The organism is Heterorhizobium halophytocola, from assembly GCF_017873095.1.
Taxonomy (GTDB): Bacteria; Pseudomonadota; Alphaproteobacteria; order Rhizobiales; family Rhizobiaceae; genus Allorhizobium; species Allorhizobium halophytocola.
The window spans coordinates 169572-225757 of the sequence record NZ_JAGGJU010000003.1; the positions used below are offsets into that span (position 1 = coordinate 169572).

General features: G+C 64.2%; 52 protein-coding genes and 1 tRNA gene (1 of these 53 only partly in view). 36 read left to right on the forward strand and 17 right to left on the reverse strand.

All coding sequences use genetic code 11. The features are described 5' to 3' along the window. The first annotated feature begins 131 nt into the window (after nucleotides 1-131). The gene (locus J2Z17_RS06310; RefSeq protein ID WP_209943258.1) at nucleotides 132-581 is read left to right on the forward strand and encodes a hypothetical protein; all 450 of its coding nucleotides are present in this window, start codon (nucleotides 132-134) and stop codon (nucleotides 579-581) included. 258 nt (nucleotides 582-839) lie between these two features. Here J2Z17_RS06310 and J2Z17_RS25370 read toward each other — a convergent pair whose 3' ends face one another. Beyond that, nucleotides 840-962 carry a hypothetical protein gene (locus tag J2Z17_RS25370; RefSeq protein WP_280923343.1) on the reverse strand — a complete coding sequence of 41 codons (123 nt, stop codon included), beginning with the start codon at nucleotides 960-962 and terminating at the stop codon, nucleotides 840-842. A 395-nt stretch (nucleotides 963-1357) separates the two neighbouring features. Between J2Z17_RS25370 and J2Z17_RS06315 the strand changes: the two genes are divergently transcribed. From J2Z17_RS06315 to J2Z17_RS06335, 5 genes are all read left to right on the forward strand, one after another. Then, nucleotides 1358-2008 carry a protein-L-isoaspartate O-methyltransferase family protein gene (locus J2Z17_RS06315; protein WP_209943754.1) on the forward strand — a complete coding sequence of 217 codons (651 nt, stop codon included), beginning with the start codon at nucleotides 1358-1360 and terminating at the stop codon, nucleotides 2006-2008. 257 nt (nucleotides 2009-2265) lie between these two features. After that, nucleotides 2266-3045, forward strand: coding sequence for a PopZ family protein (locus tag J2Z17_RS06320; protein WP_209943260.1), 780 nt, complete (start codon nucleotides 2266-2268; stop codon nucleotides 3043-3045). 119 nt (nucleotides 3046-3164) lie between these two features. Then, nucleotides 3165-6008, forward strand: a complete 2844-nt coding sequence (locus J2Z17_RS06325) for a valine--tRNA ligase (protein WP_209943261.1) — start codon at nucleotides 3165-3167, stop codon at nucleotides 6006-6008. Nucleotides 6009-6365: 357 nt separating this feature from the next. After that, nucleotides 6366-7643, forward strand: a complete 1278-nt coding sequence (locus J2Z17_RS06330; RefSeq protein WP_209943263.1) for an OmpP1/FadL family transporter — start codon at nucleotides 6366-6368, stop codon at nucleotides 7641-7643. A gap of 573 nt (nucleotides 7644-8216) precedes the next feature. Further along, a complete protein-coding gene (locus tag J2Z17_RS06335) occupies nucleotides 8217-8951 on the forward strand; it encodes a tetratricopeptide repeat protein (protein ID WP_245223908.1) in 735 nt (244 codons plus the stop codon). A gap of 57 nt (nucleotides 8952-9008) precedes the next feature. On the opposite strand, the gene J2Z17_RS06340 is transcribed toward J2Z17_RS06335, so the two are convergent. Together J2Z17_RS06340 and xth are read right to left on the reverse strand one after the other, a co-directional pair. Then, a complete protein-coding gene (locus tag J2Z17_RS06340; protein WP_209943268.1) occupies nucleotides 9009-9659 on the reverse strand; it encodes a hypothetical protein in 651 nt (216 codons plus the stop codon). Nucleotides 9660-9861: 202 nt separating this feature from the next. Beyond that, the gene (gene xth, locus J2Z17_RS06345; protein WP_209943270.1) at nucleotides 9862-10647 is read right to left on the reverse strand and encodes an exodeoxyribonuclease III; all 786 of its coding nucleotides are present in this window, start codon (nucleotides 10645-10647) and stop codon (nucleotides 9862-9864) included. A gap of 271 nt (nucleotides 10648-10918) precedes the next feature. Here xth and J2Z17_RS06350 point away from each other — a divergent pair, with 271 nt between their 5' ends. Next, nucleotides 10919-12307, forward strand: coding sequence for a nucleobase:cation symporter-2 family protein (locus tag J2Z17_RS06350; RefSeq protein WP_209943272.1), 1389 nt, complete (start codon nucleotides 10919-10921; stop codon nucleotides 12305-12307). A 136-nt stretch (nucleotides 12308-12443) separates the two neighbouring features. Here J2Z17_RS06350 and erpA read toward each other — a convergent pair whose 3' ends face one another. Beyond that, entirely contained in the window at nucleotides 12444-12776 is a 333-nt protein-coding gene (gene erpA / locus J2Z17_RS06355) for an iron-sulfur cluster insertion protein ErpA (protein ID WP_209943274.1), read from the reverse strand. A 206-nt stretch (nucleotides 12777-12982) separates the two neighbouring features. Here erpA and J2Z17_RS06360 point away from each other — a divergent pair, with 206 nt between their 5' ends. The 14 genes from J2Z17_RS06360 (at nucleotide 12983) to J2Z17_RS06425 (ending at nucleotide 29623) form a co-directional block, all read left to right on the forward strand. Then, nucleotides 12983-14200: a deoxyguanosinetriphosphate triphosphohydrolase gene (locus J2Z17_RS06360; protein ID WP_209943276.1), complete on the forward strand. Its 1218-nt coding sequence runs from the start codon at nucleotides 12983-12985 to the stop codon at nucleotides 14198-14200. Nucleotides 14201-14261: 61 nt separating this feature from the next. Further along, nucleotides 14262-16022 carry an arginine--tRNA ligase gene (argS, locus tag J2Z17_RS06365; RefSeq protein ID WP_209943278.1) on the forward strand — a complete coding sequence of 587 codons (1761 nt, stop codon included), beginning with the start codon at nucleotides 14262-14264 and terminating at the stop codon, nucleotides 16020-16022. Between the two features lie 63 nt (nucleotides 16023-16085). Further along, nucleotides 16086-19538, forward strand: coding sequence for an SPOR domain-containing protein (locus J2Z17_RS06370; RefSeq protein ID WP_209943280.1), 3453 nt, complete (start codon nucleotides 16086-16088; stop codon nucleotides 19536-19538). 125 nt (nucleotides 19539-19663) lie between these two features. After that, the gene (nagZ, locus tag J2Z17_RS06375) at nucleotides 19664-20680 is read left to right on the forward strand and encodes a beta-N-acetylhexosaminidase (protein WP_209943282.1); all 1017 of its coding nucleotides are present in this window, start codon (nucleotides 19664-19666) and stop codon (nucleotides 20678-20680) included. Then, on the forward strand, nucleotides 20680-21540 hold the full coding sequence (locus J2Z17_RS06380) for a segregation and condensation protein A (RefSeq protein WP_209943284.1): 861 nt from the start codon (nucleotides 20680-20682) through the stop codon (nucleotides 21538-21540). Before nagZ ends, J2Z17_RS06380 begins: the two co-directional genes overlap by 1 nt. A gap of 134 nt (nucleotides 21541-21674) precedes the next feature. Continuing rightward, nucleotides 21675-22310 carry an SMC-Scp complex subunit ScpB gene (scpB, locus tag J2Z17_RS06385; RefSeq protein ID WP_209943755.1) on the forward strand — a complete coding sequence of 212 codons (636 nt, stop codon included), beginning with the start codon at nucleotides 21675-21677 and terminating at the stop codon, nucleotides 22308-22310. Nucleotides 22311-22380: 70 nt separating this feature from the next. Next, a complete protein-coding gene (locus J2Z17_RS06390; protein ID WP_245223934.1) occupies nucleotides 22381-23484 on the forward strand; it encodes an ABC transporter ATP-binding protein in 1104 nt (367 codons plus the stop codon). A gap of 43 nt (nucleotides 23485-23527) precedes the next feature. Further along, the gene (locus J2Z17_RS06395) at nucleotides 23528-23722 is read left to right on the forward strand and encodes a twin-arginine translocase TatA/TatE family subunit (protein ID WP_209943288.1); all 195 of its coding nucleotides are present in this window, start codon (nucleotides 23528-23530) and stop codon (nucleotides 23720-23722) included. A gap of 51 nt (nucleotides 23723-23773) precedes the next feature. After that, on the forward strand, nucleotides 23774-24481 hold the full coding sequence (gene tatB / locus J2Z17_RS06400; RefSeq protein ID WP_209943290.1) for a Sec-independent protein translocase protein TatB: 708 nt from the start codon (nucleotides 23774-23776) through the stop codon (nucleotides 24479-24481). Then, nucleotides 24478-25290 (forward strand): twin-arginine translocase subunit TatC, encoded by an 813-nt coding sequence (tatC, locus tag J2Z17_RS06405; protein WP_209943292.1) that lies wholly within the window; start codon nucleotides 24478-24480, stop codon nucleotides 25288-25290. The genes tatB and tatC overlap by 4 nt, the downstream gene beginning before the upstream one ends. 105 nt (nucleotides 25291-25395) lie before the next feature. After that, nucleotides 25396-26679 (forward strand): serine--tRNA ligase, encoded by a 1284-nt coding sequence (serS, locus tag J2Z17_RS06410; RefSeq protein WP_209943294.1) that lies wholly within the window; start codon nucleotides 25396-25398, stop codon nucleotides 26677-26679. Between the two features lie 9 nt (nucleotides 26680-26688). Further along, nucleotides 26689-27462, forward strand: a complete 774-nt coding sequence (gene surE, locus J2Z17_RS06415; RefSeq protein WP_209943296.1) for a 5'/3'-nucleotidase SurE — start codon at nucleotides 26689-26691, stop codon at nucleotides 27460-27462. Nucleotides 27463-27470: 8 nt separating this feature from the next. Next, complete coding sequence (locus J2Z17_RS06420) at nucleotides 27471-28112, forward strand: protein-L-isoaspartate(D-aspartate) O-methyltransferase (protein ID WP_377300212.1); 642 nt, start codon at nucleotides 27471-27473, stop codon at nucleotides 28110-28112. Between the two features lie 134 nt (nucleotides 28113-28246). Further along, complete coding sequence (locus tag J2Z17_RS06425) at nucleotides 28247-29623, forward strand: peptidoglycan DD-metalloendopeptidase family protein (RefSeq protein WP_209943300.1); 1377 nt, start codon at nucleotides 28247-28249, stop codon at nucleotides 29621-29623. Nucleotides 29624-29698: 75 nt separating this feature from the next. Here the strand turns inward: J2Z17_RS06425 and J2Z17_RS06430 are convergent, their stop codons facing one another. Beyond that, a complete protein-coding gene (locus tag J2Z17_RS06430) occupies nucleotides 29699-30568 on the reverse strand; it encodes an ATP-binding protein (RefSeq protein ID WP_209943302.1) in 870 nt (289 codons plus the stop codon). A 208-nt stretch (nucleotides 30569-30776) separates the two neighbouring features. On the opposite strand from J2Z17_RS06430, the gene yajC reads away from it, so the two are divergent. From yajC to J2Z17_RS06455, 5 genes are all read left to right on the forward strand, one after another. After that, nucleotides 30777-31127: a preprotein translocase subunit YajC gene (gene yajC / locus J2Z17_RS06435; RefSeq protein ID WP_209943304.1), complete on the forward strand. Its 351-nt coding sequence runs from the start codon at nucleotides 30777-30779 to the stop codon at nucleotides 31125-31127. 73 nt (nucleotides 31128-31200) lie between these two features. Beyond that, the gene (secDF, locus tag J2Z17_RS06440; protein WP_209943306.1) at nucleotides 31201-33753 is read left to right on the forward strand and encodes a protein translocase subunit SecDF; all 2553 of its coding nucleotides are present in this window, start codon (nucleotides 31201-31203) and stop codon (nucleotides 33751-33753) included. A gap of 4 nt (nucleotides 33754-33757) precedes the next feature. After that, entirely contained in the window at nucleotides 33758-34147 is a 390-nt protein-coding gene (locus J2Z17_RS06445; RefSeq protein ID WP_209943308.1) for an Mth938-like domain-containing protein, read from the forward strand. A 157-nt stretch (nucleotides 34148-34304) separates the two neighbouring features. Continuing rightward, nucleotides 34305-35117 (forward strand): phytoene/squalene synthase family protein, encoded by an 813-nt coding sequence (locus J2Z17_RS06450; RefSeq protein ID WP_209943756.1) that lies wholly within the window; start codon nucleotides 34305-34307, stop codon nucleotides 35115-35117. Nucleotides 35118-35234: 117 nt separating this feature from the next. Then, entirely contained in the window at nucleotides 35235-35696 is a 462-nt protein-coding gene (locus J2Z17_RS06455) for a hypothetical protein (RefSeq protein WP_209943311.1), read from the forward strand. Nucleotides 35697-35718: 22 nt separating this feature from the next. Here the strand turns inward: J2Z17_RS06455 and J2Z17_RS06460 are convergent, their stop codons facing one another. Continuing rightward, entirely contained in the window at nucleotides 35719-36498 is a 780-nt protein-coding gene (locus J2Z17_RS06460; RefSeq protein ID WP_209943313.1) for an SDR family NAD(P)-dependent oxidoreductase, read from the reverse strand. Nucleotides 36499-36638: 140 nt separating this feature from the next. Between J2Z17_RS06460 and J2Z17_RS06465 the strand changes: the two genes are divergently transcribed. After that, nucleotides 36639-37529 carry an AraC family transcriptional regulator gene (locus tag J2Z17_RS06465; RefSeq protein WP_209943316.1) on the forward strand — a complete coding sequence of 297 codons (891 nt, stop codon included), beginning with the start codon at nucleotides 36639-36641 and terminating at the stop codon, nucleotides 37527-37529. Nucleotides 37530-37550: 21 nt separating this feature from the next. Here the strand turns inward: J2Z17_RS06465 and trmFO are convergent, their stop codons facing one another. After that, a complete protein-coding gene (gene trmFO / locus J2Z17_RS06470) occupies nucleotides 37551-38972 on the reverse strand; it encodes a methylenetetrahydrofolate--tRNA-(uracil(54)-C(5))-methyltransferase (FADH(2)-oxidizing) TrmFO (protein ID WP_209943318.1) in 1422 nt (473 codons plus the stop codon). A 91-nt stretch (nucleotides 38973-39063) separates the two neighbouring features. After that, nucleotides 39064-39885: a helix-turn-helix transcriptional regulator gene (locus J2Z17_RS06475; protein ID WP_209943320.1), complete on the reverse strand. Its 822-nt coding sequence runs from the start codon at nucleotides 39883-39885 to the stop codon at nucleotides 39064-39066. 101 nt (nucleotides 39886-39986) lie between these two features. On the opposite strand from J2Z17_RS06475, the gene J2Z17_RS06480 reads away from it, so the two are divergent. Beyond that, nucleotides 39987-40871, forward strand: a complete 885-nt coding sequence (locus J2Z17_RS06480) for an SDR family oxidoreductase (protein ID WP_209943322.1) — start codon at nucleotides 39987-39989, stop codon at nucleotides 40869-40871. A 253-nt stretch (nucleotides 40872-41124) separates the two neighbouring features. Here J2Z17_RS06480 and J2Z17_RS06485 read toward each other — a convergent pair whose 3' ends face one another. Beyond that, on the reverse strand, nucleotides 41125-41268 hold the full coding sequence (locus J2Z17_RS06485) for a DUF1127 domain-containing protein (protein WP_209943324.1): 144 nt from the start codon (nucleotides 41266-41268) through the stop codon (nucleotides 41125-41127). 378 nt (nucleotides 41269-41646) lie between these two features. Between J2Z17_RS06485 and J2Z17_RS06490 the strand changes: the two genes are divergently transcribed. After that, nucleotides 41647-41985, forward strand: coding sequence for a hypothetical protein (locus J2Z17_RS06490; protein WP_209943325.1), 339 nt, complete (start codon nucleotides 41647-41649; stop codon nucleotides 41983-41985). A 156-nt stretch (nucleotides 41986-42141) separates the two neighbouring features. Here J2Z17_RS06490 and J2Z17_RS06495 read toward each other — a convergent pair whose 3' ends face one another. Then, nucleotides 42142-42288 (reverse strand): DUF1127 domain-containing protein, encoded by a 147-nt coding sequence (locus J2Z17_RS06495; RefSeq protein WP_209943326.1) that lies wholly within the window; start codon nucleotides 42286-42288, stop codon nucleotides 42142-42144. Between the two features lie 640 nt (nucleotides 42289-42928). Between J2Z17_RS06495 and J2Z17_RS06500 the strand changes: the two genes are divergently transcribed. From J2Z17_RS06500 to J2Z17_RS06520, 5 genes are all read left to right on the forward strand, one after another. Then, nucleotides 42929-44038 carry a DUF2157 domain-containing protein gene (locus tag J2Z17_RS06500; RefSeq protein WP_209943327.1) on the forward strand — a complete coding sequence of 370 codons (1110 nt, stop codon included), beginning with the start codon at nucleotides 42929-42931 and terminating at the stop codon, nucleotides 44036-44038. Next, on the forward strand, nucleotides 44035-44631 hold the full coding sequence (locus tag J2Z17_RS06505; RefSeq protein WP_209943328.1) for a GDYXXLXY domain-containing protein: 597 nt from the start codon (nucleotides 44035-44037) through the stop codon (nucleotides 44629-44631). The genes J2Z17_RS06500 and J2Z17_RS06505 overlap by 4 nt, the downstream gene beginning before the upstream one ends. Before the next feature lie 144 nt (nucleotides 44632-44775). Beyond that, nucleotides 44776-44860 (forward strand) — tRNA-Leu (locus tag J2Z17_RS06510). Nucleotides 44861-45042: 182 nt separating this feature from the next. Then, the gene (tig, locus tag J2Z17_RS06515) at nucleotides 45043-46545 is read left to right on the forward strand and encodes a trigger factor (protein ID WP_209943329.1); all 1503 of its coding nucleotides are present in this window, start codon (nucleotides 45043-45045) and stop codon (nucleotides 46543-46545) included. A 164-nt stretch (nucleotides 46546-46709) separates the two neighbouring features. Next, the gene (locus J2Z17_RS06520) at nucleotides 46710-47309 is read left to right on the forward strand and encodes a class I SAM-dependent methyltransferase (protein ID WP_209943330.1); all 600 of its coding nucleotides are present in this window, start codon (nucleotides 46710-46712) and stop codon (nucleotides 47307-47309) included. 17 nt (nucleotides 47310-47326) lie between these two features. Here J2Z17_RS06520 and J2Z17_RS06525 read toward each other — a convergent pair whose 3' ends face one another. Then, on the reverse strand, nucleotides 47327-48106 hold the full coding sequence (locus J2Z17_RS06525) for a DUF4396 domain-containing protein (protein ID WP_209943332.1): 780 nt from the start codon (nucleotides 48104-48106) through the stop codon (nucleotides 47327-47329). A 191-nt stretch (nucleotides 48107-48297) separates the two neighbouring features. On the opposite strand from J2Z17_RS06525, the gene J2Z17_RS06530 reads away from it, so the two are divergent. Beyond that, on the forward strand, nucleotides 48298-49728 hold the full coding sequence (locus J2Z17_RS06530; protein WP_209943336.1) for a coniferyl aldehyde dehydrogenase: 1431 nt from the start codon (nucleotides 48298-48300) through the stop codon (nucleotides 49726-49728). A gap of 27 nt (nucleotides 49729-49755) precedes the next feature. Here the strand turns inward: J2Z17_RS06530 and J2Z17_RS06535 are convergent, their stop codons facing one another. The 4 genes from J2Z17_RS06535 to J2Z17_RS06550 all read right to left on the reverse strand — a co-directional run bounded on the left by J2Z17_RS06535 (nucleotide 49756) and on the right by J2Z17_RS06550 (nucleotide 54218). Further along, nucleotides 49756-50403, reverse strand: coding sequence for an MliC family protein (locus tag J2Z17_RS06535; protein WP_209943338.1), 648 nt, complete (start codon nucleotides 50401-50403; stop codon nucleotides 49756-49758). Nucleotides 50404-50521: 118 nt separating this feature from the next. After that, the gene (locus J2Z17_RS06540; RefSeq protein ID WP_209943341.1) at nucleotides 50522-51736 is read right to left on the reverse strand and encodes an MFS transporter; all 1215 of its coding nucleotides are present in this window, start codon (nucleotides 51734-51736) and stop codon (nucleotides 50522-50524) included. Nucleotides 51737-51888: 152 nt separating this feature from the next. Beyond that, a complete protein-coding gene (locus tag J2Z17_RS06545) occupies nucleotides 51889-52911 on the reverse strand; it encodes an LLM class flavin-dependent oxidoreductase (protein WP_209943757.1) in 1023 nt (340 codons plus the stop codon). Between the two features lie 116 nt (nucleotides 52912-53027). Further along, nucleotides 53028-54218: an MFS transporter gene (locus J2Z17_RS06550; protein WP_209943343.1), complete on the reverse strand. Its 1191-nt coding sequence runs from the start codon at nucleotides 54216-54218 to the stop codon at nucleotides 53028-53030. A 139-nt stretch (nucleotides 54219-54357) separates the two neighbouring features. Here J2Z17_RS06550 and J2Z17_RS06555 point away from each other — a divergent pair, with 139 nt between their 5' ends. After that, the gene (locus J2Z17_RS06555; RefSeq protein ID WP_377300216.1) at nucleotides 54358-54921 is read left to right on the forward strand and encodes a TetR/AcrR family transcriptional regulator; all 564 of its coding nucleotides are present in this window, start codon (nucleotides 54358-54360) and stop codon (nucleotides 54919-54921) included. A gap of 12 nt (nucleotides 54922-54933) precedes the next feature. Here the strand turns inward: J2Z17_RS06555 and J2Z17_RS06560 are convergent, their stop codons facing one another. Both J2Z17_RS06560 and sthA read right to left on the reverse strand, forming a co-directional pair. Then, nucleotides 54934-55737 carry an endonuclease/exonuclease/phosphatase family protein gene (locus J2Z17_RS06560; protein ID WP_209943347.1) on the reverse strand — a complete coding sequence of 268 codons (804 nt, stop codon included), beginning with the start codon at nucleotides 55735-55737 and terminating at the stop codon, nucleotides 54934-54936. Between the two features lie 56 nt (nucleotides 55738-55793). Next, nucleotides 55794-56186, reverse strand: partial view of a Si-specific NAD(P)(+) transhydrogenase gene (sthA, locus tag J2Z17_RS06565; RefSeq protein ID WP_209943349.1) — the final stretch only. 1023 nt of this gene lie beyond the right edge of the window; 393 of the gene's 1416 nt are visible here — the last part of the coding sequence; the start codon falls outside the window, past its right edge; it ends in the stop codon at nucleotides 55794-55796.

Below are 56186 nucleotides of genomic sequence, written 5' to 3' on the forward strand. Positions count from 1 at the left end.
TGATACGCAAAAATGGCACGTTCATGAACTTTCCGATTCTCGCGACAGTCATCTCGATGGTCCTCGGCCTGTCCGTGACCCGCCTTCTAACCGGGTTTGTGACCATTTTTCGCATACGAAGGAAGTCGCCCATGGATTGGGTGCCGCTCGCCTGGAGCAGCATCTTGTTCATCATGCAACTGCAGTATTGGTGGGCGATCAATCAGTTGTCTGCGCTTCGGCAGACATTTGCGTTCAGCGAATTCATTTTTCTGGTTCTGATGACCCTGATGCTGTTTGTCACCGCAGCGCTAATTTTGCCCAGTCGCGGTGAGGACGAAGATCAGGGATTGCGTGTGTATTTCGAGCAGGACGGGCGCTTTGCGTTGATTTCGCTGACAGCCTTTCTGTTGTTCGGGCTAGTTGTGAACGTCTTCGGATTCCAAAGCCCGCTTGAAACAGCCTGGGCTATCACAGACGTTCCGATGATCATCCTTCCCGCTTTAGCGTTCTTCCTGCGCGACAGAAAATACTATGCGGTCATCACAGCAATCTACCTTCCCCTGTGCGCCATGGACGTCTGGATTTCACTGGCGTCGTAAGCGCGGCTAGCCCAGGCCTGGAACCTGGTCGAGGTGTGGCAGAGTGTGGCAAGCGACGCTGAAAACATTCGCAGTTTTAAATGTTTGGTCGTATGGCAATCACTTGCTAAGACATTGAATAAACGAATAATCAGCGGGTCCGGGCGTGGCCTGCATCTCTTTCAGAATGTCTTTGAAGAAGTTTGCGCTGTTTTCACGCCGTCGCTGCTCTCGCCGCAGGGCGGCAAGCGGGGGATGGCTTGCGGGCCGGCGCCCGGCCTAAAGCAGCAGGGAGCCGGTCACCGCCAGGCCGGCGGCGGCCGAATATAGCAGGAACATCAAGCCGAGCGTCTTGGCGAGATTCATCCGTTTCGTGCGTGTGCCATCCCAATCATAACCCATGTCGTATGTCCTCAAGTCTTTCCATCCTATGCGCAAACTCGACCTCGCCCGGTGGCCGGCAAGGACGCCTTCCGCTTCGTCCGCGAAGCTTGGCCGAGGCTGGTGCGAGGGCTCAAACGCGCTGTTCGGGCCTGCGATTCAACCTTCGGGATGCGCGCAAGCTTATCAAGCAACCGCTGGCGCGGCTTTCTCCCAATCCGCAGTCTTCGCCTGATTCCGCCAGCGCTCGGCAAGCGGTGAGACGGCAGGTCGGGATGGGCAGCGCATGCCTGCTGCCCGGTGCGCCGGCTGGAAATCGAACGGCTGGCTCGCTTGGCGACTTGAAAGCCGGCCTTGCGGGATTTAAGACACGAGGGGACGAGAGAATCCGGCTGGAGATAGGGCTTACCGAGATGATGGACTTTACCGCTGCGCGCGAGAAGATGGTCGACAACCAGATCCGCACCACCGACGTGACCGCCCATTCGGTGCTGAACGCGTTTCTGACCGTGCCGCGCGAAGCCTTTCTGCCGGACAATCTGAAGCCGCTTGCCTATATCGACGAGGACATGCCGGTGGCGCCGGGCCGCTACGTCATGGAGCCGTCGCCGCTCGCCAAGCTGTTGCAGCTTGCAAAGATCGGCAAGGACGACGTGGTGCTGGAGATCGGCTGTTGCGCCGGCTATGCGACGGCGCTGCTGTCGCATCTCGCAGGCTCGGTCGTCGCCGTCGAGAGCGACGAGGTGCTGGCCGCCAATGCGACCGCCACGCTGGCCGAACTCGGTTGCGATAACGCCGCCGTGGTCTCCGGCGACCTGGAGGGCGGCTATCCGTCGGAAGCGCCGTACGACCTGATCTTCGTCAATGGCGCGGTCGAGGAAATTCCCTCCGCGCTGATCGGCCAGCTGCGTCAGGGTGGCCGGCTGGTGACGGTGCTGGGCCTCGGCAATGCGGCACGCGCCGTGACGCTGGTCAGGACCGGCGACAGCTATTCGATGTCGGAGAGCTTCAATGCCGCGGTCAAGCCGCTGCCGGGCTTCCGCCGCGCCGCCGAATTCGTCTTTTGACCATCGCGGCCTGACCGCCGTCTTCCCTTTGCGCGGCCGGTATCTCCAGGGGTTGCCGGCCGTTTTTCATCGCCGTTCCGTCAGGGTGCCTGCACGCTCTCCAAAGATGCCACACCGGCCGGAAAACCTGTGTATCGGGACCTGCTTTTTAGCGGGGCGTGATTTTTTTCGAGAGCCGAGTATCCTAGGGTGAAGTCGATTCGTCTGCCGGCGTGCGGCCAGCAGCGGGGTATCTTTTCGAAGAAACGGGGACTGAAATGGCACAGCCAAGCGTAGCGCGCGAACCGTCGATGGAGGAAATCCTTGCCTCGATCCGCAAGATCATCGAGAGCAATGATGTCGGTCCCGACCGGGCTTCGGCCGACGGCGCGTCGATCTATGTCGAAAACGACATGGTGGAACTCGACGACAGCGCCCGCAGCCTGGATGACGAGCTTGACGCCGCGACCTTGAGCTTCGACGCCGCAAACGATGCCGGTCCGCTGGCCGTCAGCGTCGAAAGCCCGCTGGCCCCCGAACAGAAGACCGTATCGCTGGCCGATCTCGCCGCCCGGGTGCGCGCAACGGTACAGCGCGCCGAAGTGTCCCTGGCGCCCGACATGGCGGCCCAGCCCCAGCCCCAGGCGGCGCCTGTCGAGGACAGCCCGGTGATGACCAGCCGGCTTGCCAGTCTGCGCAGTTCCGGCCCGGTCACGGAAGCCCCCTATGTCCTCAGCCCGGTCGCGCAGCCGGTTGAGCAGTCGCCCGAAATGGCCGAGGTCGCGGAACAGATGCCGATGCAGGATGAACGGGCCGAGACGATGGAAGCACCTGTGGACGCCTCGCTGGTGTCGGCGCAGACGGGCGCGCTGGTTGCCCAGTCCTTTTCCGATCTTGCCGCTGCCGTCGATGGCCAGCAGCGCCGCTCGCTCGACGAGATGGCCGAGGAACTGTTGCGCCCGATGCTGCAGTCCTGGCTCGACGACAATCTGCCGACCATGGTCGAGCGGCTGGTGCGCGAAGAGATCGAGCGGGTCGCCCGCGGCCCGCGTCGCTGACCGCCTCACCCACTTCAAGGTCAATGGGCCGCTCCTTCCGGGGCGGCTTTTTTATTGACTTGCCCAGACCAGTCCTATTTAGAACCCACACACTGAAATTTTAAAAAACTGGCCGGACAATGCTCGAAAAGACCTACGATTCTGCCGCCGTCGAACCGAAAATCGCCAAGGGCTGGGACGATGCGCAAGCCTTCCGCGCCGGGGCCAATGCCAAGGCCGGTGCCGACACCTTCACCATCGTCATCCCGCCGCCGAATGTCACCGGATCGCTGCATATGGGCCATGCGCTCAACAATACGCTGCAGGATGTGATGATCCGCTTCGAGCGGATGCGCGGCAAGGACGTGCTGTGGCAGCCGGGCATGGACCATGCGGGCATCGCCACCCAGATGGTGGTCGAGCGCAAGCTGATGGAACAGCAGCTTCCCGGCCGCCGCGACATGGGCCGCGAAGCCTTCATCGAAAAGGTCTGGCAGTGGAAGGACGAGTCCGGCGGCTTGATCTTCAACCAGCTGAAGCGCCTCGGCGCCTCCTGCGACTGGTCGCGCGAACGCTTCACCATGGACGAAGGCCTGTCCAAGGCCGTTCTGGAAGTTTTCGTCTCGCTCTACAAGGAAGGCCTGATCTACCGCGACAAGCGTCTGGTCAACTGGGATCCCAAGCTTCTGACGGCGATCTCCGACATCGAGGTCGAGCAGCTCGAGGTCGCCGGCAATCTCTGGTATCTGCGCTATCCACTGGAGGAGGGCGTCACCTATCGTCATCCGGTGGGTTTCGACGAGGACGGCAAGGCGATAGAATGGGAAACGCGAGACTATCTGGTCGTCGCCACCACCCGGCCCGAGACCATGCTGGGCGATACCGGCGTTGCCGTGAATCCGGAAGACGAGCGCTATCAGGATCTGGTCGGCAAGCATGTGATCCTGCCGATCGTCGGACGCAAGATCCCGATCGTCGCCGACAGCTATCCCGATCCGACCGCCGGCACCGGCGCGGTGAAGATGACGCCCGCCCACGATTTCAACGACTTCGATGTCGGCAAGCGCACGGGGCTGCGCGTCATCAATGTCCTCAATCCTGATGGAACGATCTTCATCAAGGAGAACGAGGACTTTCTCGAAGGCCTCGATCATCCGGCCGCCCTGCACGGTGCCTGGGATCGGCTGGAAGGTCAGGACCGCTTCTTTGCCCGCAAGGTGATCGTCGAGATCTTCGAAGAGGCGGGGCTCCTGGACAAGATTGAACCGCACAAGCACATGGTCCCGCATGGCGACCGCGGCGGCGTGCCGATCGAGCCGCGGCTGACCGAGCAGTGGTATGTCGACGCCAAGACCCTGGCGGAACCGGCCATCGCCTCGGTGCGCGAAGGCCGCACCAAGCTGGTGCCGAAGAACTGGGACAAGACCTATTACGAGTGGATGGAAAACATCCAGCCGTGGTGCGTCTCGCGCCAGCTCTGGTGGGGGCACCAGATCCCGGCCTGGTATGGCCCCGACGGTCAGGTCTTCGTCGAAAAGACCGAGGAAGATGCGCTCGACGCCGCCATCCAGCACTATATCGCCCATGAGGGCCCGTGGAAGGCCTGGGTCGAGGAGCGCCTTGAGAACCTCGAGCCCGAAAAGATCCTGACCCGCGACGAGGACGTGCTCGACACCTGGTTCTCCTCGGCGCTCTGGCCCTTCTCGACGCTCGGCTGGCCGGACGAGACGCCGGAGCTTGCCCGCTATTACCCGACCAATGTTCTGGTCACCGGCTTCGACATCATCTTCTTCTGGGTCGCCCGGATGATGATGATGGGCCTGCACTTCATGAAGGACGAGAAGGGCAACCCCGTCGAACCCTTCGAGACCGTCTATGTCCACGCGCTGGTGCGCGACAAGGACGGGCAGAAGATGTCGAAGTCGAAGGGCAATGTCATCGACCCGCTCGAGCTGATCGACGAATACGGGGCCGACGCGCTGCGCTTCACCCTGGCGATCATGGCCGCCCAGGGCCGCGACGTGAAGCTCGATCCGGCCCGCATCGCCGGCTACCGCAATTTCGGCACCAAGCTCTGGAACGCCACCCGCTTTGCCGAGATGAACGGCGCGAAATCCGATCCGTCCTTTGCGCCGGAGAAGACGACGCTTGCCGTCAGTCGCTGGATCCTGACCGAGCTTGCCCGCACCGAGCGCGCGGTCACCGAGGCGATCGAGACCTATCGCTTCAACGATGCGGCAGGTGCGCTCTACCGCTTCGTCTGGAACCAGTTCTGCGACTGGTATCTGGAATTGCTGAAGCCCGTCTTCATGGGCGATGACGAGCACGCCAAGGCCGAAGCACAGGCCTGCGCCGCCTATGTGCTGGAGGAGACCTACAAGCTGCTGCATCCCTTCATGCCCTTCATCACCGAAGAGCTGTGGGCGCATACGGCCGGCGAGGGCAAGAGCCGCGACGCGCTGCTTTGCCACGCCGACTGGCCGGAGCCCGATTTCCAGGATGCGGCGGCGGCCGACGACGTCAACTGGCTGATCGAGCTGGTCACCGGCATCCGCTCCGTGCGTGCCGAGATGAATGTTCCGGCCGGTGCCGTGGCACCGCTGGTGGTCGTCGGCGCCAGCGAAACCTCCGGCGCCCGGATCGGACGCCATCAGGCGGCGCTGAAGCGGCTTGCCCGCGTCGACGCGATCACCTTTGCCGACGAGGCGCCGAAGGGTTCGGCCCAGATCGTCCTCGGCGAGGCGACGATCTGCCTGCCGCTCGGCAGCCTGGTCGATGTCGGTGCCGAGACGGCGCGGCTGGAAAAGGCGATCGGCAAGGTCGACCAGGATCTCGCCCGGATCACCGGCAAGCTGAACAACGAGAAGTTCGTCGCCAATGCCAATCCGGATGTGGTTGCCGCCGAGCGCGAGCGCTTTGCCGAGCTCGAGCAGCAGAAGGCGAGCCTGCAGGTGGCGCTGAGCCGAATCGCCGAAGCCGGCTGACTAAGCCGGTCCGTGTCCCAAGCGGCCGGGGTTTCGCTCCGGCCGCTTTCCAGCCGCGCAAGAGCCGGCTCTGCTGCGAGCTATGCTTTTAGTGCAATGCACAATTGCAATTATCGCATTGTTGCCCCTCAGGCACACATTTCCCGTATCCGGGTAAGATATTCTCGACATCGCGCTTTTTGCCGGCTGGTCGGGAACTATTTTTCAAAATGCCGCTAAAATAACGTGATCGTGACGTGCATACGTCAAAAAAATGCCACCTTGGCCGCTGGCGACTATGACGACTAATTGTTGTGAGCGTTTCCCGAATGGATAAGATGGCGTCCAACAGATGCCTCATGGGGGAGACACCAAGTAATGAAACTGTTCAAGGCAACATTGATCGGCCTGGCGTGCGGATCGGCACTGGCGGGTGCAGCGCAAGCAGGCGGCTTTTCGCGCGGCGAAGCGGACACGGATATCCTGTTCGAAGACGGGACCATGGCCGGGAGAGCGGTCGTTACCTATGTGAGCCCGCAGCGCGGTTACGATACGATCAGCGGAGTGGATGGAACCGACGACGACTTTACCGGGAATTTTGCCATTCCGTCGGTCGCGGCGAAGTTTCGATTTTCCGACAACTTCTCCTGCGCGTTGACCTACACGCAACCGTTCGGAGCCAAGTCGGAATACGGCTCGCAGGCGCAGGATGCGGACCGGGCAGGCGATCGAGCTTCCGTTGCGGCTTACGCGCCGTACTCCGACATCGCCAACCCCGCCAGCCCCTCCTATAATCCCAGCAGTCCTGCGTTCCAAGCCGGCACAGGCTACAATCTTTACAACCTTTGGAGCAACGGCAACGCCGTCAAGAAGGCATCGTTCGACTCGAACGAATTTGGCGGTACCTGCGCGGCGAACTTCGAGGCTGGAAAGGGGCAGTTCTACATCATTGGCGGCCTGTTCCTTCAGTCGTTCGACTACACGGAAGTCAAGGACTTCGGCAAGTTGCATCTGAAGGACGACGGCTCGCTCGGCTATCGTATCGGTGCCGCCTATGAAATCAAGGAATACGCGCTGCGCGCGCAGTTGATGTATCGCTCTGAGGTAGAACAGAAGGCTGATGGGGACTACAGCCCCGGCTTGGCGTCTCTGGCCAATATTGGCTATAATCTGGGGAGCGACTATTCCGCATCAGGAGCCGGTACTCTGCCTCAGTCGCTCGAACTGAGCCTTCAGACTGGCGTAGCGCCAGGCTGGCTCGTCTTCGGTTCGGCCAAATGGACGGACTGGAGCGTGCTGCAGACCCTCAATTACAACATCGATGGTGCTTTTGGCGATCAGGAGAAGAATTTCTTCTGGCGCGATGGCTGGACGATCTCGGGCGGCGTGGGCCATAAATTCACCGACACGGTGGGCGGCGCGATCAGCCTCACGTGGGATCGCGGCGTCAGCACCGGAGCGGACATAAATACGGATACCTGGACGATCGGAGCAGGCCTGCAGGCTGACGTCGGCCCCGGCCAGCTCCGCTTTGGAGGCGCAGTCTCGTACCTGACCAGCGGCAGCCAGTCTGTGGCGAAGGGTGCAGACTTCGACGCCACCGTCGACGGAGACTGGGCCTACGCGGTCAACGCCTCCTACCGGATCGCTTTCTAAGCTCATCATGTGATCTGACCTTGTGAAGGCCCGGCTTCGGCCGGGCCTTTGCGCGTCTTCGTTTGCGGCGACAACGGTTTCGGTCAGCGTTTTTGTCACAAAAATGCAACAGTTCGGGCAAGTCTGGTCGGCGATCGGTGGCCGGGGCGTTTTGTCCATTTCCCGCCACAAACGAAGCGCAGCAGAATGGCCAATCGGCGAAGGCTCGGGCTTCGCGTGCAAAGGCATCCATCGGCAACCTGCGCGGTGGTGGAGGAAAGTAGCGGCTTTCCGGGGACTTTGCGTGAGGGCTCGGGAATTTCGAGGCAGCCTTCGGCCAGGAGCCGCAGTCTCGCCTGAAATGGCCGGTAGCTTCGGGCACTTGGGATGCCTGGGGCGAGAGGGGTGGCGAAGCTCGCTGGATGTGAACCGGATGTTGACGGTTTTCAGCCAAGCTGGGCACGGCGAAAAGGGGCCGGCTTCCGCGGAAGCCCGGTAACCGCCGTTTGGAGATGGAAGACATAGGAAACTATGGTTAATTTTGGGTTAAGGGTGCCGGCGCAGACCTGTCTGGCTCTGGCGGCATTTCTGTCGATGACGACGGCGAGTCTCGCCTTCGACATCAATGCCGGCGTGAGCAAGGAATCCGATCCGGTCGCGCTGTTCCGCTTTGCCTTCGGGGCCGAAAAGGCTGGCCAGACGAAGGAAGCGGTGGAAGCCTACCGCTATGCCGCCGAAAAAGGCCATACCGCCTCCCAATACGCATTGGCCAAGATGTATGCCGATGGCGACGGCGTCGTCAAAGACGACTTCGAGGCCTTCAAGATCTATTCCAAGATTGCCAATCAGGGCGTCGAGCCGGGATCGAAGGATACCGGGTTCTTCGTCTATGCGCTGATGTCGCTTGCCCGTTACTATCACGACGGCATCGAGGGCAGCCCGATCAAGATCGACCTTACCCAGGCCCGCCAGCTCTATTTCCAGGCCGCCTCCACCTTCGGCGTTGCCGAGGCGCAGTTCCAGCTGGCCCAGATGCTGCTGGCCGGCGAAGGCGGCAAGGCCAATGTGCGCCAGGCGAAGAAGTGGCTGAATCTGGCCCGCAAGACGGGACATCCCGGCGCCATGGCGGTGTTCGGCAATCTGATGTTCCAGGAAGGCCACGCCGTCAGCGGTCTCGCCTACATGACCGCTGCGCTGGAGAAATGTCCGCCCAAGGATTGCCTCTGGATGCAGGCGCTGCAGGAGCAGGCCTTCTCGGTCGCCAATGAAAAGGACCGCCGCGTCGCGGTCGCCCTGGCGCCGACCATCCATGCCGGCGACAGCGACTGACGATGATCAAAGGCCGGAGGCTATCCGGCCCATCTTTTAAAGTATCGGTATACGCCGTCAGGCGCCCGCGGTGTCTGCCTGGGGCCAGGTTATGTAGGCGTAGGTGCCGCCGACCATGCCGAAATAGGCGCTCTTTCCCGTCGTCGAATCGACATAGGCACCGGTTTCTCCGCGCAGATAGGTCGCATCGCTGTTGCGCGTGAGCGCCGAGCGCAGGAAGGCTGTCCAGTCGGCGGGTGTCGTCCGGGTGGCCGTCTTGTCTGCGCTCGCCGTGTCGCCCGCGCCATCCCAGGCCGTGACCGTGGTGCCGGCCGCCGCATCGGTGACGGTCAGCGTGCCGTTAGACAGCGCTTCCAGCATCTCCTGCGCCTGCTGCTTGCCGTCGGCGGTGTTCAGCATCTCTTCCAGTTTGTCCTTGAGGCTCTGCATGAAGTCGTCGGTATCGATGTCCGCGGCGTCGGTCTCGTCGGCCGTGTCGGTCGTCTGGCTGGCGTCGATGCCGAGGCGGGCGGCAAACTGGTCATAGAGCGAGGTGTCCGAGCCGTCCTCGCTGCTGCCGACGCCGAAGCTCTGCAGCAGGTAGGAACTGGCGACCGGGCTGAAATCGTCATCGTCCTGCGTGGACGTATCCGTTTCCACCGGGTTCTCGCTGAGTACCTTCATCAGCGTCTGTGCCGATGTCATGCGTATCGATGCAATGTCGACCATGAGTCTTCTCCTGGATGCCTCGAACGAGGCGCGCCACGGGATCTGCCAGGGGGCGGGGGATGGGAAAGGGCAGAACCGGCGACTTTTGGGGCCGGGGAGGCGCCGGAAGCCGCAAGGGGACCTTGCAGCAGAAAGGTGGATCGTAGCTTGCGTCCCGGCACGATCCGGCCGGGTGACGAGCGGCCGATATAGCCCCGGGGCCTCAGGCGTTGAACCAGGCAACGACCGGCACGTGGTCGGACGGCTTTTCCCAACCGCGCACATGTTTCTCGATCGCCGTCGAGGCCAGCCGGTCGGCGGCTTCCGGCGACAGCAGCAGGTGATCGATGCGGATGCCGTTGTTCTTCGGCCAGGCGCCGGCCTGGTAGTCCCAGAAGGAATAGAGCCCGGTTTCGTCGGTGCTGGCGCGGGTGGCGCAGGTGAGCCCGAGATTTTCGAGCTCGCGATAGGCCTGCCGCGTCGTCGGCAGGAACAGCGCGTCGCCGGCCCAGACCGCCGGATCGTGGCAGTCAAAGGGCTGGGGGATGACGTTGTAATCGCCGGCCAGCACCAGCGGCTCTTCCAGCGCCATGCGCTGCTCGGCAAAGGCCTTCAGCCGCTTCATCCAGGCGAGCTTGTAGGGATATTTGACCGGGTCGTCGACCGGATTGCCGTTCGGCAGATAGAGCGAGCAGACCCGGAAGACACCGCCCTCGACGCTGAACACGCCTTCGATGAAGCGCGCCTGCTCGTCTGTGTCATCGCCCGGCAGGCCGCGATTGACCTCGTCCGGCTTGATTTTCGACAGCAGTGCCACGCCGTTGAAGCCCTTCTGCCCGTGCGTCTCGACGTGATAGCCGAGCGTCTCGATCTCCAGGCGCGGAAAACCCTCGTCGACCGACTTGATTTCCTGCAGGCAGGCGATGTCGGGCGCCGACTGTTCAAGCCATTGCACCAGATTGGCGATGCGCGCCTTGACGCCGTTGATGTTCCAGGTCGCGATTTTCATGAGGCTCGCCTTTCTTGGATGCGCCGGGCAGGCCGGTCGCGGTCGTTCCTGTTTGTAGTCGAGGCGGCGGCCGGAGGAAAGCTGGCCTGTGCGGCATCCCCAGCCGCAAGCCCCAAGAATGTCAGCAGCCGGCGCCTGCAACCGTCAGTTTGCCGTTGCATCTGCCGGTCGCTGTGGTTCAACTTCGAGATGCCGGTGTTTGGGAGGGCGCAGGCGCCCGGACGAGATGTCCAAAAAAGGATCAAGGATCCGACATAAAGAGGGGACGACCATGACGATTGAAGACAGAGCGCCGCCATCCGGCCTGATCTACGGCCTGGCGGACACGCCACCACCCGCGCCGGCACTGCTTGCCGCCTTCCAGCACATTCTCGCCAGCATCGTCGGCATTGTCACGCCGACGCTCGTCATCGGCGGTGTGCTCGGTCTCGGCGAGCACGTGCCCTACCTGATCGCCATGTCGCTGTTCGTGTCCGGCGTGGCGACCTTCATCCAGTGCCGGCGCATCGGTCCGGTCGGTTCCGGCCTGCTCAGCCTGCAGGGCACCAGCTTTGCCTTTCTCGGCGCCGTGCTCGCCGCCGGTTTCGGCGTCAAGGCCGGCGGCGGCACGCCGGAGGATATCCTGGCGATGATCTTCGGGCTTTGCCTTGTCGGCTGCCTGGTGGAGGTGATCCTCAGCCAGTTCATCGACAGGATGGGCCGGATCATCACGCCGACGGTCACCGGCATCGTCATCACCGTCATCGGTCTCAGCCTCGTCAAGGTCGGCTTCACCGACTTTGCCGGCGGAGTGGGCGCGGGCGACGCCTTCGGCGCGCCCGTCAATATCGGGCTTGGACTGCTGGTGGTCGCGGTGATCGTCTTCTTCACCTTCCAGAAAAGCCCGCTGCTGCGGATCTCGGCGATCATGCTCGGCCTGATCGCCGGCGTCATCGTCGCGGCGCTGCTCGGCAAGGTCAGCGTCTCAAGCCTCGGCAGCCAGCCGATCTTTGCCCTGCCGATCCCGTTCCGCTACGGGCTGTCCTTCGACCTGTCGCTGTTCATCCCGATCGCCTTCATCTACCTGATTACGGCAATCGAGACGACCGGCGACCTGACGGCCAATTCGGTGATCTCGGGCGAGCCGGTCGAGGGCGACCTCTATCTGTCGCGGATCAAGGGGGGCGTGCTGGCGGACGGGCTCAATTCCGGCCTCGCGGCGATCTTCAACACCTTCCCCAACACCACGTTCAGCCAGAACAACGGCGTCATCCAGATGACCGGCGTGGCAAGTCGCCATGTCGGGCTCTATATCGCGGCGATCCTGGTGGTGCTCGGCTTCTTCCCGGTCATCGGCGGTGTCTTCATGCTGATCCCGAAGCCGGTGCTGGGGGGCGCGACGCTGGTGCTGTTCGGCTCTATCGCGGTGGCCGGCATTCGCATCCTCGCCTCGCAGGAGATCGACCAGCGCAAGGTCTATGTCATGGCGATCTCGTTCGGGCTCGGCCTCGGGGTGACGCTGGTGCCGGATGCGATCAAGCAGATGCCCGACCTGATCCAGAAGGTGTTTGCCACCCCGATCACGCTATCCGGGCTGACCGCGATCATCCTGTCGCTGGCAATCCCGGACCGGGCGCCGGTTGCCGCAAAGGCGCCGGCTAAGCTGGGTGCGCGCGCCTGAGGACCGGACACAACAATAGCGGCGGCAGATCCGGTCTGCCGCCGTGCTCCAGCTTTTTGTTTTTCGCATTTGCGGACGGAAAGCCGCGGCCCCACTTTTCCCGGAAATATTCCAGGGTCGGTCGATCTCGAAGGTGTCAGACCGCGAAGGACGTGCCGCAGCCGCAGCTTGCGACGGCATTCGGATTGTTGATCTGGAAGGACTGGCCGAGCAGGTTGTCGACGAAGTCGATCTGCGAGCCGGCCATGTAGACGATCGAAACCGGGTCGATGACCACGGTCGCGCCGTCGCGCTCGATCACGATGTCGTCGTCCTGGCGGCCGGCCTCGAGGTCGAACTTGTAGGAAAAGCCGGAACATCCGCCGCCCTCGACGGAGACGCGCAGCGCGTCCTTGCCGGCTTCGGAGGAAATCACGGTGGCGATCCGCTTGGCGGCGGACTGCGATAGGGTAACGGTCTGGTCGGTCATCTGGCCTCCGACGGGTTCAAGGCCCGCAGAAATCGATTGCTCCGCAACCTGTCAAGGTCGCGACAAGGGAAGGTGTTATAAGGCGGATGCGATTCTGAAAAGCAAATGCGCCCCGTTGCACACCGGTATAGCCTAAAAGTATGAACGCGGGCAGGTGGCGTCAATGGGCACCGGTGACGCAGATGGTACGAGTGTAAGGACGGGCAATGACGATCGACACGCAGGTCTTGGGTTTCGGATTTGGCGAAAGGGCCGCCTTTGCGGCCGATCCGTGGACGTCGCGGGGTCGTCTGTTTGCCGAGGCCTCGTCGCTGACACGCTCGGAATTCCAGCGCGACCGTGACCGGATCGTTCATACCACGGCCTTTCGCCGGTTGAAACACAAGACCCAGGTGTTCATCGGCCCGGACGGCGACCATTACCGTACCCGGCTGACCCACACGATCGAGGTGGCGCAGGTGGCCCGCGCCCTGGCGCGGGCGTTGAAGATCGACGAGGACCTGGCCGAAGGCGTGGCGCTCGTCCATGATTTCGGTCATACGCCCTTCGGCCATACCGGCGAGGACGCGCTGCACGAGATGCTGGAGCCCTATGGCGGCTTCGACCACAATGCCCAGTCGCTGCGCATCGTCACCAAGCTGGAGCGCCGCTATGCCGAGTTCGACGGGCTGAACCTGACCTGGGAGACGCTCGAAGGGCTGGTCAAGCACAACGGCCCGCTGCTGACCAGGACGGGCGAGGGGACGCGCGGTCCGGTGCCGCAGCCGATCCTCGACTATTGCGAGATCCATGACCTGGAACTTGCAAGCTATGCCAGCCTGGAGGCGCAGGTGGCCGCGATCTCCGACGATATCGCCTACAACACCCATGACATCGACGACGGCGTGCGCTCCGGCTACCTCACCTTCGACATGCTGGAGGACGTTCCCTTCCTTGCAGGCCTGATGAAGGAGGTGCGCGACAAATATCCGAATCTCGACCCCGAGCGTTTCACCAACGAGATCATGCGCCGGCAGATCACCCGCATGGTGGAGGACGTGATTGCCGTCACGCAAGGGCGGCTCTCGGCGCTGAAGCCGGAGAGCGCGGCCGATATCCGCAATGCCGACCTGACGATCGCAAGCTTTTCCGAAGGCATGATGGAAACCGACCGCCGGATCAAGAAGCTGTTGTTTTCAAATATCTATCGCCACCCCGACATCATGCGGATAAGGGCCGGGGCAGCGCAGATCGTCACCGACCTGTTCCAGGCCTATATGGCCGACCCGCAGCTGATGCGCAGCCATTTCTGGGTCAACCACATCTCGGGTCTCGACGAGCCCCAGCGCGCCCGCCATGTGGGCGACTATCTGGCCGGCATGACGGATACCTTTGCCCAGCGCGCGCACCGCGAGCTGTTTGACCATACCCCCGATTTGCGCTAGAGCGCCGCCCATTCTCCCAACAAACAGGCCCTTTCAGGCACCCTGACGCAGGACAGATGTGATGAACCTATTCGCCGACTTCGAAGCCCGGATCAAATCCGCACTCGAGACGATTGCCATCGTCGCGGAGAAGCGAAGCGAGCTGGATTTCGGCCGCATCGTCGTCGAACCGCCGCGCGATCCCAGTCACGGCGATGCTGCGACCAATGCCGCCATGGTGCTGGCAAAGCCGCTCGGCACCAATCCGCGGGCGCTGGCCGAGACGATCTCCGAGGCCCTGAAGGGCGATGCCGATATTTCCGAGATAACCGTTGCCGGTCCGGGCTTCATCAATCTGAGGCTCTCGACCGCCTATTGGCAGCGGCTGCTCGGCGACATGGTCGACCGGGGCACCGATTTCGGCCGCTCGTCGCTCGGCCAGGGGCGCAAGGTCAATGTCGAATATGTCTCGGCCAACCCGACCGGGCCGATGCATGTCGGCCATTGCCGTGGCGCCGTCGTCGGCGACACGCTGGCCAACCTCCTGCAATATGCCGGCTACAAGGTGGCCAAGGAATATTACATCAACGACGCCGGCAGCCAGATCGACGTGCTGGCACGCTCGACCTTCCTGCGCTACCGCGAGGCGCTCGGCGAGACGATCGGCGACATTCCGGCCGGTCTCTATCCGGGCGACTATCTGGTGCCGGTCGGCCAGGCGCTGGCCGACGAATTCGGCACCAGGCTGCGCGGCATGCCGGAAGCGCAGTGGATGCCGATCATCAAGGACAAGGCGATCGACGCGATGATGGCGATGATCCGCGACGATCTGGCCATGCTCAACGTGCATCACGACGTGTTCTTCTCCGAGCGCACGCTGCATGAGGGCAATGGCGGCCCGATCCTGTCGGCGATCAACGACCTGACCTTCAAGGGCCATGTCTACAAGGGCAAGCTGCCGCCGCCGAAGGGGCAGGTGCCGGAAGACTGGGAAGACCGCGAGCAGACGCTGTTCCGCTCGACCGAAGTGGGGGACGACATCGACCGTGCGCTGATGAAGTCGGACGGCTCGTTCACCTATTTCGCTGCCGACGTCGCCTATTTCAAGGACAAGTACGACCGCCATTTCGAAGAGATGATCTATGTGCTGGGTGCCGATCATGGCGGCTATGTCAAGCGCCTGGAAGCCCTGGCGCGGGCCGTCTCCGGCGGCAGCGTCGAGCTGACGGTGCTGCTCTGCCAGCTGGTCAAGCTCTACCGCAACGGCGAGCCGGTGAAGATGTCGAAGCGTTCCGGCGACTTCGTCACGCTTCGCGAAGTCGTGGAAGAAGTCGGCAGCGACAGCGTCCGGTTCATGATGCTCTATCGCAAGAGCAGCGAGCCGCTCGACTTCGATTTTGCCAAAGTAACGGAGCAGTCGAAAGACAATCCGGTGTTCTACGTGCAGTATGCCCATGCGCGCTGCATGTCGGTGTTTCGCCAGGCAAACGAGGTGCTGAAGGATCTCGACATCGATTCGGCCATGTTGGCGCAGGCCGTGCGCGAACATCCGCTGGAGGTCGCCGAGATGCAGCTGGTCGCCAAAATCGCCGAATATCCCCGTGTCATCGAGGCTGCAGCCCAGGCGCATGAGCCGCACCGGCTTGCTTTTTACCTTTATGATCTGGCAAGTTCGTTCCACGCGCATTGGAATAAAGGCAAGGATCAACCCGAATTACGCTTTGTTAACGATAATAATCGACAATCGACTGTCGCCAGACTTGGGCTGGTGCATGCTGTCGCGTCGGTCCTTAAGTCGGGACTGAGCATTACCGGAACCAATGCTCCGGACGAAATGCGATAGACTGTCACCATTTGCCCATAAAGCGCTGGCAAGCGTATTGTCGCGTAAAGAGTGGGAATGGGTATGGTACAGAAACACGCGGCCCTGCAGGGTGATCACCGCGGCGACACGTTCGCCGACGATGACCCCTTGGCCGAACTCGCACGCATCGTAGGTTTCGAACCGCCGGCTGCCGAGCGAGAGGATGTCTCCCGCGAGCCCCATTCCGACGTCGCGGAACGTGAGCCGGCCGAAGCGCCTGTCGCTGCGGGCCCCGTCCGCTCGCAGGACGAGCTGGATCTCGAAGCCGAGCTGATGCGCGAGTTCGAGACCCATCGCGTTCCGGTCTTTGCAGCGCCCGCCGCCGCAGCACCTGTTCCGGTCGCGGCCGACGTGGCGGCCGAAGAGCCCATGCTGGCCGAAGAGCCCGTGCTGGCCGAAGACGATGTCTCCGAGCACGAACAGCTGGCCGCCGATCAACCGGAACCGGCCTTGGCGCCGGCAGAGCCGGTTTTCGAGCCGATGCCCGATGCGCCTGAACCGGTTGCCGAGCCCTCCCACGCGTTTTTCGAGCCGGAGTATGACGACGATCATACGGCAAGCGGCGGCGATCCCGCAGACGAGCTTGCCGCGGCGCTTTCGGTCGAGGAGATGCAGCCGGACCTGCCGGAATTCGTCGAGGATGATGCGCACGCCGAGGCGGCCGAGCCGCTGCTCTCCGACGAGGTTCAATTCGTCGAGGCGCCGGACGGTTACGACGACTACCGTGAGCCTGCCGCCGACACGGCGCCGGCAGAGGCGGAGGGTACCTTTTACGCCGAGCCTGCTTCTGACGCCGAGCCCGTATCTTACGCCTCGGCAGAGGCCGAGCCGGAGGTGGCCGTTCCCGAATTGCCGATCCTCGATCTCTCCGGTCTCGACATGTCGGACTGGCAGCGCGGCGAGACCACCGATATCGCGCCGCATTACGCCGAACACCACGAGGCAGATCGCCGCGAGGACAGCTTTGCGCAGGCCGCCGATGCGGACTACGGCGCGCATGCCGACGCCGCCGAGACCATCCCGTTCGAAGAGTATTCCCCCTTCGAGGATACGCTGGCAGAGGACGAACGGGCCGGGGCACCCGAGGTCGAACCGGCAGGGCCCATCGAGGCGCAGCCGGTCAGCCACGCCGCACCGGAGCCGTATTTCGATGCCCCGCAGCCACAGCCGCTAGCCCATACGCCATTCGAGCCCGCCTCCGAGGATCTGACCGACGACCTCGTCGGCGAACTCGAAATGGCGGTTGCCGAATTCGACACGGACGACGTGCCGCCGCCACGCACGCACCTGACGCGGCCGGCCCCCGGCGCCAACCGTCCGGGCCTGCCGCTGACCAATTTCGCCTTCAGCCGCACGACGCCGGTCATGGGGCGCTCGGGTATTGCGCAGCCGGCATCCTCGCCGATCACGCCGGCACCCGCACCAGCGGCAGCTGTTGCATCCGAACCGGTGCGCGTGCCTGCAGCCGAGCCTGCCTGGTCTTCCCTGGATGGCGGCGAAGACGCAGCCCGGATGGCCGAGGCTCAGCTTGCCGGTCAGCTGGACATGGGCGACCTTTCGGCCCTGGACGGCTTTGCCAGCTCGTCGCATGTCACGCCGGAGCCCGACCGCGTTGCGCCGGCACCCATTGCGGCGCCCGCACCGTCGGAAGCGCACGCGGATTTCGATTTCAGCTCGGCGTTCGAAGCCCAGCTGGCGGAAAACGAGGACTTCGTCGAACGCGAGATCTCCTCGGCGGCTTCGCGGCAGGACGAGCCGGTCACCAGCGACGAGGCCTTCGATCCGTTCACCGATGGCGAATTCGATTTCGACCTCGATGAACTCGAGCTCGATCTCTCCGAGTTCATCGACGATGTTGCCCCTGAGGCCGCGGAACCGACACCCGCGCCGGCAGCGCAGGCCGTCGCTGCCGAACCCGTGCGCCAGCCACCGGTGGCGGCCGCACCTCCGTCGGTCGCAACGGCAAGCCTGTCTCCGGTGATGCATGCCAGCGTGGAGCGCAAGCCGGCAGCGGCGGTGGCGCCAGCGCCTGCCCCGGCAGGACCGCTGCCCTTCGATCCGAGCCAGATCGCCGAGCAGGATGATCGCCCCTCGGCGATCGGATCGCTGAACGTGCCGGACCTCAACCTTGCCGAGGCCGAGCCGCCGGCGCAGACCCAGGACGACGACTTCGATCTGGAAAGCGAACTGGGGTCGATCTTTGCCGGTGCCGCTGCCGCCGAAACGGTGCCGCCGGCGCCGCAGCCGGTCTCGCCGCAGGCTCCGGTGTCATCGGCCCCGGCCGCCTCGGCCCCGGCTCCGTCCAGCAGTGACGATTTCGAGAATTTCCAGCGCGCGCTGGAGGTCGATCTGCGCGACAACGCGCCGCGCCCGGTCCGCGAGCCGGTGGCAACCGCCCGCGTCGCGCTCGATGCCGGACAGTCGGGTGGCGCTCGCCGCTATCTGCTGATCGGTTCGGTCGCGGCCGTCGCCGTGCTGGCGCTCGGTGCCGGCTATTTCGTCCTCAGCGGCGACAGCGCCGGTGTGCTGTCCTCCGGCGAGCCGCCGATCATCCTGGCCGACAAGGACCCGATCAAGGTTCTGCCGGAAAATCCGGGTGGCACCAAGGTGCCGAACCAGGACAAGGCCGTCTATGACCGCGTGGCCGGCCAGAAGACCGATCCGCAACAGAAGACGCTGATCTCCTCCAACGAGGAGCCCGTCGACGTCGTGCAGAAGACGCTGCTGCCGGAGAGCCTTCCGGAAGATGCAGAAGGGTCCGGCAACAACGCAACGCCTGTCGGCGAAACGGAGGATCCGCGCCTGCTGCCCGGCATGCGGTCGGAAGATTCGGCCGCCGGCGATGATGGCGACGTGACGATTACGCCGCGCAAGGTGCGCACCATGATCGTCCGCTCGGACGGTACCCTGGTGGCCGCCGAGGAGCCGACGCCGGCACCGCAGGATTCGGGCACCGTGGCGACGGCGCCCGCGCTGGCCGCCCCGACCGGTGAAGGATCGACGTCCGGCGCAAGCCAGCAGGATACGCTCGGAACCGAATTGCGGCCTTCCGCCGCCGATGCTTCGGTCGAGGCCGGCGCAGGCGCCGCCCAGGGCTCGGATTTCTCCGCGCCCGTGCCCTCGCTCCGTCCGCCCAGTTCGCAGGCTGCGGCGCCCGTCCAGCCGGCGCAACCGCTGACGCAGGCTCCGACCGAGACCGCAGCCGCCGCCCCGGCCGCCAGCGCGCCGGTTGCCAACACGCCGGCGCCGGCAGGCGGCTATTATATCCAGATCGCTTCGCTGCCGTCCGAAGCCGAGGCACAGAAGTCCTATCGCAATCTTGCCGCCCGCTATGCCAGCGTGATCGGCGGCAAGGGCGTCGATATCAAGCGCGCCGACATTTCCGGAAAGGGCACCTATTACCGGGTGCGCATTCCGGCCGGCGACAAGGATGCCGCGGCCAATATGTGCGAGAGCTACCGGGCGGCCGGCGGCTCCTGCCTGATTGCCCGCTGACCCCAGGGGCAGCTTCGACAAATGAGACGATGAAGGGCGGGAAACCACTGGTTTTCCGCCCTTTTTCCTGTGTATGGCGTGGCGCGGCCCTTCGGCTTTCGGAAGAGGCGCACTAAGGTGGTGGCATGAGTACTTCAAAAGCGATGATCCTTGGCGTTTCCGGCACGTCCCTGACGGCCGAGGAGCGTGCCTTTTATGCCGGCGAGCAGCCCTGGGGGTTCATCCTCTTCGGTCGTAATATCGGCGAAGCCAGCGAGATTTCGGACCTGGTCGCGGGCCTTCGCGATGCGGTTGGCCGGCCGGACGCGCCGGTACTGATCGACCAGGAGGGCGGCCGTGTTCAGCGCATTCGCCCACCGATCGCACAGCGCTATCCGTCTGCGGCCGTGCTGGGTGAAATCTACCGCCGCAATGCCGAAAACGGACTGCGGGCCGCCTGGCTGATGTCGCGCCTGCACGCCTTCGACCTCCAGCGCTTCGGCATCAATGTCGACTGCCTGCCGGTGCTGGACGTGCCCGTCGAAGGCGCTTCGAACGTCATCGGCGACCGGGCCTATGCGACAGACCCCGAAATCGTGGCCGCCATGGGCAAGGCGGCGGCCGACGGCCTCTCGTCGGGCGGCGTGCAGCCGGTGATGAAGCACATGCCGGGCCACGGCCGCGGCATGGCGGATTCCCATCATGAACTGCCGGTCGTGACGGCCTCGCTGGATGAGCTCGACGCCCATGATTTCGTGCCGTTTCGAAAGCTGGCGGATATGCCGATGGCGATGAGCGCGCATATCGTCTTCACCGCCGTCGACCCGGACCGCCCGGCGACCACCTCGCGCAAGGTGATCGAGGAGGTGATCCGTGGCCGTATCGGTTTCGACGGACTGCTGATGTCGGACGACTCGTCGATGAACGCGCTGAAAGGCACGATCGGCGAGCGAGCCCGGGACATCGCCACCGGCGGCTGCGACATCGTGCTGCACTGCAATGGCCTGATGGACGAAATGAAGGCGGTGGTTGCCGAAGTCGGTCCGCTGGAGGGCAGGGCCCTGGAGCGCGTGCGGCGGGCCGAGGCGGCATTCACCGCGCCGGACGATGCCGACGAGGCGGCCCTGCGTGCCGAATTCGACAATCTGGGGGCCTCTGTCTGATGGCCGATCGCCCCGCTGCCAACGGACCTGCCCCGCGCGCCACCGGCCAGACGACGCCGATGGACAAGCTGTGGCAGGACGTCGACAGCGACCGGGCGACGGGGGATCCGGCTCTTTTGATCGACGTTGCCGGTTTTGAAGGTCCGCTCGACCTTCTGCTGCATCTGGCCCGTAGCCAGAAGGTCGATCTGTCGCGCATCTCCGTTCTGGCACTGGCCGAGCAGTACCTCGAATTCGTCGAGACGGCGCGGCGCATCCGCATCGAGCTTGCCGCCGACTATCTGGTGATGGCGGCCTGGCTCGCCTATCTGAAATCCCGGCTGCTGATTCCCCAGCAGGCCAAGGACGATGGCCCGTCGGGCGAGGAACTGGCCGCCGTGCTGGCCTTCCGGCTGAAGCGGCTGGAAGCCATGCGCGAGGCGTCCTCGCGGCTGATCAACCGCAATCGGCTTGGCCGGGACATCTTTGCCCGAGGCGCACCGGAGCATGTGCCGGAGCGTTCCAACTCCGCCTTTGAGGCGTCGCTCTACGACCTGCTGACCGCCTATGCCTCGCTCCGGCAGCGCCAGGCCGTGACCCAGGTGACGATTTCCCGCCGCACCGTCTGGTCGCTGACCGATGCCCGGGCGCTGCTGACGCGCATGGTCGGCGAGATCGGCGACTGGATGGCGCTGGACCAATATCTGCTGCGCTACCTCACCAAGCCGGAGGAGCGGGTGACCGCCATCGCATCGGCCTTTGCCGCCTCGCTGGAGCTGGTGAGGGAAGGGCGGCTGGAAATCCGCCAGGACGGGGCGTTCGAACCGATCTTCATGCGTGCCGGGACGCGGCCGGCGCCCTCCACGGCGCCGACGCTTTGACGGAGGGTGCGGGCGTGGACGACGAAGAACGGGAGCGCGGGGAAGGGCAGGCAACTGCCGCCACCGAGCCTGCCGCCACAGACCCTGCCGCCATCGAGCCTGCCGCCATCGATCCGCGCGTCGTCGAAGAGGCGATGCGCATCGCCGAGGCCCTGGTCTTTGCCTCGTCGGGGCCTGTGTCGGAAGGCTTCATCGCCGACCGTCTGCCGCGTGGGGTCGATATCCGCGCGATCATGGAGAGCCTGAAGGCCGTTTATGCGCCGCGCGGGGTCAATCTGGTCCAGGTCGACGGTCACTGGGCCTTCCGCACCGCCGCCGACCTCTCCTTTGCCATCCGCACCGACGAGACGGAAGTGCGCAAGCTGTCGCGCGCAGCCCTCGAAGTGCTGGCGATCATTGCCTATCACCAGCCGGTGACCCGCGCCGAGATCGAGGAGATCCGCGGCGTGCAGACCTCCAAGGGCACGCTCGACGTCTTGATGGAGGCGGGCTGGGTGCGCTTTCGCGGGCGCCGGCGTTCGCCCGGCCGTCCCGTCACCCTTGGCACGACGCGCGACTTCCTCGATCATTTCGGGCTGGAAGAGTTGCGCGACCTGCCCGGCATGGAAGAGCTGAAGGCCGCGGGGCTGCTGTCGGGTCGCATCCCGCCGAACTTCCAGGTGCCGCTGCCCTCGGCCGAAGACGGGCTCGACGAGGACGAGGATCCGATCACCCAGCTCGATCTGGAGGAACTCGGCCTCTTGACTCCTGGCGGTGAAGCGGAGGAATAGGGTCATCTTTTTCGAGGCAAGCAGGCGACCGGCCACCGGATCCGTCGGAGTGTGAATGATAGCGAAGACGATGGCCGAACCGCATTCTGACGACGGAGCGCCGCAGCGCCATCCGCGTCTTGCCGTGACCTTTGCCGCACGTCTGTCCTTCGATGATGTGCACCACAGCTATCACGGCAAGGAGACGATCCGCGGCGTCAGCCTGACGGCGGAACCGGGCGAGGTCCTCTGCCTGCTCGGCCCCTCCGGATCGGGCAAGTCGACGCTGCTGAAGATTGCCGCCGGCATCGAGGCGCAGTCGCGCGGACGGGTGATGATCAACGACCGCGAGGTCGCCGGCCCCCTGGCCTTCCTGCCGCCGGAAAAACGCGGCATCGGCCTGATGTTCCAGGACTTCGCGCTCTTTCCCCATATGACCATCCTCGACAATGTCCGCTTCGGCCTGACGGCGCTCGGCCGCAAGGCGGCGGTCGCCGAGGCGCACGAGGCGCTGGACCGGGTCGGGCTTGCCCATTACGCAGCCTCCTATCCGCATGTTCTGTCGGGTGGCGAGCAGCAGCGCGTCGCCCTTGCCCGGGCGCTTGCTCCGCGACCCGGTGTGCTGCTCATGGACGAGCCGTTTTCCGGGCTGGATTCGCGGCTGAAGGACACGATCCGCGCCGACACGCTGGCGATCCTGCGCGAAAGCCGGGCGACGGCGATTGTCGTCACCCACGATGCCGAGGAAGCCATGCGGATGGCCGACCGCATCGCACTTTTGCGTGATGGTGCGCTGGTCCAGGTGGGCGATGCGCACGAGATCTATCGCCGTCCGGCAGACCTGTTCGCGGCCTCCTTTTTCGCCGAGATCAACGAGTTCCAGACCCGGGTGCAGCAGGGGCGCGTCGAGACCCCGCTCGGCACCGTGCCGGCGGGCAATCATGCCGACGGAACAAGGGTTTCTGCGGCGGTGCGACTGTCGGATGTCACCGTCGCAGCGCAGGGGGGCGAGATCCCGGCACGCGTCCTGTCGCGACGTTTCATCGGTGTCGTCGAGATCCTCGAACTGGCCGTGCCCGGCTCGGAGCGGGCGATCCGCTCTCGAATTCGTGCGGACTTGCTGCCGAAAGGCTTGCGGGACGTGACGATCAGTGTAAAGCAGCAGGATATTTTGGTGTTTGAAAAAGAGCGCTAAAATCCTTACATCGATCTGACTGAGACATATGGGAGTTTGCAGTATGGGTTCTTTGAGCGTGTGGCACTGGCTGATCGTGCTGGCGATCGTGCTTCTTCTTTTTGGCCGCGGCAAGATCCCCGAGCTGATGGGCGACGTTGCCAAGGGCATCAAGAGCTTCAAGAAGGGCATGTCCGACGACGACAAGGACGACGTCGATGTCAAGCCCGTCGAGCACAAGGCCGACGAAACCAAGTAACCTTCTAGGTTCGGCGCGGCATCCGCCTTCAGCGCCGTCAGGAGCCTTTCTATGCTGGACATAGGTTGGAGCGAGCTTCTCGTCATCGCGGTCATTCTGATCGTGGTGGTGGGGCCCAAAGACCTGCCGCAGATGCTGCGCGCCTTTGGCAAGATGACCTCGCGCCTCAGACATACGGCCGGTGAGTTCCGGGCCCAGTTCGACGAAGCGCTGCGAGAGGCCGAGCTGGACGACGTCAGCAAGACGATCTCCGACGTGCGCAAGTTCAATCCCCGTTCGATAGTGCGCGATGCCGTCAGCCCGCTGATGCAGGCGGGCGACGATATCCGCTCGGAGCTGAGCAAGGCGACATCGGTCCCCGATCCGCTGAAGCCCGAGATGGCCGATCCTCTGCCCCCGCCGGTGACATCGCAACTGGTCGAACAGCCGTCCATCATGCCGCCGGCTGCCCCGGTCGAGGCGAACGAGGCCGCGCCGGCCAAGCCCAGGCGCGCCGCGGCGAAGAAGGCGCAGGCCGTGGAAATGGCCGAGCCGGCCACATCGACCAAAAGCCGGGCAACGGCGCCGGCCAAGACGGCCGCGACGAAGAAGGGCAAAGCCGCCACGGCCAAGCCGGCAACCAGGGCCAAGGCGGCCGCCGCCCCGGCAGCAGCCAAGGCGAAGGCCACGCCGGCCGCTGAAGCGCCCGTCGCCGCCAAGGCGAAAACCGCTGCAACGCGTGCCAGGAAGAACCCTGCCGCCGCGAAGGACAAGCCATGACCGGCGATATCGAAGACAAGCCCCAGCCGCTGCTGGAACACCTGATCGAACTGCGCACCCGCCTGATCTGGTCGATCGGCGCCTTCTTCCTCGCGTTCCTGGTCTGCTTCTTCTTTGCCAAGGATCTCTTCAACCTGCTGGTCGTGCCCTATAAATGGGCGGTCCTCTGGGCCGGTCTCGACGTCAAGAAGACCGAGCTGATCTATACGGCGCCGCAGGAATTCTTCTTCACCCAGGTGAAGGTCGCCATGTTCGGCGGCCTGGTGATCGCCTTTCCGATCATCGCCTCGCAGATCTACAAATTCGTGGCACCCGGTCTCTACAAGAACGAACGGGCAGCCTTCCTGCCGTTCCTCGTGGCCTCGCCGATCCTGTTCCTGCTGGGCGGTGCGCTCGTCTATTTCTTCTTCACCCCGATGGTGATGTGGTTCTTCCTGTCGATGCAGCAGGCGCCGACCGACGGCGAAGTCGCGATCTCGCTGATGCCGAAGGTCTCGGAATATCTGAGCCTGATCATGACCCTGGTGATCTCCTTCGGCCTGGTGTTTCAGCTGCCGGTGGTCACAACGCTTCTGGCCCGCGTCGGCATGATCGACAGCAAATGGCTGGCATCCAAGCGCAAATACGCGATCGTCTTCGCCTTCATTGCCGCGGCCATCCTGACGCCGCCCGATCCGATGTCCCAGATCGGTCTTGCGCTGCCCACCATCCTTCTCTACGAGATTTCCATCCATGCGGCTCGACTCGTGGAGAAAAACCGGGCGAAAGCAGCTCTTCAGACTTCCGACGAGACGGACAGTCCGGAATAGGGCGTTCGCCTTTCTCCACCCAAGCGTGCCCCAACGCGCCGAGCCGGACTGCATGATCTCATGCGCTCCGGCCGGCTAGAACTCGACTGGGAACCGGTACGCACAATGCTTGACATCAAATGGATCCGCGACAATCCCGAGGCTCTGGATGCGGCGCTGGCAAAGCGCGGCGCGGAGCCGCAGGCCGCAACCCTGATCGCGCTTGACGAGACGCGTCGCTCCGTCGTCCATTCGCTGCAGGAAATGCAGTCCCGTCGCAACGCCGCCTCCAAGGAGATCGGCGCGGCCATGGGGCAGAAGAACATGGAGCTTGCCGACACGCTGAAGGCGGAAGTCGCAAAGCTGAAGGAAAGCCTGCCGCAGGCCGAGGAAGAGGAGCGGGTCGCGAGTGCCGCACTGGCCGACCGGCTTTCCAGCCTGCCGAACATTCCGCTCGATGACGTGCCCGAGGGCGCCGACGAGCATGACAATGTCGTTGCCCGCACGACCGGCCAGAAGCCCGGCTGGAACCATCCGGCGAAGGAACATTTCGAGATCGGCGAAGCCCTCGGCTACATGGATTTCGAACGTGCCGCCAAGCTGTCGGGCTCGCGCTTCACGGTGCTGACCGGTCCGCTGGCACGGCTCGAACGGGCTCTTGGCCAGTTCATGATCGACCTGCACACCGGCGAGCATGGCTATACGGAAGTCTCCTCGCCGCTGATGGTGCGCGACGAGGCGGTGTTCGGTACCGGCCAGCTGCCGAAATTTGCCGAAGACCTGTTCAGGACCACCGACGGCCGCTGGCTGATCCCGACGGCGGAGGTGACGCTCACCAACCTCGTCTCGGGGGAAATCCTCGAACAGGAAAAACTGCCGCTGCGCTTCACCGCGCTGACCCCGTCCTTCCGCTCGGAAGCCGGATCCGCCGGCCGCGACACCCGCGGCATGCTGCGCCAGCACCAGTTCTGGAAATGCGAGCTTGTGTCGATTACCGATGCGGAAAGCGCGATTGCCGAGCATGAGCGGATGACCGCCTGCGCCGAAGAGGTGCTGAAGCGTCTCGGCCTGCATTTCCGCACGATGACGCTCTGCACCGGCGATATGGGCTTTTCCGCGCGCAAGACCTACGATCTGGAGGTCTGGCTGCCGGGGCAGAACACCTATCGCGAGATTTCGTCCTGCTCGGTCTGCGGCGATTTCCAGGGGCGGCGGATGAATGCCCGCTACCGGGCGAAGGATGACAAGGCGACGACCTTCGTTCATACGCTGAACGGGTCGGGCACCGCCGTCGGCCGCTGCCTGATCGCGGTGATGGAGAACTACCTGAACGAGGACGGTTCGATCACCGTGCCAGACGTGCTGCTGCCCTATATGGGCGGTCTCACGCGGATCGAGAAGGCGGACTGAGGACGGCTGATGCGCATCCTCCTGACCAATGACGACGGCATTCACGCCGAGGGCATCAAGGTCCTCGAGCGTGTCGCCCGCACGCTGTCCGACGATGTGTGGGTGGTGGCGCCGGAAAGCGACCAGAGCGGTCTGGCGCATTCGCTGACGCTGTCCGATCCGCTGCGCATGCGCAAGCTCGACGACCGGCACTTCGCCCTGCGCGGCACGCCGACCGACTGCGTCATCATGGCGATCCGCGAGGTGCTCGACCGCAAGCCGGATCTGGTGCTTTCGGGCATCAATGTCGGCGCCAATCTGGCCGACGACATCACCTATTCCGGCACGGTTGCCGGTGCCATCGAGGGCGCCCTGCAGGGGGTGCGTTCGATCGCCCTCAGCCAGCTCTATGATTATGCCAATCCCGAGCACGGCGTGCCCTGGGAGGTCGGCGAGACGATCGGGCCCGGGCTGATCCGGCAGCTGATCGAGACGGACCTGCCGGCCGGCAGTTTCCTCAACGTCAATTTTCCCCGCTGTGCGCCCGCCGATGTCAGGGGCGTCGAGGTGACGGCGCAGGGCAAGCTCGATTTCGGCCTTGAAGTCGAAAAGCGCCAGGATGGCCGCGGACTTCCGTATTACTGGCTGCGCTTCGGTCAGCGGATCACCGAATTCACCGCAGGCACCGATCTGCACGCGATCAGCGAGAACAAGGTCTCGGTTTCGCCGTTGAAGGTCGATACGACGGATTATGCGGCGCGCGACAGCGTGGCCAGAGCTTTGGGGCTTGGAGTACCGGATTGAAGACAGGCATGATCGAAAGGGAAGGCTTTGCCGCCCTGGTTTTGCGTCTGCGGGCCGAAGGCATTTCGGATCTCGATCTCCTGACGGCCGTCGAGCAGACGCCGCGCTCCGCCTTCGTGCCGTCCTACCTGGCGGAGCATGCCTATTCCAGCCGCTCGATCCCGCTCGACTGCGGTTCCTTCATGGAAGGGGCCGATCTGACGGTGCGCATGCTGCGGCAACTGAACGTCAAGCCCGCCCACCGGGTGCTGGAAATCGGCACCGGCAGCGGTTTCATGGCGGCGGTGCTCGGCCGGATGTCCGAGCGTGTCCTGTCGCTGGAGCGCTATCGCGGACTTGCGACCGACGCGCAAAAGCGGATCGATGACCTCGGTTTGAAGAATGTCGTGGTGCGGCTTGCCGACGGTTCTGCCGGGGTGACGGGCGAGGGGACCTTCGACCGGATCATCGCGACGGCCGCCTTTCCCGAGATGCCGCGTTTCATGGCCGAGCAGATGGCGTCGGGCGGCGTGGCGGTGGTGCCGGTGATCGTCGACGAGGGCCGCTGCATGCTGACCCGGCTCGCCAAGACAGGCAGCCGTTTCGAGCGCGAGGAGCTCGGTCCCGTGCCGTTTCTGCCGCTCGAGCCGCGCCTGTCGCTCTGCCTGTGAGGGGCCGATTCCCGGATGCCTGTTGCGGGGAAAATCCGGAAATAGTTCATGCCCTGGGGGTCGGATTAACGGCCCGGTAACACTAACGCGCTTTAATCAACTCCACATCCAGTTGCGTATTTGTGGAACGAGTTATGCGTCAGAGTGAATCACCGACAAACGGTTGGTCCGTTGCCCGCATCGTTGCGGCCGCCCTCCTCGCCAGTGCTGCCACGGGCTGCAGTTCGGACGCCAGCCGCTTCTCCAGTTTGATGCCGAGCCATGACGAGCTGACGACCGCGTCGATCAACAACCAGCGCGCTCCGGTGCCGGCGGCCAGTGTCGGAAACGGCGGTTATGCGGCCCCGCAGATGGGCCAGCAGGACTACGGCGCGCGGAGCCAGGCCATGGCCCAGCCTTATCCGTCTCAATCCTATCCCTCCGAACCGTCCTCGGCCGCCCGCCGTTCGTCGCAGCCGGTCGCCGTCGAGCGCTCGGCGCTGGCAGCCCCCTCGGATGCGCCGAACCAGGCGTCTTCCTCGAGCGGCAATCGCCAGATGGCGCTGGCCCAGCCGATGCCGGCAAGCGCGGCAAGCCAGCAGCCCCGTCGCATCGAGCCGGCCTCGTCCGGCAATCGCGAGCAGCTGGTGACCGGCAGCAATCCGTCGCGCGTCGCCGCCCAGCCGGCCTCGCTGCCGGATCCGGGCAATGTGCCCGTGCCGCATAATTCGCCGGAGCAGAAGGTCGCCCTCCTGCCCAAGCCGACGACGTCGCGGGTCAAGCAGGAAGGCTCGGCCGATAGCGCCAATGCCGGCAATTCCGACAGCGATCCGGGCGCCTATGTGGTCCGTCCGGGAGACTCGCTGGCCAAGATCGCCCGCGACACCGGCACCAGCGTCGATGCGCTGAAGAGCGCCAACAATCTGAGCAGCGTCACCATCCGCGTCGGCCAGAAGCTCAAGGTGCCGAGCCAGGGTGCCGACATGGTCAAGACCGCGAGCGTTCCGGCCTCTTCCAAGCCCTCGGCGGAGCCGGCTGTGGTCAAGGCCGAGCCGGTCGTTGCCAAGGCCGATCCGCAGCCGAGTTCGGCCGCGTCGGAAAGCGTCGGGCAGGTTGCCAGCGCCGATCCGCAGGCAAGCGCCCCGCAGAGCACCGGCATCGGCAAGTATCGCTGGCCTGTCACCGGCGCGGTGATCGCCAAATACGGCCAGAATGTCGGCGGCAAGCGCAATGACGGCATCGACATCTCGGTGCCGGAGGGCACGCCGATCAAGGCTGCCGAAAACGGCGTGGTCATCTATGCCGGCAACGGCCTGAAGGAACTGGGCAATACGGTGCTGGTGCGCCATCAGGACGGAACCGTGACGGTCTACGGCCATGCGGATGCGCTCAGCGTCCAGCGCGGCCAGAAGGTCCAGCGTGGCCAGCAGATTGCGAAATCCGGGATGAGCGGAAGCGCGAAACGTCCGCAGGTGCACTTCGAAGTGCGCAAGGACGCCAGCCCCGTCGACCCCATGACATTCCTGGAATAGTGTTTTGCGTATCAGGATGTAAAGCAGAAGGTCCGGTGCAAACCGGGCCTTCTTGCTGTCCGGGGCAAGCCTGTCTCAGGCACCTGGCAGGGGCTTGCGCAGGCGCCCGGCGAGATCCTGGATATATTGCCATGCCACGCGCCCCGAGCGACCGCCACGGGTGGTGGCCCATTCGAGCGCTTCATGGTGCAATTGCGCGCGCTCAAGCCCCAGGTCGAAATGGTCGGCATAGCCGTCGATCATCGCCAGATAGTCGTCCTGGCTGCATTTGTGGAAGCCGAGCCAGAGGCCGAAACGGTCCGAAAGCGACACCTTCTCCTCGACCGCCTCGGACGGATTGATCGCCGTCGACTGTTCGTTTTCCATCATGTGGCGGGGCAGGAGATGGCGCCGGTTCGACGTGGCGTAGAACAGGACATTGTCCGGGCGCCCCTCGATGCCGCCGTCGAGGGCTGCCTTCAGCGACTTGTAGGCGGTATCGTCATGGTCGAAGGACAGGTCGTCGCAAAACAGGATGACGCGGTAGCGGGCGCCCTTCAGCACGTCGAGCAGCTGCGGCAGCGTGTCGATATCCTCCCGGTGGACCTCGACCAGTTTCAGCCGGTCGTGGCCCGCGGACCGGATATCGGCATGCACGGCTTTGACCAGGGACGACTTGCCCATGCCGCGCGCGCCCCACAGCAGCACATTGTTGGCGGCGAAGCCTTCGGCGAAGCGCAGCGTGTTTTCGTGCAGGATGTCGCGCACATGATCGACGCCGCGGATCAGGGTCAGGGCCACGCGGTTTGGCCGGGGCACCGGCTGCAGGTGGCGACGTTCGGGCGACCAGACGAAACAGTCGGCGCTCTGCCAGTCGTTTTCGGCAGGCGCCGGGCCGGCGATCCGCTCGACGGCATCGGCCAGACGCCGCACTTCCAGGATCAGGTCATCGATTCTCTTCGCCATGATGTCTCCCGTTCACCGCTTTCGGGGCGGTCTGAATACATGCTGGCGCTGCGGGTAACACGGCAAATTGCCCGCAGAAAGGATTACAGGCGCAAAATCGGTACGCAGAAGGCCTGTTTGTGTTGCATTCCACCCTTGCAACAATATATTCCGGCCACCTGTCGAGGCATATGTGCCGCGCCTTTCTGTAAAGATGAGGGAGTCTTCTATGTTTTTCACACCGGCATATGCCCAGGACGCCGCTGCTCAAGGAGTAGGTGGTTTTGGTTCGGGCATGGAAATGCTTTTCCTGTTCGTGCCGTTGATGGTGGTCTGGTACTTCTTTCTGATCCGTCCGCAGCGTGCCCAGATGAAGAAGCGTCAGGAAACCCTCTCGTCGATCCGTCGGGGTGACCAGGTTGTCCTCGGCGGCGGCATCATCGGCAAGGTGTCGAAGGTGGTCGACGACAACGAACTCGAAGTCGAGATCGCCGACGGTATCCGTGTCCGTGCCATGCGCACCCATGTGGCCGAGGTTCGCGTCAAGGGCGAACCGGTCAAGACCGACGCGAAGTCCTGAATGGCAGGCGCGGGGCATTCCCCCGCGCCTTTGCTCAATTATGTAAGCCCCAACCCCGGAAATCGAGACCTACATGCTGTACTACTCGCGGTGGAAGACCCTGATAATCTGGCTGATCGTCGTCGTCAGCGTGCTGTTCGCCGTACCGAACCTTTTCACCAAGGACCAGCTGGATCGCTTTCCGTCTTTCCTGCCCAAGGACAAGGTCACGCTTGGCCTCGATCTGCAGGGCGGTTCCTACATCATGCTCAAGCTGGAGCGCGGCGACATCGTCAAGGACCGTCTGGAGACGGTGGTCGGTGATGTGCGCACGGCGCTCCGCGACAAGAGCATTCGCTATACCGGTCTTGCCGGCAATGGCCAGACGGTCCAGGTGCGCATCAGCGATACGACCCAGTTGCAGGCCGCCAAGGATGCCCTGAACGACCTCACCGCGCCGGTCAGCGTCGGTGGTCTGACGGGCGGTACCGTGCAGGAAGTCTCGCTGGACGACGCCGGCGACGGCCTGCTGCGGCTGAACCTCACCGATGACGGCATCAATTACCGGGTCTCCTCGGCGCTGACGCAGTCGATCGAGGTGGTGCGCCGCCGCGTCGACGAACTCGGCACCACCGAACCGGTGATCCAGCGCCAGGGTGAGGACCGCATCATCGTTCAGGTGCCCGGGCTGCAGGATCCGCAGCGTCTCAAGGCCCTGCTCAACCAGACCGCCAAGCTGACCTTCCACATGGTCGACAGCTCGATGCCGGTGCAGGAGGCGATCAGCGGTCGCCCGCCGGCAGGCTCCGAGGTTCTCTATTCGACCGACGAACCGGCTGTGCCCTATCTGATCCAGAAGCGCACCCTGGTCTCCGGCGAAAACCTCACCGATGCCCAGGCGACCTTCAACCAGCAGAACAACGAGCCCGTCGTCACCTTCCGTTTCGACAGCCAGGGCGCCCAGCGCTTCGCCCAGATCACCACCCAGAATGTCGGCAAGCCGTTTGCCATCGTCCTCGACAACCAGGTGATTTCGGCACCGGTGATCCGCGAGCCGATCGTCGGCGGATCCGGCCAGATCTCGGGTAATTTCTCCGTGCAGGGGGCCAACGACCTGGCCGTGCTGCTGCGCGCCGGTGCATTGCCGGCAACACTGACCATCGTACAGGAACGCACCGTCGGTCCGGGCCTTGGCCAGGACTCGATCAATGCCGGCATGAATGCCAGCATCATCGGCGCGATTGCCGTCGTGGTCTTCATGCTGCTCTTCTATGGCGGTTTCGGCGTCATGGCGAATATCGCGCTGGTCGCCAACGTGATCATGATCTTCGCCGTGCTGAGCATCATCGGATCGACGCTGACCCTGCCGGGTATCGCCGGTATCGTGCTCACCATGGGCATGGCGGTGGACTCCAACGTGCTGGTCTTCGAGCGTATCCGCGAAGAGGTGAAATCCGGCCGTTCGCTGGTCCAGGCGATCGAGATCGGCTTCAACAAGGCATTCGCCACCATCGTCGACGCCAACCTGACGACGCTGATTGCCGCAGCCGTGCTGTTCTTCCTCGGCTCCGGTCCGGTGCGTGGCTTTTCGGTGACGCTTGCCGTCGGTATCATCACCACCGTCTTTACCGCCTTCACCATGACCCGCTGGCTGGTGGCCACCTGGTATCGCTGGCGGCGGCCCAAGCATCTGCCGAAGGGCATCCGCACCGGTATCTTCGATGCGCAGAACATCCGCTTCATGGGCATCCGCCGCTATATCTTCACCGGCGCCGCCATCCTGTCCGTTGCCTCGCTTGTCGGCTTCACCACCGTCGGCCTCAATCTCGGCATCGACTTCAAGGGTGGCTCGATCATGGAGCTGAAGGCGCGCCAGGGCGATGCCGACATTCGTGACATCCGCGAGCGGCTGACCACCCTCAATCTCGGCGACGTCCAGGCCCAGGGCTTCGGCGATCCAGCCAGCGTTCTGGTGCGGGTTCAGGCTCAGGACGGCGGCGACGGCGCCCAGCAATCGGCGATCGCCAAGGTTCGCGGCGAACTCGAGGACAACTACGACTTCCGGCGTGTGGAAGTGGTTGGCCCCGTGGTCTCGGGCGAGTTGACCCGCAGTGCGACCATCGGTGTCGCCGTGGCGCTGCTGGCGATCCTCGTCTATATCTGGTTCCGCTTCGAGTGGCAGTTTGCCGTGGGTGCGATCATCGCCACGCTGCATGACGTGATCCTGACGCTCGGCCTGTTCGTGGCACTCGGCATCGAGTTCAACCTCACCAGTATCGCGGCCATCCTGACGATCATCGGTTACTCGCTGAACGACACGGTGGTGGTCTATGACCGCATGCGCGAAAACCTCAGGCGCTATCGCAAGATGCCGCTCGACGTGGTGATCGACACCTCGATCAACCAGACACTGTCGCGCACGGTGCTGACCAGCTCGACGACGCTTCTGGCGCTTCTGGCGCTCTACCTGTTCGGTGGCGAAGTCATTGCCTCGTTTACGCTCGCCATGCTGTTCGGCGTGTTTGTCGGCACCTTCTCGTCGATCTATATCGCGGCACCGGTGCTGATCGCCTTCAAGCTGCGTCCGGAAAGCTTTGCGGACGACAAGGACGATGCGCCGGCCGGCGCCAACAAGGCGCAGGTCTGAGCTGTTGGCAAAGGGAATCATCATGCGCGATGCGCATTTCCCGGGGCGTGCGCCGGTGGATGCCTATGGCAATGGCGGCTTTCGCTTTGCCGACATGTCGCATCGCGGCTCTCTGCTGATGCTGCCGTCGGGGGTGCACGGATGGGACATGGCCGAGGGGGATCCGCTCACCGCCGACCGTTTCCAGCAGGTGCTGGATGACGCCGACGGTATCGAGGTCCTGCTGGTCGGCACCGGCATGGGGATGGTCCCCCTGCCGGCCGAACTGAAGGCGGCGCTGAAGGCCAGGGGGATCGCCAGCGATCCGATGAGCACCGGCGCTGCGGTGCGCACCTACAACATCATGCTGGCGGAAGAGCGCGCCGTCGCTGCCGCGCTGATCGCGGTGGTCTAGCGGCACCGTCCGCAGGTCGTTGCCGGGGCGCCGGGCAGGCGGCAATGTCATTGGTTTTGCCGCGTCCGGACGTCGACCGCCAAGGATCGCCGCAACAGCCATCAAGAGGTCATCGGTGAGCCAAGCTCGACACGACAATGCGGCGGAAAGCCTGGGAATGTTGCGGGATCTCGATCGCGACCGCTACCTGGCCTGCCTGCTGTCTCCGGCAGACAGGCGCGAGGCGCTGGCGGCCCTTTATGCCTTTGCCGCCGAACTGGCACGCGTGCGCGACGTGGTGCACGAGCCGCTGCCCGGCGAGATCCGGTTGCAATACTGGCGCGACCTGCTGGACGGCAAGGCGCATGGCGAGACCCAGGCCAATCCTGTCGCAACGGCCCTGATGGCGGCCGTCGAGACCCATCATTTGCCGAGGGCGCCGCTTCTGGCGATGATCGATGCGCGACTGTTCGACCTCTATGACGATCCGATCGAAAGCCGCGGCATGCTGGAAGGCTATGCCGGCGAAACGGCCTCGGCGCTGATCCAGCTGGCAAGCCTCGTGCTGGATCCCAGGGCGGCCGCCGGTCATGCGCAGGCGGCCGGCCATGCGGGGATCGCGCAGGCGATCGCCGGACTGATCCTGTTGATGCCGATCCATCGTCGTCGCGGCCAGGTCTATCTGCCGGTCGAGCTGCTGACCTCGGTCGGCCTCGACCGCGAGAGCTTCCTGCGGATCGACAAGGATCCGCGTCTCGATGCAGCGATCGAAGCCTTTGCGGGGCTCGGGCGAGAGCATTTGCAGAAGGCGAGGGAAGCAGGGCGCCCGCCGGCGGGGCTGATGCCGGCCTATCTGCCGGCGACGCTGGCAGAGCCCGTGCTTATCAAGGCGTCGCGACTGGGCGGCCGCATTCTGTCCACCGATATCCGGCCGGGCCAGCTGCGTCGCCAGATCAGGATGGTGTCGGCGCTTGCCATGCGCCGGCTGTAGCATCCAGCCGTTGCTGCCCTGTCTTCAGATCACAGCATTCGCGCAAGGCTCGGCTGGTACGACGCCTGAACCGCAGAACCCAGAGACGCATCACATCCTGATGCGCGGGAGACGAAGTTGAGCTTTTTTTCGTGGGCCTTCATATTCGGCCTGGTCATTGTCTTTGCCTATTTCTCGACGCGGCTGACCAAGCGGGAGGACGAGGAGGGCCTGGGCGATACCGGGCTTGCCATCCTCGAATTCGGCCGGGCCTTTCCCAATGAGGCGATCCGCAGCCTGCACACGACGGCCGACCAGCAGACGGTCTTCGTCCGGCTGTTCGACAATCGCGCCGGCTTCATGCGCCAGACGCGGCATCATTATGCCTGCCATCTGATCGAGCCGGGCACGATCCGGGTTCAGCCGCTGGCTGACGGCAAGGGATTTGCCGTCGAGTTTCGCGAATTTCCGTCGCAGTCCGGCGAGTTCCGCTTTGCCAACGTCAAGGAAGCGGCGGAAGTCTCGCTGTGGATGCTGGAGAATCAGGTGGCGCCGCAGCATGGCGGACCTCTGCCGGACGGACCGCTACCCTCCGTCTGACACCGGGCCGGGTCGATCGGGCTTACAGCACCATGCCGCCGGATGCCTCGATGCGCTGACCGTTGATCCAGCGATTGCTGTCGCCCAGCAACGAGGCGATCAGCGGACCGATATCGTTGGCAACGCCGACACGGCCGAGCGCCGTCATGCCGGCGACCATCTTGTTGACCTCCGGATTGTCACGCACCATGCCGCCGCTGAAATCGGTGGCGATGGCGCCGGGTGCGACCGTATTGGCGGTGATGCCGCGTGCACCCAGTTCCTTGGCGAGGTAGCGCGTCAGCACCTCCACGGCGCCCTTCATCGCGGCATAGGCGGCACTGCCGGGCACGGAGAATCGGGTGAGACCGGAGGAGATGTTGACGATCCGTCCGCCGTCCCGGATGAGCGGCAGCAGCGCCTGCGTCAGGAAAAAGACGCCCTTGAAATGGACATTGTAGAGCCCGTCGAGCTCCGCCTCGGTGGTCGCCTCGATGGCGTTGTGGTGCGACGTACCGGCATTGTTGACCAGATAGTCGATCCGTTCGGCCCCGTATGTGCCGAGTGCGGCCTGCACCTGCGTGACGAAAGCGGAGAAGGAGGAGGTGTCGCCAGTGTCGAGCTGCAACGGGATCGCGCGCTGTCCGAGATCGGCAACAGCGGCCGCAACCTTGTCGGCTTCTGCACGATTTGCATGATAGGTGAAGATCGTGTCGACGCCGCTCCCGGCCAGCGCCAGCACGGTGCTGCGGCCGAGCCCGCGACTGCCACCGGTGACGAGCGCGATCTTGGGCGTTGAGTTTTCTGTGTTTTCGACTTGCATGATGGAGCTCCGGGCGTTTTGATAGGCGCGCACCTTAGGAGGCGGCTTTTGACATTTGAATGCCGGAACTCGCCTGCTTCTTGCCTATTTCTGCTTCGGATGCTGCCGAAGACCCGACAACCGGATCAGGGGAACATGGGATGATCGAAGAACTGCTGCAGGCCCTTCGTGGCTATGCGGAACGACAGTCGGGCGACAGCCCCTTCGTCACGACGATCGACGGCGTCATCGTGCTGCGCGCCGATCATGCCAGGCCGCCGTCGCACCTGATCCACAAGCCGGCGCTCTGCGCGGTGGTGCAGGGCGCAAAGGTGACCAGCTTCGGCGACCGTGACTACGCCTATGCCGCGGGCAAGGCGCTGGTCGTCAGCGTCGAGATGCCGGCCTGCGGCCGCGTCGTCGCGGCAAGCCCCGACGAGCCATTTCTGGGTGTCGTGATCGAATTCGATCCCGGCATCATGCAGGAGGTGATGGAGGGACTGGACGAACCGCCGGCCGCCAGCGGCGAGCCGGGCGCCGGCGCCCTTGTGGCCGATCTCGACGACCGGCTGGCCGACTGCGTGCTGCGCGCGGTGCGCCTGCTCGAAACGCCGAAGGCGATCCCGATGCTCTATCCGGCTGTGATGCGGGAGATCTGCTACTGGCTGCTGACGGGGCCGCATGGCGGCGAGATCGCGCGGCTGACGCTCGGCAACAGCCATGCGCGCCGCATCGTCGATGCGGTGCATTTCCTGCGCGACCGCTTCGCCGAGACGCTGCGCATCGACGACCTTGCGGCCGTGGCCCAGCTCAGCCCCTCCGCCTTCCATCGGCAGTTCAAGGCGCTGACCGCGATGACGCCGCTGCAGTATCAGAAAAGGCTCAGGCTTCTGGAGGCGCGGCGGCTGATGCTGTCGGGCGCGCTCAATGTCGAAACGGCGGCCTTCCAGGTCGGCTACGAGAGCCCGTCGCAGTTCAGCCGCGAATATGCCCGGCTGTTCGGCACGCCGCCGAAAAAGGATATCACCGACCTCCGGCAGCAGGCTGCCTGAGGCGTAGCACCGGCTCGCGGCCTATTCGGCGGCCGGCAGGCCGAGCCAGGTCCGGCAGTCGGCAAGCGCACGCGCCGCCATCAGGTTCTTCTTCATCACTGACTTGTCCTTGCCGCGGAACCGATGCACGCCCTCGGGCTTCTTGATCGAGCCGGGTGCGAGGTCGGGAAACAGGCCGAAATTGACGTTCATCGGCTGGAAGGAGCGCTTGCCGGGCTCCTCGTCATTGACCAGATGGCCGCCGGTGATATGGCCGAGCAATGCGCCCATGGCCGTCGTCGGCGGCGGAGGGGGCAGCGTTTCGCCCTTGCGTTCGGCGGCGGCGAAGCGGCCGGCCAGCAGGCCGATCGAGGCGCTTTCGACATAACCCTCGCAGCCGGTGATCTGGCCGGCAAAGCGCAGGCCCGGCCGAGATTTCAGCTGCAGCGTATGGTCGAGCAACACCGGCGAATGGATATAGGTATTGCGGTGCAGGCCGCCGAGCCGCGCGAATTCGGCATTCTGCAGCCCGGGAATCATCCGGAAGATCTCCGCCTGCTCGCCGTAGCGCAGCTTGGTCTGGAAGCCCACCATGTTGTAGAGCGTGCCGAGCGCATTGTCCTGGCGCAGCTGCACCACGGCATAGGCCTTGACCGTCGGATTATGCGCATTGGTCAGGCCCATCGGCTTCATCGGCCCGTGCCGCAGGGTTTCGCGACCGCGTTCGGCCATGATCTCGATCGGCAGGCAGCCGTCGAAATAGGGCGTGCCTTCCCATTCCTTGAAGCCGACCGTGTCGCCGCCGATCAGCGCGTCGATGAAGGCGTTGTACTGCGCTTCATCCATCGGGCAGTTGATATAGTCCTTGCCGGTGCCGCCCGGGCCGACCTTGTCGTAGCGCGACTGGTACCAGCAGATATCCATGTCGATCGTATCCTTGTGGACGATCGGGGCGATGGCGTCGAAGAAGGCCAGCGCATCCTCACCGGTCTGGGCGCGGATGGCCTCGGCAAGTGCTGGCGAGGTGAGGGGGCCGGTTGCGATGATCGCCTGGTCCCAGTCCTCCGGCGGCAGGCCGGAGACCTCCTCCCGCACGACCGTAATCAGCGGGTGTTCGGCAAGCGTCGCGGTGACGGCTTCGGAAAAACCGTCGCGGTCGACCGCCAGCGCGCCGCCTGCCGGAACCTGGTGCCGGTCGGCGCAGGCCATGATGACGGAATTGGCAAGCCGCATTTCGGCATGGATGACGCCGACCGCATTGGCCGTGGCGTCGTCCGAGCGGAACGAGTTGGAGCAGACCAGTTCGGCGAGGCCATCGGTCTTGTGCGCATCGGTGCCGCGCACGCCGCGCATTTCGTGCAGGATCACGGGCACGCCGGCATGGGCGATCTGCCAGGCCGCTTCGGAGCCGGCGAGGCCGCCGCCGATCACGTGAATGGGGGAAAAGTCAGGCTTTGTCGTCATGGGCGCTGCCATATCACGGTCCATCGCCGGATGAAACGGGCATTCTTGCGGGCCGGCGGCAAGTCCGTGCTCTTCCGATCCGGTCGCCCGGTCAGGTCTGGAGGGTGAGTGTGCGGATACGCTCGGCCAGCGCCGGATCGACCGGATTGTAGAGCATCAAGGTCAGATCCGGCCGGCCATCGACGGCGAAGGTCGAGAATTCCAGTTCGATCAGGCCGAGATCGGGATGTTTCAGCTTCTTGATGCCGTCGCCATGGCCGTGGACCTCGTTTTCATGCCAGAGCTTTTCGAATTCCGCGCTTTCGCGGCAGAGTTCCTCGACCAGGGCGTTGACGTCCGAGGTGGCGCCGGCGCGCACCGCATCCGCGCGGAAGGAACCAACCGCGAATCGCGCCAGGTTTTCCCAGTCGTGCTGTTTTGCCCGCTTTTCCGGGTCGCAGAACAGGAAGCGCAGGATATTGCGCCGGTCGGGCGGCAATGCGCTGTAGTCCGTCAGCACGACGGTCGCCGCGCGGTTCCAGCCGACGACATCCCAGGTCGCCGTCTTGACCACGGCCGGGCAGGTGTCGAACCGGTCGAGCAGGCGCTGCAGTCGCGGGCTGACGCCATCCTCCGACCGGTAGCGGGTTTCGGGCGGACGGCCGAGGCCGAGCAAAAAGAGATGTTCGCGCTCGGTCTCGGTCAGCATCAGCGCATTGGCGATCCGGTTCAGGACGTCGCCGGAGGGCGCGCCGCCACGGCCCTGTTCAAGCCAGGTATACCAGGTCGGACTGATATTGGCCCGCTGGGCGACTTCCTCGCGCCGGAGCCCGGGCGTGCGCCGGCGGCCGGCAAAGCCGAAGGTGGCCGGATCGAGCCGCGCGCGGCGAACCTTCAAGAAGGCGGCGAGGGACTGGGAGGGGTCTGGCGACATGGGCTGCCCGGTAGTTACTATACTAGGATAAGGTCACTACTTTAACAGGATAACGGCGCAGGCGATAGTGCGCTCCTTGCTATCGAAGGAGACTTAACACCATGCGTATCTTTGTTACCGGCGCCAGCGGTTTCATCGGCTCGAGGGTCGTCACGGCACTGATCGGAGCCGGCCACCAGGTAATCGGCATGACCCGATCCGAGGCCGGTGCGGAAAGCCTGAAGGCGGCCGGTGCGGAACCCTATCATGCCTCGCTGGAAGAGCCCGACACCCTGCTGGGCGCCGTGGACAAGGCCGATGGCGTCATCCACCTGGCCTTCGACCATGACTTTTCCCGGTTTGTCGAGAATTGCCAGAAGGACGCCCGCGTGATCGCGGCCCTCGGCCAGGCGCTGAAGGGCTCGGATCGTCCGATGCTGATCACCTCGGGCACCGGGATCGGCAGCCCGTCGGACGGCGGCCCGGCACGGGAGGACATCTTCAACACCGATCATCCGAATCCGCGGATCGCCTCCGAAATGGCCGGCAACGCGCTTCTCGACGAAGGGGTCAACCTGTCGGTGGTCCGCCTGCCGCAGGTGCACGATCCGGTCCGCCAGGGCCTGATCAGCCCGCTTCTGGATATCGTCCGGGAAAAGGGCGTCTCCGGCTATGTCGGGGAGGGACGCAACCGCTGGCCGGCCGGGCATGTCGAGGATGTCGCGCAGGTCTACCGTCTGGCGATCGAGCGGGCAGTTGCCGGCGCGCGCTACCATGCGGTTGCCGAGGAGGGCATTCCGGCCCGCGATATCGCCGAAGCACTGGCGCGCGGCATGAAGGTCGAGGCTGTTTCGGTGGCGCCCGAGGATGTGCAGGCCCATTTCGGCTGGATGGGCATCTTTGTCGGCCTCGACATGCAGGCCACGAGCGAATGGACAAGGCAGACCCTTGGATGGAATCCGACAGGTCCGACCCTGCTCGAAGACCTTGCTGCCATGCGGTACTGAAGGCCGGCCGGCGAGCCTTGCAAGAGGCACACCGTGTCCCACCCGCAAAACGCAAAAACGGCGCCCGGAGGCGCCGTCAGACTGCTGACAAACCTCTTTGAGGTCTCCGCGCAGCTTGATTGATTCCGATCCGTTCTGGTTTCGATTCAGAGACGTTCCGTGAATCTGATGGGAAGGCTAAAGCTGAATAGGGTTTGTCAGCAGTCTGACGGCGCCCGGAGGCGCCGTTTTTAAATACTCTCGATAACCGCGCTTAGCGGAACGAACGAGAAGCAACCTGACGGATGTCGTAACGGGTCAGGCCGATGTCGGACAGAGCCTGCGACGACAGGCCGCCGAGCTCGTTCATGGTGCGGCGGTAGCTGATCCAGTTCTTGGCATAGCGAATCGGGTTCATGGGGTGTTTCCTCGAAAAATCTTTTTGCTCGCTGGGTCTGCGGTCTTTTCGCCGCCTCAGCGCTTGCACTCTATATACGTGCATTCATGCCTATTGTGCAGTGCAATCTCGAGATGACTGCCATGCATTTGTGCAATGTGTTGAACAAATAAGCATCAAATCGCGGATAGCGGCTGAAAAACCGGCATCGTCGGGCCTGGGGGCGGGCGCGCGGTTGCGCAGTTCCCATGCAACTCCGAGCCCTTGCTGCGCGTTCTTGGAACATCAGCCGCAACCGCGGACGGGATACCGCCAACGCTCTCCTTCTTCGAGGGCAAAAGGGGCGGTGGCGCGGAGGTCCGGGCCGCCGGCAATGCCAGATGCACAGATGGAGAAAACATGACCGATATTCGCACCAACGGGTTCGACAGCGATGCGCAGCGTCGCGAATACATCAACGAAGCGCAGGATTATGTCGATGACATGCGCGACCAGACCCAGGCGCGGGCAATCCGCGCGGAGATCGCCAGGCTGAGCGATGAGGTGGAAACTTTGCGCCAGCGGCTAGGGCAGAGCCGTGATGCATCGCAGCGCGCAAGCAGGCATCCCTGGATACGGGCCGGTGTGACGCTTGCAACAAGCCTCCTGCTGTCGCGACTGTCCAGCGCGCTGCATCTCGGCGTGATCGGCAAGCTCGCCGCGCCGATCATCGGCGTGCGCATTTCCAGGCTGGTCTGACAGCTTTTCTGCCCACGCGGCCGTCCGTCTCCGGTCTGCCGGGTGGGCAGGCAGTCCGCAGACACAAAAAAACCTCCCGCAAGGGGAGGTTTTTTGTCGCTGACGTCATGTCAGGCGTTTTCCGACATCATGCCGGAACCGTCATCGCAGAGCGGTTCAGCCGGCGATCGCGTCACGGGCAACGCGACGGATGTCCGAGCGGCCGATGCCGAGATCGGTCAGTTCGCGGTCGGTCATGCGGCCGAGTTCGGTGATGGTCTGACGATACTTGCGCCAATTGTTGAAAGAGCGTGTGATTTTCATGATCTTTGTCCTTTGTTTGCAGTCCGCCGGCGACCTCGTCTCGCTGGCTTCAATCTCATGACTGCAATATATGCTGCGCTGCACGCGTTATGAAGAGACAATGCATGGAGGCACCCATGCGCAAATCGCATGGCATCTTGGTTAAACACCCGTTACCTGCCCGTTTATTGATCATTTCGGAGGCAAGCTGCCGAAAGCTCCGGCATGCAGGGCATGGATCGGGCCACGGGGACTGTGACTCGGGCGGGAGGACCGGCGCCGGGGTCATGCATTCACCAGGCTGCCGAAACGCATAACGCCCACCGGGGGAGGAGATCCGGTGAGCGCTATGAAAGGTGGTAGACAACTGGGAGGAGGAGGTGTCGTCTACCGGTCGACATCGTGCTTGGGAGGAGGAGGAGGGCACGACGCCGAACTATGGGGAAGTTTCGAACATCCCGGCTGGGTGTCCGTCGCTCCGTTGCGATCTTTCTAGCCGAAGCCGGCTTCAATGTGCAGCGCAATATAATCATGGAAGGCATGCGCATTACGCATGGCTTCGGCAGCTCCCGGCAAACGGGCCGTCATCGCCATTGTCTTTTCATCTGGCGACGCTAAGACAAGCCTCGGCATTCGGACCGGAAGCACGAGGGGACACAGCTTGTATCGTGGCAGACTGAAGCGGGATTTCGAGCGGTGGAGCGAGCTGGGGTTGATCGAGCCCGCGCGCGCCGAGCGCCTGCTCGAGGAGTATGACAGCCGCGAAAATGCCTTCAGCATCGGCGCCGTCCTGCTGGTGCTGGCCGCCATCTTGTTGTCGGCCTCGCTTCTGTTGCTGATTGCCGCCGGCTGGCAGGACATTCCGCGCAGCGTCAAGATCGGCGGCATTATCCTGCTGATCTGGGTCTTCCATATCGCTGCGGCACTGGCTCGCTGGAAGGGCGCGCGCAGTCTGGAGGCTTCGCTTCTGCTGCTCGGTGCGGCGAGCTTCGGCGGCGGCATCGCGCTTGTCGGGCAACTTTACCAGATCTCCGGCGATGCCGTGGACGCCCTGATGGTCTGGCTTGGCGTGACCTTCGGCTCGGCGGTCCTGATGCGTTCAGGCGCCCTGACCGGGCTTGCCTCTCTTCTTCTATGGGGTCTGTTTCTCACCTATCTCGGCGAGGCCGATTTCGAATGGAGCGGCCGACTGCCGCTGATCGTGCTTGCCATCGCGTTTGCCATGCTGCCGCTGATCTGGTGGACCGGCGCCGACCGGGTGCGCCATATGGTCTACCTGCTGGTTGTCGCCTATCTGGGGTGGCTCTATGCCCTGGACAGCTCGCCCGTGCTGGCGGCCGCCTATCTTGCGGTTGGTCTTGCCGTCTTTAGCCTGCTGAGCCAGCGTCTGATGCCGCTGCCGGGCCCGATCGCGCGCGCCGGTGCGGCGCCCGCCTTTTATGCCCTGCTGATTGCGGTCCTCGGCCTGGCCCTGTTGCACATCGATGTCTATGGGGTCGGCGGTCGGGCCCTGCTTGCCAGCATTGCCGTCGTCACCGTCATCCTGGTGATGACGCTGGCCGGCCGTGACAATGGGGCGGCGCGCTTTCTGGCCTATGGCGTCTTCGTCGTGGAAGTCTTCTATCTGAGCTACGAGACGATCGGCAGCATGCTGGGCTCATCGGGCTTCTTCCTGCTGTCGGGCGTGGTCATGGCAGCGCTTGCCTTTGCGGTCATCCGGCTGGAGCAGATGTTTGCCGCAAGGGCAAAGGCCGGGGAGGACGCGGCATGACGGGTGTGGTCAATCGCGGCAATCTGTTTGCGGCGCTGTGCGGCGCCATCCTGATCTCGGCGGTGATGACTGCCATTCTCGGCGGCCAGATCGGCCGGCGTGCCGCCATCCTCTCGCAGGGCAGCCAGGTCCTGCTGTCGATCCGGCCGGTCGATCCCCGGGATCTGCTGCGCGGCGAATATGTGGCGCTGTCGCCGGATATCGACCGCGTGCCGGCGGACCTGGTGAAGGACAAGCCGTCCGACGCCGGCGGACAGCAGGTTTTGCGCGTGCGGCTGAAGCCGACGGCCGAGGGCGAGACCTGGCAGATCGCCGAGGCCGCCTTCGATCGCCTGGAGCCACAGGACGGCACCGTGGTGATCGAAAGCCTGCCATTCGATCCGCCCAGGGAGACCGCCGGTTCCGCGCGCGACTACCATGTTCGCTACGGCATCGAGCGCTTCTATCTGCCGGAAGGCGAGGGGCCGCGCGTCGAGGCGGCGGCCCGCGCCAAGCCTCTGATGCTCGGCGTGCGCGTCGATGATGCAGGACGCGCGCAGGTCGAGTCCCTGTTCATCGACGGTGAGCCGGTTTACACCGTCGGTTCCGAGTAGCGGCAGCACCGGTCTTCGCCAAACTGCTGTTGGACGGCGGCTTTTGCTGCGCATTTTTCCTTTGCGCCAGCAAAAACGGGTGATATAGAGACGCGCGCTCCGCAGGGGGCATGCGCCTGTTGGCGGCATGCGGTCTGACCGGACGCGGGTATGGCGGAATTGGTAGACGCACTTGGTTTAGGTCCAAGCGCCGCAAGGCGTGGGAGTTCGAGTCTCTCTACCCGCACCAGCGACGCCGCGGGTCGATACGGGTTGGTTCGGTCGAAGTTCGATCGTCCAGTGTCCAAGTCTTCGCCGGCTTAACGCTTGACGATTTGACGAACAGACACGCCCGATCTTTTTTCGGCGACGTGTTCACGGGAAAACCAACGGCTGTCCGGACATGGCCGTCACGACATGAAGGTTAAGAACATGCAGGTTACTGAAACGCTCGCTGAAGGGCTGAAGCGCGAACTGAAGGTCGTTATCCCCGCAAAGGACATGGAAGCTCGGATGAACGAGCGCCTCGCCGATGCCAAGGACAAGGTTCGCATCAATGGCTTCCGTCCGGGCAAGGTTCCGGTCGGCCACCTGAAGAAGATGTACGGCAAGTCGATCATGGCCGAACTGGTCAACGAGATCGTTCGCGACCAGCCGGGCCAGATTCTCTCCGAGCGCGGCGAGAAGTCGGCGACCCAGCCGGAAATCGCCATGACCGAGGACGAGGCGGAGGCCGACAAGATCCTCAACGCCCAGGCCGACTTTGAATTCACCGTCGCCTATGAAGTGATCCCGCCGATCGAGCTGAAGGACGCTTCCGGCATCACGGTCACCCGCGAAGTGGTCGAGGTTTCCGAAGACGAAGTCAACGAGCAGATCGAAAAGGTCGCCGAGAGCGCCCGCACCTACGAGACCAAGAAGGGCAAGGCCGCCGACGGCGACCGCGTCACCATCGACTATCTCGGCAAGGTCGACGGCGAAGCCTTCGACGGCGGCAAGGACGAGGATTCCGAACTGGTCATCGGTTCGAACCGCTTCATCCCGGGCTTCGAAGAGCAGCTGGTCGGCGTCAAGGCCGGCGACGAGAAGGTGATCACCGTTACCTTCCCGGCCGAATATCCGGCGGCAAACCTCGCCGGCAAGGAAGCCACCTTCGACATCACCGTCAAGGACGTTGCAGCTCCCGGCAAGATCGAGCTCAACGATGAGCTGGCCACCACGCTCGGCCTCGAATCGCTCGACAAGCTGAAGGAAGTCGTGCGCAGCCAGATCGAGAGCCAGTATGGCAACGCCACCCGTCAGAAGGTGAAGCGTCAGATCCTCGACCAGCTCGACACCATGTACCAGTTCGAAGCACCGTCGAAGCTCGTCGATGCCGAGTTCGAAAACATCTGGCGCCAGATCAACACCGATCTCGCCCAGTCGGGCAAGACCTTCGAAGACGAAGAGACGACCGAGGAAGAAGCCCGCGACGAATATCGCAAGCTGGCCGAGCGTCGCGTTCGTCTGGGCCTCGTGCTCTCGGAAATCGGTGAGAAGGCCAAGGTCGAAGTATCCGAAGACGAGATGCAGCGTGCGCTCTTCGCCCAGCTGCAGCAGTTCCCGGGTCAGCAGAAGGAAATCCTCGATTACTTCCGCAACACCCCCGGTGCTTCGGCCTCGCTGCGCGCGCCGATCTTTGAAGAGAAGGTCATCGACCATCTGCTGAGCGAAGTCTCCGTCACCGACAAGACCGTGACCAAGGACGAGCTGTTCGCGGACGAAGACGGCGAAGGCGATGCCGACAAGCCGGCCAAGAAGAAGGCTGCGCCGAAGAAGAAGGCTGCCGCCAAGGCTGACGAGACTGCCGACGCCGCCGAAGGCGACGGAAAGGCTGCTCCGAAAAAGAAGGCCGCACCGAAGAAGAAGAAGGCCGACGAAGCCGACGCCGAGTAATCTTCGGATCCCACTGGAATTGAGAGAGGCCGTCCTTCGGGGCGGCCTTTTGCGTTTGGATGCCGCAACGCAGCGGCGTTCGCACCCACGGCCGGATGGCGGTTGCGGCATGCGGGCCGACAGGGTTAGTCTGCGCGCTGTCGCGACCGCAAGGAGCTCAAGGCGTGCAGAGTTCGGATCCCGATACGCTGGCCTTTTATGCACGGCAGGCTGAGGCCTATAGTCGGCGCAAGCGTTTGCCCGCCGAGGCAAGGCTCGAAGGCTTTCTGGCGCGTCTGCCCGATGGCGGCGATATCCTGGAGCTTGGCTGCGGCGCCGGGGCCGACAGCGACGTCATGCGGCAACGCGGATATCGCATCCGGCCGACCGACGGTTCCGCGGAAATGGCGGCCCTGGCCTCGCAGCATCTCGGCATGCCGGTCGCCACCCTGCTGTTCCACGAACTGGACGAGATCGCACGCTTCGACGGCATCTGGGCGAATGCCTGCCTGCTGCATGTGCCGCGCAGCGGATTGCCCGATGTCCTGCAGCGTATTCACCGGGCGCTTCGCCCCGGCGGTGTCTTCTTCGCCAGCTACAAGGAAGGCGCTGGCGAGGGACAGGACGGGCTTGGGCGCTACTACAACTATCCGTCCCGGGACGACCTGCATGCGTTTTACGCCGCGTTCCACTGGCAGGCGGTCGATATTTCCGCTGCCAAGGGATCGGGCTATGACGATCGACCGACCGACTGGCTCTATGTCACGGCCGTCAAGCCCGCCTGACGTCGCCTCACATGGCTTCACATGGCTTCCTTGACGCCCTTGCGGATCAGCCACCAGTTGACCGGATAGGCGGTGACGAAGCCCGCCAGCATGGCGATCTGCATGATGAACCAGAAGCTCGGCTGGTTGACCTCGGCGCGGCTGCCAAAGGCGTCCGGCAATAGCCAGAACTGGAAGATCGCCATGGCCCCGTACATGCCGACCTGCCAGGAGATCAGCGACAGGGCGTCGGCCTTCACCGCTTCGCGGACCCCTTCGCGGAACGACAGGCCGCGCATCGGCACGATGGCGAAATACTGGAAGACGATGCCGAGCACGAAGGCAAACAGGAAATCGAGGATCCAGACGGCAAAGGTCTTGTCGGCAAACAGCCACTGCCAGCCGAAGGCGACCGCGATCCCGGGAAGGGCAAAGGCCAGCCATTCCGCCGCAAGGTCCCCCAGCATGCAGCCGCTGCCGCAATGCAGGGCGCCCTTGGCGACGGCGATCGGAAACGGCGCCTTGCGCTGATTGGCCCTGTGGTGCCGATGCCCGCTTGCGTGTCCCTGCATGCCGGCGTGCGACATTGTCGTGCCGGCGGAGGCGCCGCTCAGCGATGGCCTGGTCTTTGCCCGGCCGTAGAGACAATAGAACACCAGCAGGAATATCGAGCCGAACAGGGCGCAGACCGGCCACACGACATTCATGATCCGCATCGGCTGCGGGCGGCGCGACAGGTCGAGCAGGATGAAGACGGCACAGGCGACTGCGAGCAGCAGGCTGGCGCTGGACAACAGGCGAAACCACAGCGGAAACATGCGCGACAGAGCTCCTTTGGGATGGGTATTATGGAGGGTTTACCAGAGTTCGAACCCGATTGACGCCCTAAAGTTCCGTTTGCGCGGCCCTCGAGCCGGGTGCATGCTGACGACCTGCAGACGACGCGTGCGGTGTTCCCTGAAAGTTGGAGGTCAGGGCATGCCGTGACAGAGCGAACGGGGGGAGACCGGTGGAGCAATCGGATGAGGCAGACACGGTCAGGGCGCTCGGTGACCTGCTGGCGGCGCAGAAGCAGGCCTACCTGCGCGACGGGCCGCCGGATCTGGGCGCCCGGCTGTCGCGGCTGAAGGCCTTGCGCGGCGCAATCATTGCAAGGCGTTCCGCGCTTGAGGATGCCGTCATGGCGGATTTCGGTCATCGCCCGGTCGCCGAGACGGCGCTGATGGAGGTCCTGCCGGCCTGCGAGACGATCCGTTACCTGGTTCGGCACCTGCGCCGTTTCATGGCGCCCCAGCGCCGCCATGTCGGATGGGCGTTCCAGGCGGGGCGGGCCCGGATCGAATACCAGCCGCTCGGCGTGGTCGGCGTCATCGCCCCCTGGAACTATCCGGTATCGCTGGCACTGACGCCGCTGGCCACCGCCATTGCCGCCGGCAACCGCGTGATGCTGAAGCCGTCCGAGTTCACACCGCATACGAGCGCGGCGCTGAAGACCCTGCTGGCGGATGTGTTTGCGCAAGACGAGGTGACCGTCGTCACGGGCGGTTCGGATGTCGCAAAGGCATTCGCGGCCCTCCCCTTCGATCATCTGCTGTTTACCGGCAGCACGCAGGTCGGCCGGTCGATCATGAAGGCCGCCAGCGAAAACCTGGTGCCGGTGACGCTGGAACTCGGCGGCAAGTCGCCGGCAATCATCGAGCCGGGGGCGGTGAACGACCGCACGGTCTCCAGCATCGCCTATGGCAAGCTTGCCAATGCCGGCCAGACCTGTATCGCGCCGGACTATGTTCTGGTGCATGAAGACGACCGCCTGTCCTTCGTCAGACGCTATGGCGAAACCGTCGCAAGGCTCTTTCCCGACGGAAGCGCCAGCCGGGACTATGCGGCAATCATCAATGACCGGCATCATGCGCGGCTGCGCGGACTGCTGGAGGACGCGGAAGACCGGGGGGCGACCGTTACGCGGCTTGGCCCGGCGCTCGACGAGAGCGAAAACGCCGGCCGCAAGCTCGATCCCTATCTCTTGCTCGGGGTGGATGACGGCATGCAGGTCATGCGCGACGAGATCTTCGGGCCATTGTTGCCTGTCGTCACCTACCGCGGAATGGAGGATGCGATCGCCTATGTGAACGGGAGACCGCGTCCGCTCGCCCTGTATTTCTTCGGCGAGGCGCGCGGCGAAGCCTGCCGGCAGGTCCGCGCGCAAACCACCTCCGGCAATCTCGGGATCAACGCCACCCTGCTGCATTTCGCCCAGGAGGACCTGCCCTTCGGCGGCGTCGGGGAAAGCGGCATCGGCGCCTATCACGGCATCGAGGGCTTCCGGCGGCTGAGCCATGCCAAGGGCGTCTATGCCCAGGGGCGCCTCAACCTCGCAAGCCTCGTGCGCCCGCCCTATGGCTGGCTGGCCCGTCTGGTGCTGATGATCAAGCTGCGCTGATCGGCGCGGCTGTGCCGGTCCGGATGGTCACGGCGTCGTCACCGTGCAGTGGAATTCGCTGCCTTCGGGCCATGTCACCATCGCCTCGTCTCCCTTGGTCCAGAAGGAGACGCCGAAATCGGCGACGTAGCGGGCGCCCGAGGCGCTCGGTGCCAGCAGGCCGATCTTCTGGCTGTCGCCGCGCTCCAGCCGCACGGCCGGCGGTTCGGTGGCGATGAAGGTGGCGACGATCTCGGTATTGTCGTCGCAGCGGAAGAACACCGGGTCGCCACCCTTGACCAGGAAATAGCGGGCCTGCAGCTCGGCGATCCGGGTGTCATAGCTGTCATTGGTGCATTTGAGCGTGTCGTCGGCCTTCCAGCAGTCGTTGCGCCCGCCGATCCAGCCGCGCTGGTAGGTTTTCAGGTCTCGGGTCGCCTGCTTTTCGTCGGCCAGTCCCTTCAGCGCGGCAAGTGCCTGCGCATAGACCTCCGCAAGCTTCCGATCCTTCTCCGCCAGCGCCGCATTGCCGCAGATCAGGACCTCGATCGCATGGCCGTCCCTAGCGCAGGGGAATGTCGGTTTGGCAGCCTTGGCCGGCAGGGGCTGAAGAAGGCTCACGAGGCCAGCCAGCATGGCGACGGCAAAGAGACCTGCAAGGCCAGCAAGGGGTGACGAATTTCGCATGGCGACCATGCCGGCTGCTCCCGAGATCAGGCGCCGCCGTGTTTCGGGCGATGGAACGCCGGCCCCATTAGGCGGCGATCCGCGCGTCGTGACAAGCAGATTTTGCCGTAAGGCCGCAGGCTGCCGTTCACGCCGCCGGAGCGGGCGGCGCGGTCTTTCGCTCGACGGCCAGCAGCGCCACGATGCCGACGCCCGCGAGAGCGGCTCCGAGCCAGAGCGTGCCGCCATAGCCGAAGAAATGCGTGCCGGCGGCAAAGGCCAATGCCGTCAGGCCGTTGCCGATGAAGTTGTTGATCGGGAAGAGCGAGGTGCCGAGCCCGGGGCGGCCGGGAAACAGATCCTGGAAATAGCTGAGCGGCATGGAGAGCAGGGCCGCTGCCGCGGCACCACCAAGTGCCGTCAGTCCATAGATCTGCCAGGCGGCGGTGGCCATGGAGATCGCCAGCATCTGGGCCATGTAGAGCAGGGCCGCCGCAATGATGATCGGCACGATGCCGATGCGCCTGAGGGCGGATGCCCACAGCAGCATGAAGGGGATCTCGACCAGCGCCACGATGCCGGCGATCAGGCCGACATTGGCTGTGGTGCCGCCAAGCTCCAGCGTCAGGATCAGCGGCCAGGTATTGGCGGTCAGCCGGATGGTGGCGGTGATCGCCGAGATCGACAGCAGCCGCACCAGCATCGCAGGTGTCGCCAGCGCCTTCAGGCCGGCGACGAAGCCCGGACGGTCCGCGTCGTGGCCGCGCGGTCCATCCGGTGCCCGAAGCAGGAAAGCGGCGGCCAGTGCGACGAGCAGGCAGGCCAGTCCGGCAAGGCCCCAGGCACCCAGCATGCAGCCGGCGCCGGCCAGCAGCAGGCCGATGGCGCCGGGCATCAGCACCCAGGCCGCCGACAGTGCCGTGCGGATCGTCGCATTGACTTGCGCCGCCTCGCGGGGCGACAGGCTGGCGGTCTCCAGCCGCGTCGTCGAAAACACGGTCGCGAGGACCGCCTGGAAAAACGGTATCAGCAGGACCGTTGCGCCGACAAAGACCGGAATGCGCGGGAAGAGGAAGATCGAGCCGAACCCCAGGGCACCGACCAGGGCGAGGATGGCCGTCATCGGCCGCCTGTCATGCATGCGATCGGAAAGGATGCCGATAACGACGCTGATCGTCACCGCAGTGATCGCACTGGCAAAGATGATGAGGGAGAAATTGCGGTTCGAGATATGCAGTTCGCCGATCGCGGTGACCGAGAGATAGGGCAGGGTGGCAGCACCCGCGGTGCCGACGAGAAACACCATGAGGCTGAGGGCCGTCAGCTGACGGCTCCGCAGAATATAGCCGAGGGAGGAGAACATCGCGGTCCCGGGAGAGCAGACATGCGCCGGCCAGGAAAGCCGGCGAAGGAACGTCTGCTATACCACGATTCGCGGTGCGGCGGCTCGAGCAGCGATGCTGCAGGGTTGATCCTGCCGCCGCCGGGTTCTGCAGAGGCGGCAGGACGCGAGGTTCAGCGCCAGCCGAGCGCCGGCGCCACATGCTTCAGGATTGCCTCGATCACATGGGCGTTGTAGTCGACGCCCAGCTGGTTCGGCACCGTCAGCAGCAGCGTGTCCGCCTCGGCGATCGCCTCGTCCTTCCTCAGTTCCTCGATCAGCGCATCCGGCTCTGCGGCATAGGACCGGCCGAAGATCGCCCGGGTACTCTCGTCGATATAGCCGACCGAATCCTGTTCCTTGCCGCCGCGGCCGAAATAGGCGCGGTCCATGTCGTTGACGAGCGCGAAGATCGAACGCGAAACCGACACCCGCGGGGTGCGGCTATGGCTGGCGGCCGCCCAGGCGTCGCGGTAGACACGAATCTGCTTGGCCTGCTGGACATGGAAGGGCTCGCCGGTTTCGTCGTCCTTCAGCGTCGAGGATTGCAGGTTCATGCCCTGCTCGGCGGCCCATATGGCGGTGGCATTGGAGCCCGAGCCCCACCAGATGCGGTCACGCAGCCCCTCCGAATAGGGTTCCAGCGGCAAGAGGCCGGGTGGGTTGGGGAACATCGGACGCGGGTTCGGCTTGGCAAAACCCTTGCCCTGGATGACGTCGAGAAAGACCTCGGCATGGCGCCTGCCCATGTCGGCATCGCTCTGGCCTTCCTCGGGCTGATACCCGAAATAGCGCCATCCCTCGATCACCTGTTCCGGCGAGCCGCGGGAAATGCCGAGCTGCAGCCGGCCCCTGGAAATCAGGTCGGCAGCGCCGGCATCTTCCGCCATGTAGAGCGGGTTCTCGTAGCGCATGTCGATGACGCCGGTGCCGATCTCGATCTTCGAGGTGCGGGCGCCGACGGCGGCCAGCAGCGGAAAGGGCGAGGCAAGCTGTCGGGCGAAATGGTGGACACGGAAATAGGCGCCGTCGGCGCCGAGTTCTTCGGCAGCAACCGCGAGATCGATCGACTGCAGCAGGGTGTCGCCGGCCGAACGGGTCTGCGACTGCGGCGACGGGGTCCAGTGTCCGAACGAGAGAAAACCGATGTTCTTCATGGTCATGCCTCAAAGTCTTGAATCAGATCTTGATCCCTAGATGGCATGTCGGCCCGCCCGGTTACAGTCGTGCCCTGCTGCACGCACTGTTTCCGGATCCGTACACGCGCCGCCGGTCAGGCCGTTCTGGCGAGTTGCCGCATGCCGGCAAGCGACAGGCTCGCCAGCACGACGATCGCGGCGCCATAGATATAGGTGACCAGGGCAAGCCCGATATGCGGGGCGGCAAGGCCGGCGGCGATCGCCGGCAGCGAGAAGGCCAGATAGCTTTCGACGAAGAAGGTCGACAGTAGGGCAGCGCGGTCGTTCTGGTCGGCGAGCGGCAGGACGATGCGCAGGATGGCGCCGAAATTGCCGCCGAAGCCGAAGCCGGCAATCACCGTTCCGGCAAACATCAGGCCGACCTGATGCTCCGCGACGGCTGTCAGGGTCGTCGCAACCCCGAGAATCAGCGCCAGCGAGCCACCAGCCAGAACCCGCGTCGGGCGTGTGCCGCGGGTGGCAAGACCGGTGATCAGGGCCGACAGCATCAGCGCCGACACGACGCCGCCGCCGACAAAGACGCTCTTGTTGCCGGTCGCCGCACTGACGAGGCTCGGCATCAGCGACAGATAGAAGCCGCCAAGCGCCCAGCCGGCGATATTGACCGGCGTCACCCGCATCAGCGTGGCGAAGACCGAGGCCGGGACGGCGATGCGCGGCTTCAGCGACGCAAGGGCGCCGGCCTTTCGCGTGATGGTTTCGGGAATGGCGACAAGGGCAAGGGCCTCAAGCGTAATGACGGCAAGCAGCACGCCATAGACCAGATGCATCGGATAGGGCGCATAGGTGACGAGCACGGCAGACAGCAGCGTGCCGATCATCAGGCCGAGAAAAGCGCCGGTGCTGTTGAGCACCGGTCCGCGCTTGGGATCGGCGTCGAGAATCTGGGCGCCAAGCGCGGGAATGGCGATGCCGGTGCCGAGACCCTGCAGGAAGCGGGCAAGGATCAGCATGTCTGCACCATCGGCGAGAAGAAAGGCGGCAAGCGCCGCGACATTGATCGCCAGGCTCGCGACGATCACCGGCTTGCGGCCGAGATAGTCCGACAGGCTGCCGAAGAACAGAAGGCCGAGCAGCAGGCTGACCACGTAAGCGGCGAAGATCACCGTCAGTGTCAGCGCCGAGAAGCCGAAGGCCTGCTGGTAGAGATGGTAGAGCGGCGTCGGCGCGCCGCTGACGGTGTAGAAGGTGACCGTTGTGGCAAAGCCGAACGGGGCGACGCGCGCGAGCGCGGCGGATCGCAGATCAGGATGGGAGGCGGACATGAATCGGATCCTTAAAGCAAAGAATTTGCGTTAAGTACATAGGCCTGTTTTGTCTTAATGCAACATATTTGCGTTTATGTCTTTCAAATAATCAGGCCATGGGCCACATAGGGGGTAACAACAGACAAAGGACATGGCGATGGCCAAGGTGATGATCCGTCAGGGCGGGCGCAGTGCCCGCATCCAGGAAGCCGTGCACAAGGCGGTTCGTGAACTGCTGGGCGAGATCGACCGCACCGAGATCAGTGTGCCGATGCTGGCCGAGCGGGCCGGCGTCACGCCGTCGACAATTTACCGCCGCTGGGGCGACCTGTCCGAAGTGCTGGCCGACGTCGCCTCGGAACGGATGCGCCCGCAGACGGAGCCTGCCGATACCGGCTCGGCGCTTGGCGATGTGGAGGCCTGGGCCCGGCAATATGCCGAGGAGATGGCGACGCCGGTGGGGCGCCAGATGTACGCCGATCTCTTCACCCGCTCGGGTGAAAGCGCCTATTCGTGCCGCTGCTGCGAATATACCCGCCAGCAGCTGGAGATCCTGCAGGCGCGTGCCCTGGCGCGGGGCGAGGCGGGGTTTGACATCGGCGAGGTCGAAGACCGTGTTCTCGCCCCGATCGTCTATCACCTGCTGATGGGCGACCGCGACGTCACGCCGGATTATTGCACCGACCTGGTCGGCGCCGTCACCTCGCTGCCGCGACCATAGGCCGGTGCCGGTTCAGGCGAGATCCAGCAGCAGGGCGCAGTGGTCGGACACTTCCGGCGTCGCCACCACCTCGAAGCGCTGCACGTCGACAGCGTCATTGACCAGCATGTAGTCGGCAAAACGGCCGGCCTTCGTGTAGTAGCCGGTGCGCGTACCGGAAAAGCCGCCTGTGGTCACCAGATCGCGCAGCCCGAGGGAGGCGAGCACGCCGAATGTGTCGCTCTCCGGCAGCAGGTTGAAATCGCCGCAGACGACCAGCCGATCGCCGTCCTGACAAAGCGCCTCGATGAGCGCCTTCAGCTTGATCGCCTGCGCCTGTCGTGCCGGCGTGTCGTGCTTGCCCTGCGGATCGCGCAGCCCATGCAGGTGGACGACGCTGACATGGACGTCTGTCTCGTGGGCGTAGATGCGCAGACCATGGGCATTGCGGGACCGCGGATGGTCACCGAAGCCGTCGGCCGAATAGCTGCCGTGGATGAAATCGAGCACGCTGCCGACCACCGGGATCGTGTCGCGCACGAATGTCGCAAGGCCGAAGAATTGCGGGCAGGGCGTGTCACCATCCAGCAGTTCGCCGCGGGCCGTCGGATAGAAACCGCCACGGTGGTCCGGCAAAACGGTGGCAATCTCGTCATAAAGTCTCGCGCGCTGCTGCAATTCGACCGTGCCGTCGCGATAGGTCAGCCACTCGGTCTCTGCCGCCGGTGCCTGCGCCACTTCCTGCAGGCAGTAGATGTCGGCATCGACCCGGCGCAGATAATCGAGCAACGGCGCATGCAGCATGCCGCCCCAGACGTTGAGGGATAGAATTCGCATCACGCCCCCTGGCGTTTCCGGCAGACCTGAGACGGGCCTGCCGGTTTGCGGTGAGACTACTCCGCCGCCTTTTCCTCTTCCAGTTCGCCCATCCGGTTCCACGCGTCGAGACCGGCGATCTTGTAGGCCTCGGCAAGCGTCGGGAAGTTGAACGTGTTCTCGACGAAATACTCGACCGTGCCTTTGAGGTTCAGCACCGCCTGGCCGATATGCACCAGTTCGGTCGCGCCCTCGCCGACGATATGAACGCCGAGCAGCCGATGGGTCTTCAGCGAGAAGATCATCTTCAGCATGCCGGTGTCGAGGCCCATGATATGGCCGCGCGAGGTCTCGCGGAAATGCGCGATGCCGCATTCATAGGGAATGCCGCGCTGGGTCACTTCCTCTTCCGACATGCCGCAGGTGGAGATTTCCGGCACGGCATAGATGCCATAGGGGAAATACTGCGG

Excerpts from the sequence above, each read along its gene's own strand:
- scpB (WP_209943755.1), top strand. The coding sequence starts at position 21,675 with ATGCGCATCGCCGAGGCCCTGGTCTTTGCCTCGTCGGGGCCTGTGTCG.
- J2Z17_RS06465 (WP_209943316.1), top strand. The coding sequence starts at position 36,639 with ATGATCGAAGAACTGCTGCAGGCCCTTCGTGGCTATGCGGAACGACAG.
- J2Z17_RS06540 (WP_209943341.1), bottom strand. The coding sequence starts at position 51,736 with ATGTTCTCCTCCCTCGGCTATATTCTGCGGAGCCGTCAGCTGACGGCC.
- J2Z17_RS06545 (WP_209943757.1), bottom strand. The coding sequence starts at position 52,911 with ATGAAGAACATCGGTTTTCTCTCGTTCGGACACTGGACCCCGTCGCCG.
- J2Z17_RS06485 (WP_209943324.1), bottom strand. The coding sequence starts at position 41,268 with ATGAACCCGATTCGCTATGCCAAGAACTGGATCAGCTACCGCCGCACC.
- J2Z17_RS06370 (WP_209943280.1), top strand. The coding sequence starts at position 16,086 with ATGGTACAGAAACACGCGGCCCTGCAGGGTGATCACCGCGGCGACACG.
- tatC (WP_209943292.1), top strand. The coding sequence starts at position 24,478 with ATGACCGGCGATATCGAAGACAAGCCCCAGCCGCTGCTGGAACACCTG.
- serS (WP_209943294.1), top strand. The coding sequence starts at position 25,396 with ATGCTTGACATCAAATGGATCCGCGACAATCCCGAGGCTCTGGATGCG.
- J2Z17_RS06335 (WP_245223908.1), top strand. The coding sequence starts at position 8,217 with ATGACGACGGCGAGTCTCGCCTTCGACATCAATGCCGGCGTGAGCAAG.
- J2Z17_RS06490 (WP_209943325.1), top strand. The coding sequence starts at position 41,647 with ATGACCGATATTCGCACCAACGGGTTCGACAGCGATGCGCAGCGTCGC.
- J2Z17_RS06525 (WP_209943332.1), bottom strand. The coding sequence starts at position 48,106 with ATGTTTCCGCTGTGGTTTCGCCTGTTGTCCAGCGCCAGCCTGCTGCTC.
- J2Z17_RS06380 (WP_209943284.1), top strand. The coding sequence starts at position 20,680 with ATGGCCGATCGCCCCGCTGCCAACGGACCTGCCCCGCGCGCCACCGGC.
- secDF (WP_209943306.1), top strand. The coding sequence starts at position 31,201 with ATGCTGTACTACTCGCGGTGGAAGACCCTGATAATCTGGCTGATCGTC.
- J2Z17_RS06330 (WP_209943263.1), top strand. The coding sequence starts at position 6,366 with ATGAAACTGTTCAAGGCAACATTGATCGGCCTGGCGTGCGGATCGGCA.
- J2Z17_RS06505 (WP_209943328.1), top strand. The coding sequence starts at position 44,035 with ATGACGGGTGTGGTCAATCGCGGCAATCTGTTTGCGGCGCTGTGCGGC.
- J2Z17_RS06310 (WP_209943258.1), top strand. The coding sequence starts at position 132 with ATGGATTGGGTGCCGCTCGCCTGGAGCAGCATCTTGTTCATCATGCAA.
- J2Z17_RS06475 (WP_209943320.1), bottom strand. The coding sequence starts at position 39,885 with ATGTCGCCAGACCCCTCCCAGTCCCTCGCCGCCTTCTTGAAGGTTCGC.
- J2Z17_RS06460 (WP_209943313.1), bottom strand. The coding sequence starts at position 36,498 with ATGCAAGTCGAAAACACAGAAAACTCAACGCCCAAGATCGCGCTCGTC.
- erpA (WP_209943274.1), bottom strand. The coding sequence starts at position 12,776 with ATGACCGACCAGACCGTTACCCTATCGCAGTCCGCCGCCAAGCGGATC.
- nagZ (WP_209943282.1), top strand. The coding sequence starts at position 19,664 with ATGAGTACTTCAAAAGCGATGATCCTTGGCGTTTCCGGCACGTCCCTG.
- J2Z17_RS06350 (WP_209943272.1), top strand. The coding sequence starts at position 10,919 with ATGACGATTGAAGACAGAGCGCCGCCATCCGGCCTGATCTACGGCCTG.
- J2Z17_RS06360 (WP_209943276.1), top strand. The coding sequence starts at position 12,983 with ATGACGATCGACACGCAGGTCTTGGGTTTCGGATTTGGCGAAAGGGCC.
- J2Z17_RS06325 (WP_209943261.1), top strand. The coding sequence starts at position 3,165 with ATGCTCGAAAAGACCTACGATTCTGCCGCCGTCGAACCGAAAATCGCC.
- J2Z17_RS06390 (WP_245223934.1), top strand. The coding sequence starts at position 22,381 with ATGGCCGAACCGCATTCTGACGACGGAGCGCCGCAGCGCCATCCGCGT.
- J2Z17_RS06555 (WP_377300216.1), top strand. The coding sequence starts at position 54,358 with ATGGCCAAGGTGATGATCCGTCAGGGCGGGCGCAGTGCCCGCATCCAG.
- J2Z17_RS06550 (WP_209943343.1), bottom strand. The coding sequence starts at position 54,218 with ATGTCCGCCTCCCATCCTGATCTGCGATCCGCCGCGCTCGCGCGCGTC.
- J2Z17_RS06535 (WP_209943338.1), bottom strand. The coding sequence starts at position 50,403 with ATGGTCGCCATGCGAAATTCGTCACCCCTTGCTGGCCTTGCAGGTCTC.
- tig (WP_209943329.1), top strand. The coding sequence starts at position 45,043 with ATGCAGGTTACTGAAACGCTCGCTGAAGGGCTGAAGCGCGAACTGAAG.
- surE (WP_209943296.1), top strand. The coding sequence starts at position 26,689 with ATGCGCATCCTCCTGACCAATGACGACGGCATTCACGCCGAGGGCATC.
- J2Z17_RS06560 (WP_209943347.1), bottom strand. The coding sequence starts at position 55,737 with ATGCGAATTCTATCCCTCAACGTCTGGGGCGGCATGCTGCATGCGCCG.
- J2Z17_RS06395 (WP_209943288.1), top strand. The coding sequence starts at position 23,528 with ATGGGTTCTTTGAGCGTGTGGCACTGGCTGATCGTGCTGGCGATCGTG.
- J2Z17_RS06425 (WP_209943300.1), top strand. The coding sequence starts at position 28,247 with ATGCGTCAGAGTGAATCACCGACAAACGGTTGGTCCGTTGCCCGCATC.
- yajC (WP_209943304.1), top strand. The coding sequence starts at position 30,777 with ATGTTTTTCACACCGGCATATGCCCAGGACGCCGCTGCTCAAGGAGTA.
- J2Z17_RS06420 (WP_377300212.1), top strand. The coding sequence starts at position 27,471 with ATGATCGAAAGGGAAGGCTTTGCCGCCCTGGTTTTGCGTCTGCGGGCC.
- trmFO (WP_209943318.1), bottom strand. The coding sequence starts at position 38,972 with ATGACGACAAAGCCTGACTTTTCCCCCATTCACGTGATCGGCGGCGGC.
- tatB (WP_209943290.1), top strand. The coding sequence starts at position 23,774 with ATGCTGGACATAGGTTGGAGCGAGCTTCTCGTCATCGCGGTCATTCTG.
- J2Z17_RS25370 (WP_280923343.1), bottom strand. The coding sequence starts at position 962 with ATGGGTTATGATTGGGATGGCACACGCACGAAACGGATGAATCTCGCC.
- xth (WP_209943270.1), bottom strand. The coding sequence starts at position 10,647 with ATGAAAATCGCGACCTGGAACATCAACGGCGTCAAGGCGCGCATCGCC.
- J2Z17_RS06450 (WP_209943756.1), top strand. The coding sequence starts at position 34,305 with ATGTTGCGGGATCTCGATCGCGACCGCTACCTGGCCTGCCTGCTGTCT.
- J2Z17_RS06480 (WP_209943322.1), top strand. The coding sequence starts at position 39,987 with ATGCGTATCTTTGTTACCGGCGCCAGCGGTTTCATCGGCTCGAGGGTC.
- J2Z17_RS06495 (WP_209943326.1), bottom strand. The coding sequence starts at position 42,288 with ATGAAAATCACACGCTCTTTCAACAATTGGCGCAAGTATCGTCAGACC.
- J2Z17_RS06340 (WP_209943268.1), bottom strand. The coding sequence starts at position 9,659 with ATGGTCGACATTGCATCGATACGCATGACATCGGCACAGACGCTGATG.
- J2Z17_RS06315 (WP_209943754.1), top strand. The coding sequence starts at position 1,358 with ATGGACTTTACCGCTGCGCGCGAGAAGATGGTCGACAACCAGATCCGC.
- argS (WP_209943278.1), top strand. The coding sequence starts at position 14,262 with ATGAACCTATTCGCCGACTTCGAAGCCCGGATCAAATCCGCACTCGAG.
- J2Z17_RS06320 (WP_209943260.1), top strand. The coding sequence starts at position 2,266 with ATGGCACAGCCAAGCGTAGCGCGCGAACCGTCGATGGAGGAAATCCTT.
- J2Z17_RS06430 (WP_209943302.1), bottom strand. The coding sequence starts at position 30,568 with ATGGCGAAGAGAATCGATGACCTGATCCTGGAAGTGCGGCGTCTGGCC.